We start from the raw sequence: 57,671 nt of genomic DNA on the forward strand, positions 1-57,671 counted from the left end.
AATATCCTCAAAGGCAGTATTGATGAAAGTGATTACCTAACGCTGGATGATGATTGGTCTATTGAAGAGCGCTGTCAGCAAGCACTTAACGCTTGGGGATTAGAAGATATTGCTTTAAGAGCTTCTATCGAGAAGCTGAGTGGCGGGCAGAAAACCAAAGTATTCCTCGCCGGTATCGCTATTCACGATCCACAGCTTGTGCTTCTTGACGAGCCATCCAACCACCTGGATGCATCAAGCCGGGAAAAATTGTACAGCTATATCGCACAGAGCAACAAAACAATGCTTATCGTGAGCCACGACCGACAGTTGCTCGACCTTTTGGACATCACCTTTGAAATGACACCGCATGGCATAAACCGCTATGGAGGCAACTATGAGTTTTTCCTTGAACAGAAGAATCTACAATTAAGTGCATTGGTTGACGACATTGGCGCCAAAGAAAAGGAAATACGCAAAGCAAAGCTTAAGGAACGAGAAACCGCCGAGCGTCAAAACCGGCAGGATTCAAGAGGTCAACGAAAGCAGGAGAAAGAAGGCGTGGCACGCATCATGATGAATACCCTCAAAAATAAAGCGGAAAATAGTACTTCGAAGCTTAAAGCGGTGCATCAATCAAAAATTACCGATCTGAACAAAGACCTCACGACATTGCGTTCTTCTGTCCCGGACTTGGATAAAATGAAATTTGACTTTCAAAATATGCGTGTCCATGAGGGCAAGACGCAGTTCGAAGCAAAAGACATACAGGTCATAAAGAATGACGGAACTCCACTGTGGCCCACTCCCATTAGTATACTTATACGAGGAGGTCAACGTATCGCCATACAGGGAGACAATGGCAGTGGTAAGACCACACTCTTGAAAATAATCTTGAAACAGACGACACCACAAGAGGGAAAATGCTTCTCCGCTTTTGAACATGCCGTTTATGTAGATCAAGAATATGCCCTGTTGGACAACAAATTAACACTATTCGAACAAGCACAGCTCTTTAATGATTCAGGCCTCCAACCTGCGGAGATCAACACCCGTCTAAAGCGGTTTCTATTCCAACCGGACGACTGGAATAAATCCGTTAGTGTGTTGAGCGGAGGTGAACGGCTACGCCTTACACTCTGTTGTCTCACGGTCTCTCCAAACGCGCCGGATCTGATTATTTTGGACGAACCTACGAATAACCTGGATCTTCAAAATGTGCGCATATTGACGCATGCAATCAATTCATATGAAGGCACTTTGATTGTCGTATCACATGATGCTACTTTTCTGGAAGAAATTGGTATTAAGGACTTTATAAAGCTCTAAAAAGCTAGAAATTCGGGGATGTGGAAATCTATAAAAATGTGCAAAACCTAGATTTAAATTCTGTCTTTAATTGTTTATTTTCGTACGAACTAATACTACAAGGTGAATGGAGCTAACTAAGCTTGAAATCAAAGGTTTTAAAAGTTTTGGTGATAAAATCACAATAAATTTTAACGAGGGAGTTACGGCTATCGTCGGTCCGAATGGTTGCGGAAAATCCAATGTGGTAGATGCTATCCGTTGGGTATTGGGTGAACAGAGTACAAAGACCTTGCGTTCGGAAAAGATGGAGAATATCATCTTCAACGGAACGAAGACGCGAAAGCCAGCCAATCTAGCTGAGGTATCATTGACTTTTAACAATAATAAGAGTGTGTTGCCGACCGAATTCACCACGGTGACGATCACGCGCAAACTGTACAGAACAGGAGAAAGTGAATACAGACTCAATGATGTAAAATGCCGGCTCAAGGATATTACAGATTTATTTCTGGATACAGGTATCGGTGCAGACACCTACTCTATTATTGAGTTGAAAATGATTGACGAAATTATCGCCAATAAAGATAACTCTAGGAGAAACCTATTCGAAGAGGCTTCTGGGATATCCAAGTACAAAGTCCGGAAGAAACAAACACTGAACAAGCTCAAGGAAACCGAGGCGGATCTATCCCGTGTCGATGACTTGCTATATGAAATCACGAAGAATCTAAAGACCTTAGAAACACAAGCGAAAAAGGCGGATAAATACTTTTTACTGAAAGAGGAATACAAAAAGGCAAGTGTCGGATTAGCGTACTATCGCTTGGATAGCTTTAGCTCAGACCTAAGCACACTAGGTGAAAAGGAAAAGGAGCTAACACAATCCCTACAGACTACCCTCGAGCAGATTGACAGTAAGGAGAAGGAACTTCGTACAGGTCGTGAAGAAATATTAGTAAAGGAGAAAAGTCTCTCTACCCAACAAAAAACGACTCACGAATTTCAAAACAAAATCCGGATATACGAATCGGAGAAAAAAATAAAGAACGAGCGTCTCCATCACTTACAAGAGCGGGACGCACGAATCCAAACGGAACAAAATCTGGACAAACAGCAACTCAGCCATGTCGATTCTACCTTAAAAAGACTACATGAGGAGATTTATGAAGAGCAGGCCAAGTTAGATGTTTATCAGGATGCGATACAGAAGAATAAAACGGAGGTTGAAGAACTAAGAGGTCAACAACAAACCGCAAAAAGTAAGCTAGACCGTTTTGCTGCTGAAAACAATGAACTGCAAAATAAGATCTATAAGGTCGAAAAAGATATTGCCGTCTTTAATATTCAAAAGGAATCGCTTGAACAAGAATCCTTGCGTAATATCACGGATGCGAGTAGCAAAGCAGAGGAGTTAAATCAATTTAACCTAGCTGTTGATGATCTACAATCAAAGGTAGACGCGCAACAGGGGTTGTACGAGCAGGCCTTAGAGCTTGAAAACGAACTCAACGGTAAAATCCAGGTTGCGGAAACGAAGCTTGCACAAGCAAAAGACGAGCTCAGCAAAGAGTCTCGTCTGGTAGATGCCAAGCAAAATGAGTATAACCTTACAAAGTCGCTGGTGGATAATCTCGAAGGTTTCCCGGAGTCGATCAAGTTCTTGCGTAAAAATGCGGGATGGAGTAAGTCTTACCCCCTATTTTCGGATATCCTTTTCTGTCAGGAAGAATACCGGGTTGCGATTGAAAACTACCTAGAATCGGTAATGAACCACTATGTAGTCGACACGCAACAAGATGCGATACAAGCGATTAATCTTTTGAGCGATGCCGCGCGCGGACGGGCCAACTTTTTTGTTCTGGATGCAGTGTTGCAACCTCTCGAGCAAGCGACCGCTACAGTGCCGAGTGGCATGGTGTCTGCAATGGAAGTTATTAAAGTAGATAAGAAGTATGAAAAGCTTTGTCTAGAATTACTGAAGAATGTCTATCTCCTCCATGCGGACGATCCTAAGTCTATAGAGACAGCATTACCAACTGCAGATGCCGTTATCTTACATCATGAAGGTAAATTTAATAAACATAAATTAGGCTTAAGCGGTGGTTCGGTTGGTCTTTTTGAAGGTAAGCGTATCGGTCGTGCAAAAAACCTCGAAAACCTAGCGAAAGAAATCAAAACACTCAATGCGCACATAGCCGAGTTACTAGAGGTCGAGGAAGAGCAAATCGAACTCATCGCGTCTTTAAAGCGACAGTCGCAGAAAGAAGTAATCGATGAGCTCCGTATTCAGTTGGCACGCCTACAAAATGAGTGGACCTCTGTAAAGACAAAGCAAGAACAATATCAAGCATTCTTAGCTAATTCGCAGAATAGAAAGGCTGACATAGAATCCCGTCTGGCACAAATCGCGGAGGATCTCAACAAAGCCGAGCCTGAATTGAAGATATTGAAAGTCGAAAGTGAAGAACGCCAAAAGCAAGGCTTAGACTTACAGGCTGCATTCAATGATTTAAATGATTTCCTAACCGAACGATCGGCGGAATACAACCAGGAAAACATTCGTCTGCACCAACAGCAGAATAAGTTGTCGGGCGTTCAAAAAGACCTGGAATATCGGGAAAGTCAAAAGGAAGCGTTGGAAGAACGTATCAATAAGAATACGGCCGAGCAAGAGCAAATAAAGGTAGACATGAAAGATGCGCTGACCTTTACAGACAGTAATGATGATGATTTGAAGGGGCTTTACGAACAAAAAGAATCCTTGGAAAAGGCTTTACATGAAATGGAAGAAGTCTTCTACTCTTTCCGTAAGCACCTTAATGACCTTGAAGAGGAAGTAAGTAACCTACGTAAAGCCAAGGATCAATATGATTTCTTAATTACGGAGATAAAGGACAAAAAGACGACCCTCCAGATTGACCTTAACAGCCTTAAGGAACGTCTTTCTGTAGAGTTTAATATTGATATCAAAGAGCTCCTTGAAGGGGAAATGCCAGAGATTGAACAATCACATGAGGAGCTCGGCTCCCTATGTACTCGTTTGAAAAAACAGCTGGACGAATACGGAAGTATAAACCCTATGGCTAAAGAGGCTTATGATGAGATTACAGAACGCTTTAATTTCATTACGAAAGAAAAGAATGACTTGGTAGCAGCTAAAGACTCTTTGCTATCTACTATTCAGGAAATAGATGATAGTGCCAATGATAAGTTTATGAATGCCTTTACTTCGGTACGCGAAAACTTTATCCGTGTATTCCGCTCATTATTCAACGAAGAAGATAGTTGTGACCTTATTCTTAGTGACCCTAAGAACCCGTTGGAATCAGACATTGATATTGTGGCCCGTCCAAAAGGAAAACGCCCACTATCAATCAATCAACTATCAGGTGGAGAGAAAACGCTAACTTCTACGGCCTTACTATTCTCCCTATACCTCTTGAAGCCTGCACCATTCTGTATCTTCGATGAGGTAGATGCCCCATTGGATGACACGAATATCGACAAGTTCAACAAAATCATACGCGAGTTCTCCAATCAATCCCAGTTTATCGTGGTTTCCCACAATAAACGTACAATAGCAAGTACCGACATTATCTACGGTGTCACGATGGTAGAACAAGGGATATCCCGCGTAGTACCTGTCGACCTAAGAGACGTAGCGTAGTTCTGCTCCAATCGGATAAAACATATGTCCCGGCGCCTTCCTAAGGCTGTCGGGATTTTTTTTGCAAACTTTTCAAAGTTCCATACGTTCTATTCCTATAACAATAGATACAAGCTATGGATAAATTAAAGAAATTCGAGTTGATGGAAAAAATAACACGGGAGCTGGAAGATTTACGCAATAGTCAACAAGCCGTGTTGGAGAAAATCGGAAAAATCGAAGTCGACAACATCGAACTTGGAGACAAAATGATCGAATCCAAAGTGCCGGACATCTATCAGCGGACAGCGCAAAACGCTGATGCTATCCGTGAAATCCTAGAGGATTTCCAGCAAAAAACAGAAGAGTTCGGAGATAAAAACAATGTGGACAAGCTTAAAGAGCAAGATGCCATAAACAAGCTTAAATAACGCAAAGAGGGCGATTTTCATAGTAGAAATCGCCCTCCTTATTACTTCCTTAGTTAGGAAAATAGAACTTACCAGATAACAATACGTTTGTCTTTAGGAACATACATTTTGTCTCCTGCTTTGGTACCCCAAGCGTCGTGAAAACCATCCAAGTTAATGATTGGTCCAAATGCACGATACTGCGCTGGAGAATGAGGATCGGTTTTTACTTGATTGACTACAAATTCATCCGTTGTCTTGGTACGCCAGATCGTAGCCCAAGATAAGAAAAAGCGTTGCTCTGGTGTGAAGCCGTCGATTTTACCCGGATTGCCTTTATCCTTAAGATACATTTTCATGGCATCAAAAGCTACAGATGAACCTCCCAAATCTCCAATATTCTCACCCAGTGTAAATCTACCATTGACAAATACTCCCGGTACAGGCTCATAAGACTCAAACTGAGCTACCAATGCATTTGCTGCAGCATCAAATTTGGCCTTATCGTCTGCAGTCCACCAGTTGTTTAAGTTACCATTACCGTCATATTGAGAACCTGAATCGTCAAAGCCATGAGATAATTCGTGGCCTATAACCGCACCTATACCACCAAAATTAACAGCAGCGTCAGCTTTATAATCGTAGAATGGCCGTTGAAGAATAGCTGCAGGGAATACGATTTCATTATACAATGGGCTATAATACGCATTCACTGTCTGTGGGCTCATACCCCATTCCGTTTTATCAACCGGTTTACCTTGCTTCGCTAAGTTCTGCTCAAAAGCCCAAATGTGAATATTCCGAATATTGTCAGGAAGTGAGCTTCCAACACTCAATTTAGAATAGTCTTTCCATTTGTCTGGATAACCGATCTTGACATTGAATTTGGCTAACTTTTCTAAAGCTTTTTCCTTTGTAACCGGAGACATCCAAGCTAGATTATTGATATGTACTTCAAACGATTTGATCAAGTAGCTAACAAGCTCTTCGCAGGCTGCCTTTGCATCCTCTGGGAAGTGTTCCTTTACGTAAAGCTTACCTAACAGTTCTCCAACAGTTTCGTTCACAAATTCTAAACCTCTTTTATCCAAAGTCCGTTGCTCTTTCTGCCCTTTCAATTTACGGCCGAAGAAATCGAATGCCAACTCATCAAGTTCTTGCGTCAAATAACCGGTAGCATCATTCATAACATGAAACTTCAGATACTCTTTAATGATGGGAACATTTTTCTGGTTAACTATTTTATCTAGATTTTGAAAGTAGTTCAATTCGCCAATGATAACCGTATCGGCTTTAAATCCCATCTTGGCCAAATAGTCTGCTACATCAACATTCTTTACCATCTTCCCTAAATCTTTGACCGCAACAGGGTTGTAACGCTTTTGAGCATCGCGAGACTCCTCGATGGTTTTCAAATAAGAAGCAATGGATTTCTCAAAAGCTACAATTTTTGGTCCCTTCAAATCGCGCGTAAGCTGTCCTGTCTTGGCATATAAAGCCGAAATATAGTTAGAATAATCCCCTAGCGTCTGTGTATTCTTTTCATCTACCTTTTGATAATAGGAACGGCCAAGACCTAACCCACCTCCTCCTAAATAAACGGCATTGGCACTAGAATTCTTCATATGAGCGCTTACATAGCCCCCATAAAAAGGATTTCCACCTTCTTTACCATACGTCGAGAAATAAGCTGTTAAGTCTTTTAGATCTTTGATCTCATCGATTCGCTTAAGTTGCTCTTGAATGGGTTGTAACCCTTGCTTATTACGCGTATCAAAGTCTATAAAAGACTTGTAAAGATCTGCGATTTTCTGTCCATCACTTCCTTTTTCAAAGTGTGAATTCAACGAGCCTTTTAAAATATTCAATACAGCTACATCTGTATTTTCGCGCAATTCGTCAAATGATCCCCAACGGGCTTTGTCAGATGGGATCTCGACCGATTTCATCCAATTCCCATTGACATAGTTGTAAAAATCATCCTGAGGTCTGACATTCTTGTCCATCAGAGATAGGTCTATAGCTTGATGCTGCTGCGCAAATGTCGTAGTAGCACTCGCTAAAACCGCTGTAAGTACAATTAGCTTGTTCATTATGTATTTAATTTATCTTATTAAGAGCGTACCCCAGTGAATCAGAATAACACTCCCTATTTAACTATCACAGATATACAGAAATTATACCGACCAACGAAAGTGTTTGCAAGTATCCGAATAATACCGGATTCTGTTCGTTACATTTGTATAAGGTATACCCGTGATGGGTTTATATCTATGCAAACATAATAAATCATCAGTAGATTATTAGGTAACTATTTTAAATATGTACATAGAAATTGAAGGTAAAACCTATTACATCAGTATAAGGGACTCCGAAAAAAAAGTTACCGTTATTGGTCAAAAAGATGGCACTGTACAACTCGCTGTAGCCGCACAGCTATCAGAGGGAGAATTGATTACCTATCTCAAAAGTACGTCATTCCAAAAATCAATAAAATCAGAGCAGCCTTCTAAATTGGAAGCGGCGGCAACGATAGCGATGTTCGACACTACATTTACGCTAATAATCCAAAAAGAATTATTAACGCCCTATATCGCTGGAAAATCCCTCTACACAAACCTTAATCCGAAGAGCAAAGCTGCACAGAATAGTCTCCTTGAACAGATTTTAATGCAGGAATTAAAACAGCAAATAGGTTTCTGGGAAGAAAAATTAGGGGTATTAATCGACAATATTAATATCCGTAAATTAAAAACAAATTTCCATACGGTTTGTAGTAACAGTAGTCGTTTGACCTTTGATAAAAATCTTATTTACAGATCAAGAGAGTTTCTAGCCTACCTATGTGCTGTTGCAGTTTTTGACTATATACAAATGGAAGAATCAATACGGGAACAACTGGCTAATCAATACATAAAAGATTGGAAGCATCATCAAAAGGTATTCCTTTATGAACTAACACAGCACGTAAATAGATAATATGAATATCCCTTATCGTTTTAAGCTCAACACATCATCATTTGCCTATTATTGGACGGAGGGCTTAGGTAAGGAGTTATTGAATAAGCAGGGGCGCACACCGGATATAGATCAAGCTAATCAATTTATTCCCTTGCTCTATCAATGGGATAATAAGGCGGATGAGATTATACAGGACCTGTATGCTAAAATAGGTATTCTAGCAGCAAACAAATCCTTGTTCAACTATATTGACGAGCAGCCTTTGGCTTCGGATGAATCGACGGTCTGGAATAATTTTTTTAAGGATATCGATTTAAATCCAGATTGGTTGGACTGGAATAAAATACAAAAAGGAAGCGAGCTGTGCCGAAGACCAGGACTGACCTCACTCATCGTCCTTCGCGATTACTGCCTCATGGGGGGCTATGAATCCGCAGCAATCAATAAACCTCTAATATATACAGGTGCGCTAAAAAAAGGGGCTGTAAAGCGCTTGGTGGATACCGTAGAGTTCTGGGTACAGATCACAAAAGAAAACGGCTTAGAAAAAGGAAGCGAGGGGCTTAAGCAGGTATTTCTCACCCGGATGATACATGCCTACTCCCGGGTACACATCCTGCAGAAATCCGATTGGGATACCGAAAAATGGGGAGTACCTATCAATAGCTGGGATATGCTCGCAACAAATCTAGGCTTCTCCCTGGTATTTATGGTCGGTCTTCACCGCATGGGCATACAGGTCTCTCCCGAAGAGAAAGAAGGTGTTTTCCATTTTTGGAAATACATTGGATACCTACTCGGTATCCCCTTAGAATTATTGCCGGATAATGAAGAAGAGGCCATCGAAGCGCTGTACTATTGGACCATGACCCAACGAGAGGGAGATGCAGACACGCAATTACTGGCCTCTGCACTAAAGGAAGAACCTGTAATGGCCCACTATCCAACAAACCCACTAATGCGGAAGATGATGCGGGAGATACACTTGTTCTATAACCACTACCTCCTAGGGGAGTATTCGTGCCGGCTATTAGGCCTACCATCAACGACTATTGGTCGGTTTGGTATTATCAATGTATGGCGGACCAAAAAGCAAGAAATGAAAATAGGAAATGAAGCGAACAGGCAAAAAGCGATACTGGATGGCGGAAATGAACAGGAAAATGTCCGTCAGATCTATCAAAAATATAATCGATAAACCTCTTATGATCCACTAACTGGCGGATCACCAACAGAGGTTACTATTCTGGATAAACTCTAAAACATACCTCTAAAAAAAGAGGTGCAAACCTATATTTGCACCTCTTTACTTTATGCTATTAATGCTTATTTAGATTGGGCTTCAGGCAATAAAATAAACTTGAATAGGCGATCTGATTTTAAGTATTTGTTCGCGACTTCTTTGACAGACTGAATAGACACTTTATTCAACTCATCCATATACCGAAGTACATAGGTTGGGTCTTCATTAAGCTGGTAGGCTCCAGAAATCTGTCCTAACCAAAATCCATTCTCACGCAATTGTAATTCCAACTGGCGTTTTTGCTCAATTACAAATTTATCGAGATCAATCTGACTCGGGCCATCCGCTTTTATCTTATTGACTTCGTCAATTGCTGAAGCAATCAGCGATTCATATTTATCAACGCTTGTGCCGAATCCAATGCTAAAGCTGTAACGTCCTCTTGGATATTTACTTGAAGAAGCACTCGCTCCTGTACCGTAAACACCGCTTTCATCTTCACGTAAACGTTCCAATAACTTGATGGATAATACACTCTCTAATGCATCAAAATCTAAATTCTCTTTCTCAGAGTAATTGTAGTCTCCGTAATAAGTCATCTGCACCTGAGCCTTAGCTTCTTTACCTTTTCGGACGATCTTCTCTACTCCTTTGGCTGGCTCGACGATACCTAAATCCTTAGCCTGTTCTTTTCTTCCAAGATTTGGCAATGCTGCAAGGTAATTTTCTAAGTAAGGCTTAATCTCTTCCTCCGTAAAAGAACCAACTATAGTAAAAGTAAAATCAGAAGCATCCGCAAAACGTTCTTTAAAGATTTCTAGCGCACGTTTTTGATTTATCCCTTTAATTTGATCTGCTGTAGGAATGGTTCTACGCACATTGTCCTTATACAATGTTTTGGTTTTAACATCGGAAAAAACAAAACCTGGATCATCCTCTCTATTCTCCATTGATGATAAAGTGCGTGCTATTCCGCTTTGGAAAATATCATCATCCAATCTTGGTGCTGTAAAATAACCATAGATCATTTCGAAAGCAGTCTTTAACCCTTCCTTGTCTGAGGAACCTGAAAATCCTTCTGAACGCTCAGATAGATAAGGAGAGATGTTTGCATTCTTTCCAGTCAGATATTTCCGCAACTCTATAGAGTTCAACTGTCCTACCCCGGAACCATTAACAAATGCTGCAGCATTTGAGGCTGTAAGATATTCTGCATCACTATATAAAGAGGTACCTCCTGGACTAAATGCAGAAATCAAAATCTGATCATTTTTAAAAGTAGTAGGCTTCAACAATACCTTCACCCCATTACTAAGGATAAGCTCCTTGGTCTGGATTGCTGCGATATCTTTTGTTGACTTAATAGTTCCTTTCACAGGCTGTTTGGCCAAAAGTGGCAATTCGGAGACTTTATCTTCGTAAGCCGTTAACTGCTCTTGATCCACTTCGTTCAACCAAGCGTTAACCTGTGATTCCTGAGGAAGAGTAGCTTTGTCTTTCTCAGGCCCCATAATAACGATATCTCTATTGTTGTCCACGTAAAAGCGTCTTCCGATAGCTTCGACTTCTTTTAAAGTCAAAGTCGGCAACAATTGCTTAGTGATCTGATAACGATCTTCATTGCTCAATGCGGGCTCATCATTAAGGAAGTGCTGTAAATAGGTGCTTACATAAGCATCTGATTTCTTTTTATCACGTTCTTTATAAGATGTCTCATTACTCTTTACGAATGCGGTCATCGTCCGTTGAAACTCAGACTCTGTAAAGCCAAATTTTTGAAAACGATCAAGCTCCCGCATCGTGGCCTTTAGTCCTTCTTCAAACATCCCTGGCTTAGCAGCAAAAGATATCGATAGGTTGTCTAGTCCTCCGAATAGCGAGCTGATACTTATACCTGCTTGTAGGAACGGCGGATTAGGCTGTTGACTGATTTCTCTAAGACGGGAACTAATCATACTATTGAATAGACTCTTCATCAAAGAAGTCCTGTAGTCGCCTACTGTACTAACTTTTTCCTCTGGATGTTTGATGATAATCTGACCTACAGTAGAAGGCATTTCTGGGTCAGTTACAATTAGAAACTGATTCTTGTTTAGCAATGGTACGGAATGCGCTGTACGTTTGACTGGATTCTTCGGTGTTTTCATATCCGAAAAAAGTCGGATTACCTCTTGCTCCATCGCCTTAGCGTCGATATCCCCTACAATAATAATAGATTGTAGATCGGGTCTATACCATCTCGCATGAAAGTCGCGTATCAGCTTAGGATCGAAATTCATTACGACATTTTCGGTACCGATAGGTAGGCGTTGAGAATACAAAGAACCATTCAGCAATACAGGCAAAAATTGGTCCTGCATACGTTGCGAAGCACCTCTACCACCACGCATCTCCTCCATGATGATACCACGTTCCTTATTGATCTCATCCGTACCCAACAAAGCGTCCTGCGCCCAGTCGCGCATTACCTGCAACCCGTTCTTTAATAATTCCGGATCATCGGAAGGAATTGGCAATTGATAAACCGTTTCCTCAAAACTTGTATAGGCATTTAAATCAGATCCAAAGCGTACACCTGCTTTCTGTAAATAATTAACTAAATCATTCTTTGGGAAGTGCTTCAATCCATTGAAGTTCATGTGCTCTAAAAAGTGAGCCAAACCACGTTCTTCCTCTGTTTCTAAGATTGATCCAACTTTGACGCCAAGATACATTGTAACCCGCTTCTCAGGCTCTGCGTTCTTGAGGATATAATACTTAAATCCGTTTTTCAGCTGACCTACAGTAACGTTATTATCAAAAGGCAATTTATCTTGCCATTTTAAAGTATCTTGTGCTAAAATTGTTTTTGCCTCGTGCGCTAACGTCGAAGCGTGTACTGGGGACGCATCAACAGATGCGAAAGTAGCAGGTAATAAAAATGCTACTGCTAAAGGTTTTAAAAATCTCATTAATTTAGCACGTTTAATTTTTTTTGCAAAATACCATTAAAAAATTACTAAACATATTAAGCAATAATAAAATTACAATATTTAATTTTGTATATGGACTGGAATACTACATCTAAAGATTTTAAAAGGTACTTAGAATTTGAGCGGAATCTTTCTCAAAATTCAATTTCGGCCTATCTCAATGACGTACAAAAACTCAAAATATATTGTGAGGATCTGAATCTGGAAATTAAGGATTTGTCCCCACGACATATACAGGATTTCTTAGTATGGATGAGTACTTTTTCCATATCAACTTTTACCCAGGCCAGATTGATATCAGGACTTAAAGCATACTTTAACTATCTCCAGTTAGAGCATGAACTAGACCCCAACCCTATTGAGCTTATAGAGACACCACGTCTGGAAAGAAAAATCCCAGATGTCTTACATATTGAGGAAATCGACGCTCTAATAAGTGCGATCGATCTATCCAATCCTGAAGGTGCCCGGAATAAAGCTATATTGGAGGTCTTATATGGCTGTGGCCTTCGTGTCTCTGAGCTGATCAACTTAAAGATATCGAATCTTTTTCTTGACATCGATTTTATTAAAATAGAAGGTAAAGGCAACAAAGAACGCCTAGTTCCTATCGGCAGCCAGGCTATTAAGTACCTAAAAATATACCTCCAGGAAATACGTAACCAACAAAAAATAAAGGCAGGCCATGAGGACTTTGTATTTCTCAATCGTCGCGGTGCCGCCCTCTCTAGGGTCATGATTTTTATCATAATCAAAGAGCTCGCCACTAAAATCGGATTGAATAAACAAATCAGCCCCCATACATTCAGACATAGCTTCGCTTCTCATCTCGTAGAAGGAGGAGCTGACCTACGGGCGGTCCAGGACATGCTTGGCCATGAAAGTATCACTACAACAGAGATTTACACCCATATAGACAAAGAATATCTTCAATCTGTAATTACACAGTTCCACCCGAGATCATAGGTTAACGCAACAAAGTGTATTTAAATTTGCAACATTGCTGCAATAGAGATATCTTTGCATGCAATGCATATCTTCATTAAAACAGTCGCCCTCCTATTCGCCATAACCCATTTGTGGGTTTCGGGAAGCTTGCTGCGACACAAACATGATGATTGCCATGGACAAGACAATGACTCTTGCCACCATACAGATGAATCTACAGGGCATGATGACTGTGCAATCTGTTATTACATCTACCTGCCAAATTCATTGGCTGCTACCGATGCCTTACAAATAGAGTACATACCCACTATTAGTTTTTCGACTTACAATGTATCACTCGATACCACTATAGTAACACTTAAGCCTCGTCTATATACGAACAAAGATCCTCCTGTGTATATCTAAATTAATATAGCTACAGCTATGTTGTAGAGTTCGATTCCCTGTTCAGTGGACAATGCAATTTTGCTCTGCCATTGAAAAGGTACATGCTTAATTAAAGATTTACTAACGACACTATTCATGAAGACGATTATCGTTCTAATCGCTCAGTGGGCATTATATACATCTATATTTGCCTACGGTCAAAACTGCAATTTAACGCTGAAGGTTCAGCTAATTGACGCTGAAAACCATCAGCCAATTGGCAGCGCGCAGCTGTATTTGAACAATAATACACGTCCGAAGGAAGCGAGTCCAGGTAAATATGTATTTCAACAGCTATGTAAAGGGGCATCTTCACTCTATATAGACCATAGTGGCTATGAAAAAAAGGAAGCCAATATAAGAATGAGTCAGGATACGGCGATAACAATTGTGCTGAAAAAGGATGTGCAACAGCTGGAAACAGTTACTGTGACAGCAAATACACAGATCTCCGCCCCCCGTACGTCGATTACACTTAGTAAAGAGCAAAGACAGGAAAGCCAAGGTAAAAATCTCGCGGGTGTACTTAGTGAAATTGCCGGAGTCAATACGCTAAAAACGGGCGCAAATAATGGCAAGCCTGTTATAAATGGATTATATGGCAACAGACTATTACTTATAAACCACGGGGTAAGACATGAAAGCCAGCAATGGGGAACGGATCATGCCCCAGAAGTAGACCCGTTTTCGGCAGAAGAGATTACGGTGATAAAAAGCTCGGACGCGGTGCGTTTTGGCCCGGATGCGCTCGGAGGGGTAATCAAAATAAGTCCATCTGCTATCGTTACCGACCGGAAAGCCCAAAGTAGCCATGCTATTCTATTCAATAGCAATGGACGAGGACTACTCCTCAACGACAAACTGGAAGGAACTGTAGGACAGTTTTCCTACCGCGCAGGAATAACAACCGGTAAACAAGGGAATCTGAAATCGGCTGACTATTATCTTGGGAACACAGGCAATGAGGAACTTCATGGTAATCTTTTCGCGTCCTATAAAACCGGTAAAAACACATTCAAAATGTATTTAAGCCATTTCGGAAATACTTTAGGTGTATTCCAAGGGGCTCATATTGGTTCAAAAGAGGACATACTGGCTAGAATAGAACATGGAAGACCTTTTGAAGAATACAGTTTTTCTTATAAAATCGGAGCACCAAAGCAGCGTGTCACCCATCAATTGGCGAAACTAGAATACCTGTACCAGCTTGACGAAAACAGTCAGATCGAAGCTCAATACAGTATACAGCGTAATCATAGAAAAGAGTTTGATCTGCGCCGTGTTGCTGAAAATGATGTTCCTATGGCTGACATCCTCCTGAGTACCCAACAATTGGAGCTGGTATACAGCCGTCCGTTTTTTATGGCTGGAATCTCAGGAAGCCTACAGGTAAACAACAACGTACCTGGAACGGGCTCAACTCCTATCATTCCAAACTTTGACAATCATGGTCTTGGTGCCTTCGTCAGTGTTAAAGTACCGTTTAAAAGCTATCTGTTAGAGACAGGAGTACGCTACGACTACAAGTTCTTTGATGCGGCAGGTTACCAATATGACTATTCTAAAATAACCGAGGATGGCTTAATTCCACAGTACCTAATGACGGACAGGAAGCATTTTCACAACATTTCGGGGGTAGCTGGAATCAGCCAACGTGTCAACGCTGTATTCACCTGGAAAAGCAATCTAGGTTTGGCCTGGCGTGCGCCTTCTGCCAATGAGCTATACAGTGATGGAATACATCATGGTACAGGTACCTATGAGGTTGGGAATAAAAATCTGAAGAGTGAGAAAGGTCTGAAATGGATAAATTCCCTCTCCATGGACAAGGGTTTTATCAAAGCAAACGTCGACCTATTTGCGCAGGTGATAGAAAACTATATCTATAGCCAGCCTGTCCCTGACTCTACACGCCAGACTATCCGTGGCACCTTTCCGCTATTTCAATACCGTCAGGATCGAGCATTTTTCTATGGCGCAGACTTATCGACCCTAACAGACATCAACCAAAACTGGCAATACGGACTAAACATATCCCTTGTTCAGGCCAAAAATATCACGAAAGATGAGTTCCTTCCTAATATACCGGCCTGGAAACTGCAGCAACATCTCTCCTATCGCTTTGCCCCAAACCAGGTACTAAGCTATATCAAGATTAAGCATCATTTCCAAGCCAAGCAAACACGGTATGAACCGAATTCGGACTTTGCTGCACCACCTGCCGCATACCACCTCTTTGACGCGGTATTGGCGTCTTCTATTAAACTCAAATCCCAACGAACGGCAGAATTCCAACTTGCTGTCAACAATGTCTTTAACGAGGCTTACAAAGACTATATGGATCGATTTAGATACTATGCACATGCACTGGGACGCAACGTGTCTCTTAAAGTCAATTTTACATTTTAACAATTTATTCTAATGAAAAAATACATAACAATACTATTCATTTCCATTTTTGCCCTTACTACTGCTTGTAAAAAAGATGAACCTACACCAGAAACCGATCAAGAAGAGGTAGGGTCGGCATCGATCACCTTTACAGAGGTCGCAGGTGAAGCGCATGGTGACCACTACCACTACACCGAAATAGAAAATCCAGAAGTGGAGAAAATAGAGTTTACTGGTAGCCAAATGTTACCTCCGGTAGGTGCACATACCCATTTGGAAGTAGGAAAATCGTACCGTTTCAATGTAACGATCAAGGATTTTGCTGGGCGAGAGACCCAACAGTCTTTCGTAGAAAAAGATGATCACCACTTTGCCTTTATTCTAAATATCCCAGAAAACCATGCCTTTGTAACATACAGCGACAAGAGAAATGATGGGACAAAGGTTAAAGTAGGTGTACAAGGATATATAACCGTATTGAAAGCATCTTCGACGTTTACAACACGCTATATCATGCGTCACCTAAACCCTAAAGTTAAAGAAACCATCGATCCGAAAAAAGATTGGAATAATACGAACTTCACCTCCTTCACCGGAGCAAATGACCTAGATCTTAAATTCGACCTTCACTTTACAGAAGACGGGCACGGGCACTAGTCCAGCAGTATATAGTATAACAAAAAAGAGCATTTGATTGTATCAAATGCTCTTTTTTGTTGGTGTCCCCGGCGGGAGTCGAACCCACATCTTCAGAACCGGAATCTGAAATTCTATCCATTAAACTACGGAGACCGTTCCGCAAAAATATAACTTTTATGTGAAACTAAAACTTTTTTTACCAATCATTCTGAAAAGACTTTATAATAGCTTCACAAACAATATTTTACTTTGCGATTTTCAAAACTTCAAAACATTTTTTATTACGGATAAAGAGCGGGAATACAATTTTAAATGGTTTTTGGGGGACTTGAAAAAGAAAAAGCCTGAGAGAATCAGGCGATTTCTCAGGCTTTAAAATTTAACCTCTAGACGAGGCAATCAACCTAAACCTAAGCGAAGGTAACATATATTTTTGATTCAATCCAAACGTTTTTGGATCAAAATAGCACAGCAAAAGCTAAAAGACTGATAGTCAGGGAAATAATTTACTAATAAGAAAAACAAACGAGAGCTATATATGCAACCGCACCGCTCCGTTATAGGAATTAGTTAAAGTTAGTGTATTATTTACACAAATAAAAATAAATTGCTTTTTATCTTATTTCCCTCCTCCCCAAAAGAGCTAAGAATACCTTGACCAAAACAGTTGTTTATACGTATACATTTGCCTAATTTTGCTTAAACATCTTTTAACACTTATGTTCACTGGTATTATCGAAACATTAGGAACCGTTACAAAAATCGAACGGGAACAAACAAATCTTCATATTTATATTCATTCGGACTTATCTTCTCAATTGAAAATCGACCAGAGTGTATCTCACAATGGTGTATGCCTCACTGTAGTAGGTATAGAAGGTGATATTCATAAAGTTACTGCTATCGACGAGACCCTTCAAAAAACCAGTTTAAGTAGTCTTCAGGAGGGACAGCTCATCAATATCGAACGTTGCACACAGGCAAACGGAAGGTTTGATGGTCATATTGTACAGGGACACGTAGATCAGACAGCGGTATGTATCTCAAAAGAGAATCACGATGGCAGTTGGCTGTTCACATTTCAGTACGATCCTTCATTTAGTAATATCACGGTCGAAAAGGGCTCGATAGCGGTAAATGGAATCAGTCTGACTGTGGTGAACTCCCTACAGGACCGTTTTTCTGTAGCCATTATCCCCTACACGATAGAACACACTAATCTAAAACATGTACATGTGGGTACGGTAGTCAACCTGGAGTTTGACATCGTAGGGAAATATATTTCAAAAATAATGGCTCTTAGAAACTAAGAGCCATTATTCATTATTCGAGGTATGTCCCCTGCCTCATCAATAGCGCTCTATATTTATTAAATACAGCCGCTTTAGAAATGAATCCAAGATACCTATCTTGACTATCCACTACAGGCAATATCCATACATCATCTTTGTTCATTTTCTGCATCACGCGCTCCATATCTTCATTTTCCTGGATGATATCAATCGGCTTTTGGGCCAACGAGGCAAATGTACGCCCAGCCCCTTCTTCCTCGCCTAATAGAATAGAAAAAAGCCGTTCGCTGTATATTATCCCTAAAAGCTTGCGTTCGTCGTCGACTATAGGGAAGATATTTCGCTTCGAATGGATGATATCAACTTTTCTATCGAGCGGAGTTTCTTCGGGCCTTAACAAGACAAAATTCTGCTCTATGACATAACGCAATTTCATCATACTCAATACGGTCCGGTCTTTGTCTTCGTAAGAAATCAAATCGCCCGATTCGGCAAGGACTTTTGTATAGATGGAGTGCTTCATAACAGCCCTATTAATCAAATAAGAGATGGATGCCACAATCATCAAAGGAACCATCAGCGCATAGCCCCCCGTAATCTCGGCAATCAGAAATATTCCGGTCAATGGGGCGTGCATGATGCCGCTTAATGCTCCTGCCATGCCCGCCATCACAAAGTTGGGGACATTCAGCTCGATGACACCAGTTAAATTAACACCATAGGCAAAAGCAAACCCTAAAAGCCCACCCATCACCAAACTGGGGCCAAAAACACCTCCATTGCCACCGCCACTGATTGTAAACAGGGAAGCCAGAGATTTTGCAAACAGAGTCAGCACGGTATAACACACCACTACCCAGCCCAGTCCTTTGAAATCAGAGAACAGACTATTCTTAACAATGGAGTCAAATTGTCCATCCAAGATCTGCTGTATCGTGAGATAACCTTCTCCATATAAAGCAGGGAAGACCAAAATCAATAAACCTAATGCTAATCCACTGCTCCATACCTTATTGTAAGGGTTCTGTATCTTTGAAAACCAACTTTTCACTTGCTGGCTGAGTTTAGAAAAATAAACCGTAAACAGACCTATCAAAATAGCCAAAAGAAAGTAAAAGAACAACGCTCCTACTTCCCAATCTGTGAGGGCTGTGTGAAAAAGAGGTTCACTGTACAGAAGTCGAGAGACAACTGCTGCCAGAGCAGACGAAATCAACAAGGGAATAAAAGCAGGAATGGAAAACTCAGGAAGCAATATTTCAATAGCGAAAATCATTCCCGCTATTGGGCTATTAAAGGCTCCCGATATACCGGCGGCAGCACCACAGGCCAACAACATGGTAACCTCTCTATAACTCAGTCCAAAGAAACGACCAATATTAGATCCTATGGCAGATCCGCTATACGCAATCGGCGCTTCCAGTCCACAGGAACCTCCAAAGCCTACGGTAATCGCACTCGTCACGATCTGTGAGTAGACATTGTGTACTTCTATACGGCTGGACCGCCTCGAGATCGAATAGATAATAGGTGTAATCCCGTGTTCAAATGTCTTGCCTTTCAAAAACTTGCGTACATATAGTACGCTTAACAAAATACCTATCAGGGGAAAAATGAGATAAACGGAATACTTGATATGCCACTCGACATCATCCTGTAAGGCAGATGCGATAAAATGTGTCAGTCCTTTAAGTAGCGCTGCAGCTAATCCACCAATCAGCCCAACCAAAAAAGCAAGTATTACTAAAAAGTTTCGGTTCGAAAGTCTTTCCATCCGCCACTTATTAATCCGATCCAATCTCTTCAGAAATCTACTCCTCATATAACTTTTTGTTTAGATATTAAAACCAATAATATCTTTCTTTTTATTTGATTTAAAGCGTTCGGGAACGACTGTTAATATTTCATCTTTTAAGACCTTTACAGCCATTTTCTTCACGTAGTTATGTGTAGTGACTATACTAATTTCACGTACGGGCTCTGGAGCTTTAAAATAGCGCACATGCCCCAATTGGTCTTCATTATACCCTAAGATACTCAATTCGGGCAAAATCGTCAATCCATCATTAATCTCTACCATACGCTTGAGCGTCTCTACGCTACCTGTATTGTACTCGAAAGTGCCATTCGCACCTTGATTATGCTTATAGTTACAAATATTGAGCACCTGCCCCCGCATACAATGTCCTTCATTAAGTAACCATAGTTTTTCTTGGGACAAGTCATCATAGCCTAGCATCTTCTTATCAAAAAGCGTGCTCTTTTCGGATACATAGGCCACAAATGTTTCATAAAACAAAGGCATTTCCAAGATGGTATTATCCAGCAAGGGGGTTGATAATATACCGCAATCGAGCGTTCCAGCCTTGAGTTCCTGTATAATCCGCTCTGTGGTATATTCCCAGACTTGCAATTGGACTTTAGGATATTTTTTTAAAAATGATGTAATTACTCCTGGCAAAAGGTAGGGAGCAACTGTAGGTATCACTCCTATCCTGAACTCCCCTTCTAGTTCGCCCTTAGCTTCCTGTAGAATCTCTGTAATCTTCTTGCTCTCTGTAAGAACAGCACGGGCTTGCTTAATAATCCGCTTGCCTACTTCCGTAGGGATTACAGGCTGTCGACTGCGGTCAAAAATTTTGACTCCCAACGACTCCTCCAACTTCTGAATCTGCATACTCAAAGTCGGCTGTGTAACAAAACACTTTTCGGCTGCGGCTACGAAACTCCGATAGGTATCTACCGCAATAACATATTCCAATTGAACTAGGGTCATCTTATAAGTTTTAACTATACAAAGATAAGAAATGAGGTATATAAAGTTAGGAATTTAGTACTTTTGGAAAAAGCGCTCATGTGAATCTATAAAGCAACAGGCACAACTGTCTATTGGCAAGGCTTTTTAATATAAGATAGAATACAATACCATCAAAAAGTGATTAATATGAAGTACAATTTTAAGCCCTCTATTTTATTAGCGGCCCTATTGGGACTAGGGGCATTCAATTTTTCGGCGTCTATACCAGACGAAGGAATGTTTCCCTTGAGTGAATTAAACAGAGCTGGACTAAAAAAAGCAGGGTTAAAAATCAGTGAAAAAGACATTTATAACCCAGGACAGGTAGGACTGGTGGATGCCTTGGTCCAGGTATCTGGTTGCTCAGGTTCTTTCATATCACCCAATGGACTGATTATTACGAACCATCACTGTGCGTTCAGTGCGGTTCAACTAGCGTCAACACCACTACACAATTATTTGGAAAATGGATTTGTGGCGAATTCCCAAGAGCAGGAAATAGAAGCCCGGGGACTTACCATCCGTATCACAGAATCTTATGACGATGTCTCAGCACAAATATTGAATGCGGTAGCGCAGGTCAATGATCCTATCGAGCGCATCAATATAATCAACAGAAAACGGGAAGAGATAGCACGCCAGGCAGAGAAAGAAGATCCGTCAATCAAAGCAGAAGTTTCGGAAATGTTCATAGGAAAGAGTTATGTGCTTTTCCGCTACCGTACGATAGAAGATGTAAGATTGGTTTATATCCCCCGTCAGGATATCGGAGAGTTTGGAGGGGAGACAGACAACTGGGTATGGCCTAGGCATACCGGAGATTTCTCCTTCTTAAGGGCATATGTCGCTCCGGACGGGAGTGCTGCTAAATATTCGAAAAAGAATGTTCCTTACAAACCTAAAAAACACCTGAAAGTCAATCCAAAAGGGGTTGAAGAGAATGATTTTGTCTTCATATTGGGGTATCCAGGAAGAACATTCAGACACCGTCCTGCGCAGTACATAGCATATCAACAGCAGTTTTTACTACCCTATACGTCGGAACTCTACGATTTCCAAAATCAACAAATGTTGCTAGCTGGGAAAAATGATAAAGCTACTGAACTAGCGCTGGCAACAAGAATAAAACGCAATGCCAATGTATTGAAAAACTACAGGGGGAAACTAAAAGGCTTGCGTAATATCGACCTTATCCAAAGTAAGCAGCAAGAAGACCTGGCACTAGGCCAATTCATCGCCTCTAAACCGGAGTTAAGCAAGAAATATGCAACGCTGATGGCTGACATTGACCAGCATTATAAGTTGGTATTCAGTGATGCAGAAAGAGAACTATGGTTCAACAACCTATATACAGGCATCCGTTCGCTCCAAATTGCGTCTTTGGTCAATGAATTCAAAAGCATCCTAGACAAACAGGGAGGTACATCAAGTAAACAACAGTTTTTTGATCAAAATATAGCACGTTTTAAGCAACAACTAGACGGCATATACGAAAGCTATAATAAACAAGCTGACGAACGCATAGCAGGACACCTATTTGCCCAAGCCTATCTTTTTAAAGGTAAAAACCAGGTGCAAACTGTAGTGAACAAAAATTTCGGAAGCGAAGACAGCGCTACAAAATATATACAAGAAGCAATTGCCCAATCGAAAGTGAATGACAAAGCACTTCTATACAATGATGTTCTTAAAAGTGTAGCTAGCCTCGCGGCCTACAACGATGAATTACTAACTTTCCAGCAAAAAGTTGAAAAGGAAATAGAGCCATTCCGCCAGGAACAAAAGCGTCGTGAAGGAGTATTGAATAGATTAATGGGCGATTATGTAGCCGTTAAAGAACTGTATCAGTCTAAAAACTTTATTCCGGATGCGAACTCTACTTTACGGTTGACTTATGGAAATATAAAAGGCTATAGCCCTGCTGATGCCACTTATATGAAGCCATTCACAACCGTAAAAGGATTAATCGAAAAAGGCAACTCTGGCGATACGGAATTCCAATATCCTGAAGCTATTAAGCAAGCTTGGCTGAGCAAAAATTTTGGTGCTTATAGTAAAGGAGATTTAAATGACGTACCGGTCAATATCCTCTATAATATGGACACTACGGGAGGAAACTCAGGTTCTCCTATTATGAATGCTTATGGCGAACTTATTGGTGTAAACTTTGACCGTTCGTATGATGCTACGATTAATGACTTTGCTTGGAATGAAAGCTACAGCAGATCGATAGGTGTAGACATTCGTTATGTTCTTTGGGTCGCTGACAAAATAGATAATGCCCAGTTTATCCTAAAAGAAATGGGAATTTAATTAGCATAATGGGGAATCTATTACAATAGATTCCCCATTATTCATCTAAAAAAATAAAAATGATAAGACTACTGAGCTCTCTCCTACTGCTAATAGCATCCGCTTGTACAGCCATTGGGCAGACCAAAATAACAGCATCGGAAGCCGCTAAAATATTTGAAAAGAATAAAAAAGTACAATTGCTCGATGTACGCACACAAAAGGAGTATACAGATAAGCATATTGCTAATTCCATAAACCTAGATTGGAATCAAAAAGCGGAATTTGAAGAAAGCTCCTCCTCTAAACTCAACAAAAAAAAACCTGTATATGTGTACTGTCTATCAGGAGGCCGTAGCGCGCAAGCTGCCAAAACACTGGCAGAACAGGGATTTACAGTATATGAAATTGAGGGAGGTATCCTAAAGTGGGAAGCAGCAAACCTTCCTTTAGAAAGAAACCTCTCACAGACGCCTAAAGGACTTACCATAAAACAATTTAAAGCACTTACAAAAGATGAGCAGATGGTACTCGTCGACTTTCATGCGAGCTGGTGCGGTCCCTGCAAAGAGATGGAGCCATTTATAAAACAAGTCGCTAAAAAATACACAGGCAAGGTTAAGGTTGTAAAAATCGATGTCGATGAAAATGGCACCTTGACCAAGCAACTGGGGATAACGAGCATTCCTGTACTCTATTTGTACAAAGGAGGAAAGAGAACCTGGAAACACACTGGATTCGCAGATTTGGAAACTATAGAAAAACAACTTAATTAATATGCAGACAGTAACTCTCGTCCTTGGTGCAGGTTTTGGAATTCTAGCCATTACACTGGGGGCTTTTGGGGCACATGCCTTCAAGAAAATAATCAGTGCAGATAAATTAGCTTCTTTTGAAGTAGGTGTCCGTTATCAGATGTATAGTGCGCTGGTATTATTACTTATCGGATTTAGCTGTGATTTTACATTGTACAGTCAGCGTCTAGCAGTTTATGGAATCGCAATTGGGACTATCTTATTCTCATTCAGCATCTATTTGCTGTCGTTTTCAGAATATTGGAAAGCCAATCTTCGTTTCTTGGGTCCCATCACTCCTTTGGGTGGTCTGCTAATGATTGTTGGATGGGCCTCCTTACTGGTTTCATTTCTATAACACTATAAGTAAGCGTGTACAATAACAAATTCACTTCGCCGATAGGTCTTCCCTGGTATAATTGGCTAAAAATATGCATTAGTATTGCCCTTTTTTCGGGCATTACTTCTGTTATATTCTTAAACGCCTTAAACTACGTCGGAAACTTACGTGAACAACAACAGTTTTTGCTATTTGGACTGCCCCTAGCTGGCCTACTAATTGTATTTTTATATCAACGCTATGGCGGAGCGGCAAGTAAGGGTAATAACCTCCTGTTTGAAGAGTATTATAATCCTAAAGGAAATATCCCTCTATTAATGGCTCCTTTGGTAATTGTGGCTACCCTACTGACGCACCTCTTCGGTGGATCCGCTGGCCGTGAGGGAACGGCTGTCCAATACGGCGGAACTTATGCTGATTTTATCGCGAAGAAAATGGGCCTGAACAAACCCCAAACGAGGATAACGTTGATATGCGGAATCGCGGCAGGGTTTGCTTCCCTCTTTGGTACTCCGCTCGCTGGTGTGGTATTTTCGGTAGAGCTATTTCGTCTGGGTAAACTACGCTACAGCGCGATAATACCAGCGCTTCTTACCGCTTACTTGGCGCATGCTGTTTGCCTATTGCTTCAGGCACCACACACCCACTACCCTTTTTTAGACTTCCGATTATTCCAAATCCAGGATATTCATTGGGTAATACTCTTTGCTATACTCGCTGGTGTAACAGCGCGCTTATTTACGTATACAGGAGATATCCTCAGTCATCTATTCAAGAAAATCAGCAACCCCTACTGGCGCGTGGTAATAGGTTCTTTGATCATACTTGCTATTATTGCTTATATAGGCAATACTAAATATATCGGGCTTGGAATACCTACCATCTTAGAGTCGTTCGAACAACCTCAAGCGGGCATAGACTTCTTAGCTAAGATAGTACTAACCTGCCTTACACTGAGTGTAGGCTTCAAAGGTGGAGAAGTGACCCCCTTATTCTTTATCGGAGCAACGCTCGCCAGCTTCCTTTCTATCTACATCCCTCTCCCTCTTTTGGTGATTACAGCTCTCGGTTTTGTTTCCGTCTTCTCTGGCAGCACTAAGACTCCATTTGCTTGCGCCATTATGGCCGCAGAGCTATTTGGAATCTATATTTTACCCTTTGCTCTGTTGTCAACACTTATAGCTGCATTTGTATCTGGGCAAAAGGGGATATACAGTAGTCAAAAAAATAGAAAATTGACCAAAAGAAGCTAATCTACAGGAGCAATACTTTCCAGGCCATCAGCACATCATCGCTATCAAGATATTCTTTTGCTTTCAACTGCAAATGCGTATCACGGGAACTCTCGTCTCCAATAAACGCATTGGTCAATTCCAACACCTCCGGTAAACACCGAATAGCATCTACCTCATCCTCCGAAGGCAAAGTACCTATCTGAGCTAATTTATCTTTATCGGCCGTCGTCAGCACAACCGAATTCCTTACAAAAGAAGGTAATCTACTAAAACTCATTACACTTTATTTTCAAGCACTTACCCTAGCCTAAGTTTTTTAATAATTTCATCAGCAAATTCACTCGTCTTTAGCAAGGTCGCTCCATCCATAAGGTTGAAAAAATCTACTGTGACTTTTTTGTCCTTTATAGTTTTACCCAAAGCATTTTTAATAGCATCGGCAGCCTCATTCCAGCCCATATACTCCAACATCATTACACCGCTCAGAATAACTGATGAAGGATTCATCGTATCTGTATTCGCAAATCTTGGAGCTGTACCATGTGTAGCTTCAAAAATAGCATGCCCTGTTTTATAGTTAATATTAGCTCCGGGAGCAATACCGATCCCGCCCACCATAGCAGCCAGGGCATCAGAAATATAATCTCCATTCAGATTCAATGTAGCGACAACCGAAAAATCTCTCGGTGCGAGTAATATCTGCTGTAAAAAATTATCAGCTATAATGTCTTTGATAATTATCTTACCAGCCTGTTGCGCTTCTTTTTGCTCCTCGTTGGCGGCATCCTGTCCCTTTTCTGCTTTAGTACGTTCCCACTGCCCCCAAGTATAGGTCTGTGCGGCAAACTCTGTCTCGGCGACCTCAAATCCCCACTGTTTGAATGCCCCTTCTGTATATTTCATGATGTTGCCCTTGTGCACTAGCGCTACCGATGGTAAACTGTGGGTCAGGGCATACTCGATTGCGGCACGGACCAGCCTTTTGGAACCTTCTTCAGAGACCAGTTTTATACCAACACCGGTCGTATCAGAAAATCCATATGTTACACCTAATTCTTGCGATAAAAACGTCTGTAGTCGATGAGCGTCATCACTACCAGCGGCAAATTCAATCCCCGCATAAATATCCTCGGTATTCTCCCTAAAAACAACCATGTCAACATATTCAGGGTGTTTCACTGGCGAAGGCACTCCTTCGTACCATACTGTGGGGCGTAAACACACATACAAATCCAACGCTTTACGTAAGGCTACATTCAATGAGCGAATACCACCACCGATAGGAGTCGTCAGCGGTCCCTTTATCCCGACCAAATACTCCTTAAATACAGATAACGTTTCCTCTGGCAACCAAGTGCCGGTCTCATTATACGCCTTCTCTCCTGCCAAAACTTCTTTCCACAGAATGCTTCGCTTACCGCTATAACAAGCCTTGACTGCTTCGTCAAATACGCGGACCGACGCCTTCCAAATATCGGGTCCAATTCCATCTCCAATAATAAAAGGAATAGTAGGCGCATCAGGCACCTGTAGCGCTCCTTTCGAATCCACGGTTATTTTTCCACTCATATCTATCAGTTTTGTTTTTCTTTATTGAACATATTGCCAATCTCGCGACTTATCTTTCTGAAAATAGGCGCTGTCTGAATGTGCTCATATTCATCTATATGAGAATCAGCCTGACGACTAGGGAATAACAATATCAGGTTCTGGTTTTTATAATAACGTCCCACTCGTCGTGCCAAACCATCTAACGAATCCCGATACGACACTTCTCCATTTCGAGAAGATACAAATACAAGTAATGAATCTACATTACTAAATGTCGCCAACCCGTAAATATTATCCCAATCTTCGTAATTAGAAAAGTGTAGCGGCACACTGGATTTAAGAAGCTTCTGAACCTCTTCTGTTGCACTTACGGTTCTAGAATTACAAATAAAATTGACGGGTAAGGATAATTCTTGCGCTAACTTCAATATCTTTTCCATCCAATAGGTAAATCCAAATTCAGACTCTGCCAAAGGAGGTGCAAATACGGTAATTGATTTATGTGAAATCAACGGTTTTTCCAATCTACACATAAATAAAGTCGTGTCTGTGCTATTTAAAATACTCTCTGTCTTTTCGCCAACAATCTTTTCGACAAAGGAAACAGCACTAGGCCACCCCATAATGATACAATCCGCAAAAACGTGTCTCGACATTCTAGAAATACCGGCTGCAATATTATAATCAATGGTCGTCACCAATTCAACTTCTGTCTCTGCCCCTGAAGCATATTTGGCCATATTATCCAAATTTCTTCGAGCTTCTATCAAATTACGTTCGGCCCGCTCGTTGTCAGGGACAACACTCAAAATACTTAACGGATAATGGGACTTCTTGGATTTGATTAAGGTTGCAAAATCCAAAATGGGCTCCATGGTACTGAGATTAGCAATTGGGATCATTATTTGCTCCTCTCCCTCTTCTACATGCTCCACATGTGCATCATCCTGATGGCCCTCCATAACGACTTTCTTTGAAGCGCTCTCCGTGACCATGGTTGCTACAATACACGTTACTAAAATCAACAAGATGGTTCCGTTCAAGACATTTTCATCGATAATATCATTACTATATCCCACCATAATAACGGCAAGAGTCGCAGCAGCGTGTGCATTACTCAATCCAAAAATTAGGTTTCTTTGATTCTTTGAATATTTAAAAATCAATTGGGTAACTGTAGCCGCCAAATATTTACCAGATATAGCGACAACAGTCAACGTACCCGCCACAATAAGCGCCATCGGTCCCTTTGTCAATACACTCACATCCACAATCATCCCAACAGAAATCAAAAAGAAAGGAATAAAAATAGCATTACCAATAAACTCAATACGGTTCATTAACGCTGAAGAATGTGGAATTAATTTATTCAATGCTAGTCCAGCAACGAAAGCACCTATGATAGGCTCTAACCCTGCCATTTCGGCTAAGAAAGCAGCAAAAAACACCACCGTAAGTACAAAAATATAATGACCTGTCTTTTCCGATTCTATTCGTTCAAAAAACCACTTCGCGATTTTAGGAATGATACCGAACATAATAAAAAGGAAAATGGCGAAAGAAACACCTAAAGTAACCCAGAACTCTTGGTTGATATTTCCCTGGGAAGCCCCGGTGATCACCGCCAGAATAATCAGGACTGCAGTATCTGTCAATATCGTACCACCAATCGTAATAGCGACAGCTTCATGTTTTGAAATACCGTATCTATTGACAATGGGATAAGAAACCAATGTATGGGTAGCAAACATACTCGCAATCAATATGCTGGGCAATACATCATATCCCAACAGATAATGGCAGACCGGAAAACCGATAGCTATTGGAATCGCAAAGGTAAAAAAGCCAAACAGCACACTCTTGTGCTTGGTCTTCTTAAATTCATTCATATCCAGCTCAAGGCCGGCAATAAACATAATATACAAAAGTCCGATAGTAGAGAAAAGATTTACTGCCGAACTCTTTTCTAACCAATTAAGTCCATGTGGCCCAATGATTACCCCAGATAGAATCAGACCAATAATACCAGGTACTCGTATCGGCCTCAATAAGATGGGCGACAAGAGTATAATAAAAAGCACTAAAGAAAAGACAAGTACTGGGTTAGTTAAAGGAGCTTCAAATGCGTCAGCTAAATGTTCAAAAATCTTACTACTCATAAATCGACTAAAGTTCGTTTAATTACAACACGCTGCAACTCTTACATTGCAAATCGTAGGTAAAGTACGAAAAAAAGTAGATTTCTGGAAAAATAAGGGTCTTTTAAAGACTACTTAAACTGTATTGTTTTAATAGGAGAAATACGCGAAATCAACATAGAGGGAATAAAAAGTGTCAATAGTGCAATAAAAACAATACTCACATTAAGAACCACAACCGTTACAAAGTCTATTGACATCGGTACATATTCGATGTAATAGATCATCGGATCCAATTTAAAGAACTTCGTCTTATTTTGAAGTATGTAAATAAACAAAGCAACCACATTCCCAATCAACAGTCCATACCCAATCAAATACAGTGAATTTAATAAAAAGATCTTGCGTATCTCTCGATTGATCATTCCCAAAGCCTTCAACATCCCGATTAAAAAAGTTCGCTCCAGAATGGTAATCAACAGTGATGATATCATATTTATTACGGCAACAATGACCATAAGCACAAAAATAATATCATCGTTCATATCCAGCATTTTCAACCAGTTGAAGATATCGGCCAAATGTTCTACGATATTCATAGATTTCATCTCCAAAGGCAAGACATCATCGACTTGTTCGGTGGTAGCCTCCAGCTGTTCAAAATCTTTAATTCGAATCTCATAGGCCCCCGCATCCCGCTCTCCTAAATTGTTAAGACGTCGAATTAAATCCAAAGAGCCAATGACATAATTTTTATCCAGCTCTTCCGAATTGGTACGGAAAATACCCCGGACGACAAACTTGCGTTTGCGGGTTCTATTATCCTGGACAAAAGACATAATAAATCCATCGTTCAGCTGTATCTTTAGCCGTTCGGCCAGATAGGCTGATATCAACAATTGACTATCACCATCTTCGGCTCTGAGATTTAAGGTATCTCCTTTTACTAAAGTTTTTGCTAGAAATGACTGATCATAAGTAGACTCTACGCCTTTCAACAACACTCCTTCCACTTCTCCGTTGACATTCATGATCCCAACCTTGGTAGCAAAAGGCGAGATAGAAACAACATTAGGAAGATTTCGAATCTCCTCCAGCTTTGTGGTAGAAAGAGAGATTGGCACATTCTCCGCTTGACTCAAGTCCTGTTTGGTAATAATTATATCGCTGAAAAAACCACGCTGCTTTGCCGTTATCTCATCCTTAAACCCTCTTAAAATAGCTACGGAGAGTAGAATTGCAATAATCGCCAAGGCCAAAGCCCCAATAGTGACGCGCACAATGAGCTTAGAAAAGGTACGCTGCCCCTTAAATATGATTCGCCTCGCAATAAATAATGGAAAATTCAAGCTGAAATATAATTTTGTAACTTCGCAAAGTTAACAATTTTTGCAACTTGACAAACGAGACGTTTCGGCGTTTCAAAAATAAAAAACTATATATGCGTATAATCTTTATGGGCACGCCCGACTTTGCAGTAGCTTCTCTAAAAGCACTACTCGATGCAGGACAAAATGTAGTCGCCGTCGTGACTGGCCCCGACAAACCTGCTGGGCGTGGACAAAAGCTGCATCAATCGGCAGTCAAACTTTTTGCTTTGGAACACAACCTCCCTGTATTACAGCCCGAAAAACTACGAGCTCCCGATTTTCTAGCGGCACTCCAATCCTACCAAGCTGACCTACAGGTGGTAGTTGCTTTTCGCATGCTCCCTGAAGTCGTATGGAACATGCCTCCGATGGGCACTATAAATGTCCATGCCTCTTTATTACCTCAATATCGAGGTGCAGCCCCCATCAATCATGCGATTATCAATGGTGAAAAAGAAAGTGGCGTGACGACCTTTTTGTTGCAACAAGAAATAGATACAGGCAACATATTACTAAACGAAAAAGTAAAAATAGAAGACAATGATACTGCAGGAATATTACATGACAAATTGATGCATGCAGGAGCAAGAACATTGATCAGAACAATAGAAGGTTTAAAAAATGGCAGCATAACGCCTACCCCACAGGACGAGAAAGATGGTCAACCCCTAAAACATGCTCCAAAGATATTTAAAGAAGATTGTGTGATTGATTGGAACAATTCCACAGAGCAGGTCTACAATAAAATTAGAGGATTGAGCCCCTATCCTGCTGCCTACACATTATTGGATGGCAAAGTTTTAAAAATTTACGAGGTCGATAAAGAACAAGCCGCTCCTAAAAGTACTCCTGGCTCTTTCGAAACAGATGGTAAAAGTTTCCTAAAATTCAACACAACAGACGGACACATCAACTTAGTATCCCTACAGATAGAGGGTAAAAAGCGGATGTCCGTTGAAGAATTCTTAAGAGGGTATCGTTTTGATTAAGAACACCTACTTAACTTCTTCTTGATAGACAATAATATCCCCAGGTTGGCAGTCAAGTGCTCGACAAATGGCTGCCAACGTGCTTAAACGAATCGCCTTAGCTTTTTGATTCTTTAATATGGAAAGATTGGAAAGCGTTATACCAACGCGCTCACTGAGTTCATTTAAAGAAACCTTTCTCTTTGCCATAACTTCATCCAAACGTATTACTATACCCATAATCCTATGATGTTTAAATTTTCTTTCTTATAAAACATTTTTCCAAAAGAAAGGTTTTAAACATAGAATATTATTTTAAACATGACAATGTGTAACAGAACATAAACTTGGAACGATTTTTGATGTTAATTATCAGTTTTACTATCTTGCATAACTACCTCAAAATGAGTAAATAAATTACAATTTTGTTACACTCAATAATCATATTTTTTTGTATTTTTGCAACATTCCAGAAGAAAGGTATAAATTTTAATGAGACAGCTCAAAATTACACAATCGATCACGAATCGTGAATCTCAATCTCTTGACAAGTATTTACATGAAATTGGTAAAGTTGACTTGATTACTGCTGAAGAAGAAGTAATCTTGGCCCAACGGATTCGCGAGGGAGATCAGGTGGCATTGGAAAAATTAACAAAAACCAACTTACGATTCGTCGTATCCGTAGCAAAACAGTATCAAAATCAAGGTCTTACTTTAGGAGACTTGATCAACGAAGGAAATCTAGGACTTATAAAAGCTGCAAAACGATTTGACGAAACTAAAGGTTTTAAATTCATTTCTTATGCAGTGTGGTGGATTCGTCAATCTATTTTGCAAGCTATCGCTGAACAATCACGTATCGTACGCCTTCCCCTTAACCAAGTGGGATCATTAAGCAAAATCAGCAAAGCTTTCTCAAAACTAGAACAAGAGTACGAAAGAGAGCCTTCTCCAGAAGAATTAGCAGACATCTTAGAAACAACTGTAGACAAGGTATCCGATACATTGAGTAACTCAGGTAGGCACGTGTCTATGGACGCTCCTTTTGTACAAGGAGAAGAAAACACACTACTCGATGTATTAGAAAACTCTGACCCAGATACAGATAGTTCATTAATAGATGAGTCATTATCCGAAGAGATCAAAAGATCTTTATCTACTTTGACAGAACGCGAGCGCGAGATTATCGTGCTGTTCTTCGGTTTAGGATCCAATCACCCACTTTCACTTGAAGAAATCGGTGAAAAATTCAGTTTAACGAGAGAACGTGTACGTCAGATAAAAGACAAGGCACTACAGCGTTTACGCCACACCTCTCGTAGCAAAATTCTAAAATCTTACTTAGGTTAGAACAAACAACCAATAAAAGGAAAAGCGCAAGAGAATATCTTGCGCTTTATTTTTTTAACCGAAATATATTACTGCCCATAGCTGGTCTTTACCGTAATATTAGCAGTCTTCAGCCGAGAACTCGTATTAAAAACACCGCCATAAGAAAACTCTTCATTATCATTCTGTCCGGTAATCTGGAATATACCTAAATCAGCTCTCAACAAAGTACCCAAACTAGAACCTGACTCTTTTGCTATATTCTCAGCCCGTGCTTTGGCATTCTGTGAAGCTTCAGCAATCAACGAAAGTTTTAAGTCTTCTAATTTAGAGTAATAATAACTAGGTGAATTCGAGCTAAGTTCTACTCCTTGAGAAATCAACGTAGAAATTTCGCGTGATGCATTGTCTACCTTATCCAAATCTTTAGACTCCACGCTCAAGACTTGAGTCAGGCTGTATCCAGAAAAAGTGTTATAGCTATTTCCGCGCTCATCAGTATGGTAAGAGAAATCTTTTGAAATATTAACAGCCTCAAACAAGATTTCATTTTCCTTTATTCCACGCTGGATCAAAAAACTTTTGACCATATCCCTATCCCGTTTCAACTGCTCTGAAGCCTCACTTAGATCCATAGACTTACGACTATAGGATGCGCTCCATTTAACAATATCAGACTCAAAGTCTTTCTTCGCATTTCCTGTTACATTTATCGTGTTGCTCACCTTAAACTTATACTTATAGGCGCCAGCCAATACAAAAGCAGATACGACTAAAGCTATAGCCGCCACAACACTGATTACAATTCCCGTTGATTTCATATATATATAATTTGATTTCCACTTGATTTACTCTATATATAATAATTTACGTGCCAAAAATGACACATACACTTTAGTATGTAATTTTTCTATTCGCTATTCGTGAATACGCCTCATTTTATCTAAGTTTGGTGTAACTGAACAATCTTTTATTACATGAAGAAAACCGTATCATTGTTTATTCTTTGTAGCATAACACTACCAAGTCTTATTGCTCAAAAAAAACCGATAGACCATTCCAGTTATGATTTATGGAAAAACATCTCAAGCGTGGATGTGTCTAAATCCGGAAATTATATTTTCTATACTGTGAGTCCACAAGAGGGAGATGGATACATCGAGTTAAAAGACAAAAAAAACAAACTATTACAACGTTTTGAACGAGGCACTTCGCCTAAAATAACGAATAGAGAGGATTTTTTAATCACTTTGATAAAACCACCGTTCAAAGACACCCGTGAGGCTAAAATCAAAAAAAAGAAAAGTGATGACTTTCCAAAGGACTCTCTAGTTATATTCAATATTAATAGTCAAGACCAAATGTCCCTTGGAGCTATCAAAAGCTACAAATTAGCATATTATCCGACAAATTTTATAGCTTATACACAAGACCTAAGCATCTCTCTGCCTACGGACAGTACTAAAACCAAAACAGACTCGACAACATCCAAGTCTACGAAGAAGAGCGCTATAGCTAAAAAGGAAAATGTACTTGTACTCCAACAGCTTCAAACAAAAGACACTGTACAGTTCTGGAAAACAGACAGCTATTTTTTCAGTAACGATGAAAAATATCTCGTTTTCAGTAAAAAGACAGAAACTAAGGACAGTTCAAACGCTGATGGCCTCTATATATACGACCTTGCTAAAAAAATGTTGAAGAAAATTAGCAACGGAAGAGGTGTATATAAGAGCATAACTTTTAATGACCAAAGTAATAGCCTATCTTTTTTAGCGGACAAGAGTCCGGAGAAAGCCTTACAAAAAGATTTCAGACTTTATCTATATCATATAGGCCAAGATACAGCACGGGTGATTGCAGACAAAAACACGAAGGGAGTTCCGCCGGAATGGCACGTATCTGGTGATGGTCAGCTCAGCTTTGACGAAAGTTCTAAAAGACTGTTCTTTGGCCTAGCCCCCATCCCTCCGGTCAAAGATACAACACTCGTGGATTTCGAAAATGCAAAGGTAGACATATGGCACTGGAAAGACGACTACCTCATGACACAGCAGCTTGTCAATTTGAAAAGGGATTTGAGCAAGAGCTATGACGCAGTTTACAACCTTCAGACCAATCAATTAATCGCACTCACTGATGACACTTTCGACCGTACCGCCTATACAGACGCCGCTACACAGGAGTGGATTCTAGCGACCTCTTCTACCGGAAATAGAATAGCGTATCAATGGCAGGCATTTCAATTGCAACAGGTATACGTCATATCAACACAAACAGGAGAGCGGAAATCCATAAAATCAGCATGGCAAGGACAAGCCTTCTTGTCCCCTGATGCCAACTACGTTCTTCTATTTGACGAAACGGAAGGCAATTGGTACAGCCACCATATTGCGAGCGGGACCGAACAGTGCCTCAACAAAGGCCTGAATGTAAGATTTGCCGATGAGGAAAACGATATGCCTACAGCAGCATCAGCTTACGGTATCGCTGCTTGGGCCGAAGACAACCTAGGTGTCTATATCAACGACAGATATGACGTTTGGTATTTCTCCCTTGATGGAAAGAAGCAAAAATCTATTACAAATCAGTTTGGAAGGGCTAATAGTATTGTCTTTAGACCGTTGCTTATAAAAGATGGCACGCCCAGAAACCGAACGGCTAAAATAAAAGAAAACACTGCACTGCTATTGACTAGCTTTAACGAGAAGAGCAAAGAAAACGGAATTTTCACTGTGTTGCCTTCAAAAAAACAAAATCCGACAGAAATCCTTCAGGACAAGTTTACGTTCAAAAACTTCAAGACAGACGAAAAGAACAACATCTATATCTACACTAAAGAGAATTATAACTCGAGCCCAGACCTTTATAGCACTTCTGACTTTAAAGTAGAGCAGCGCCTGACAGATATCAACCCTCAACAACAGGAATACAACTGGGGAACAGCTGAATTGGTGAAATGGACAACACCAAACGGATATCCAGCTGAAGGAATACTATACAAGCCTGAAAATTTTGACCCCAATAAGAAATATCCGATAATCGCCTATTTCTACGAAACACTATCACAAGGACTATATAGTTATCAGGCTCCAGCCCCAACCCCGTCAAGGCTTAATATCCCCTATTTCGTCAGCAACGAGTACCTTGTATTTGCGCCTGACATCCGCTACCAAACGGGGCATCCAGGAAAATCCGCAGAAGAATATATCAACTCAGGCATGCGTCACCTCGCAAAAAACAGTTGGGTCGACTCTACTAAAATGGCTATTCAAGGTCAAAGCTGGGGAGGCTACCAGGTCGCTCACCTTATCACGAGAACCAATATGTATGCTGCAGCCTGGACAGGGGCACCTGTAGTCAATATGACTTCCGCCTATGGAGGTATCCGATGGGGCACAGGTATGTCGAGACAGTTTCAATATGAAAGGACCCAAAGCCGTCTGGGCGCCACCTTATGGGAAGATAGGGATCTATACATCGAAAACTCACCGCTCTTTTTCATGGACAAAGTAAATACCCCCGTAGCGATAATGCACAATGACAACGATGGTGCCGTACCTTGGTATCAAGGAATTGAAATGTTTACTGCTCTTCGAAGATTAGGTAAACCGTCATGGCTACTCAATTACAATGGAGATGACCACAATTTAATACAACGTCAGAACAGAAAAGACATACAAATTAGACAAAGTCAGTTCTTCGATCACTTCTTAAAAGGAAAACCAGCAGCAGAATGGATAAAATCAGGAGTTCCGGCAACAAAAAAAGGAATAAACTGGGGTTTTGACACAGAATAACAAAAAACAAACCCACAAAACCAAAACAAAAGCTCTAGAAAACAAAAATTCTAGAGCTTTTTTATATTTATTTTAAAAAAAATGAAAAAAAATAAATTTATCATCGTATTTTTGAACAACAAAAGACAATAATCGCACAAAAACACAACCAACTCCACAACAAAATGTCAAACATCAGATTCGAATCCGTAAATGCAGCATCATCTAGGCATGCATTACCCGAAGAAAAGGTCGTAACCAAAAGAGCAACTACTATTTTTGGTAAAAATGTTTTCACAAGTGCAAAAATGAAAGATTTCTTACCCAAGAATACTTTCAGGGAACTAACAAAAGCAATTGAAGAAAGTGGACCGATATCCCGAGAGATCGCCGAATTCATTGCACAAGCAATGAAGACCTGGGCGCTCCAAAATGGCGTATCTCACTATACCCACTGGTTCCAGCCGCTAACAGGCAGTACAGCTGAAAAACATGATGCTTTTTTTGAACCGGATGAAAATGGTGACGCTATTGAAAAATTCACAGCCGATGCTCTTGTACAACAAGAACCAGATGCCTCTTCTTTTCCAAATGGTGGTATCCGTAACACATTCGAAGCTCGTGGATACACCGCTTGGGACCCTTCCTCCCCTGCCTTTATCTACGAATCGGCAGCGGGAAAGACATTATGTATCCCAACAGTTTTTGTTTCTTACACCGGCGAGTCTTTAGATTACAAAGCTCCTTTACTAAAAGCTGTAAATGCAATTGATAAAGCAGCTATTGATGTAGCACAATATTTTGACAAAGCAGTAACGAAAGTAAATACGTCACTTGGTATCGAACAAGAATACTTCTTGGTTGACTTGTCGTTATACAATGCCCGTCCAGACTTACAACTGACAGGCCGGACACTTTTTGGCCATATGTCGGCCAAAGGACAGCAATTGGAAGACCACTATTTTGGAGCTATTCCTGAGCGTGTACTAGCATTTATGGTTGACTTGGAAAACGAAGCGCTTAAGCTTGGAATTCCATTGAAAACCCGTCACAATGAGGTCGCTCCTTCACAGTTCGAATGTGCTCCAATGTTTGAGGAAATCAATCTCGCCATAGATCACAATCAATTATTGATGAATGTGATGGAGCAAGTTGCAATACGTCACAACTTCAAAGTGTTATTACATGAGAAACCTTACTCTGGCGTCAACGGATCAGGAAAACACAATAACTGGTCACTGATTACAAATACAGGAGTCAATCTACTATCCCCTGGAAAAACGCCGAAAAACAACCTGATGTTCTTGACGTTCTTTGTAAACACAATCAAAGCAGTACATGAGTACGCAGATTTATTACGTGCTTCTATTGCGAGCCACAGTAATGATCACCGTCTAGGAGCAAATGAAGCCCCTCCTGCTATTATATCTATTTTCTTAGGTTCGCAACTTGATGAACTGTTGGATGAGATCGAATCAGCTCGGGTAGCAAAGAAAGTGAAGTCCGAAGCAAACCTTTGGCACGGTATTCCAAAAATACCAGAACTAAAATTGGACAATACGGACCGCAACAGAACCTCGCCTTTTGCATTCACAGGTAATAAATTTGAATTTCGTGCGGTAGGTTCTTCAGCCAATTCTGCATTACCAATGACAGTATTAAATGCAATAGTCGCAGCGCAGTTGATAGAATTCAAAGCCGAAGTAGATAAACAAATCAAAAAAGGAACGAAAAAAGACTTAGCGATTTTAAATGTATTGCGTAAATATATTAAAGACTCTAGAGCTATTCGTTTCGAAGGTAATGGATACAGCGACGAGTGGGCTCAAGAAGCTGAATCAAGAGGTTTGTCCAATATCAAATCGACGCCAAAATCGCTGGATATCTATGTCAAAGAAGAGACCGTCGCTCTTTTTGAGAGACTGGGCATTTACTCTAAACGGGAGTCTGAAGCAAGACACGAAATTCTATTAGAAAACTTCTATAAAAAACTACAAATAGAAGCCCGCGTCATCGGAGAGGTAGTAAACAGTCAGATCGCACCAGCCTGCTTCACTTATCAAAACGAATTAATACAAAATGTCAGAGGTTTGAAAGATCTTGGTTTGGCCAAAGAAGCTTATTCCTCGCAACTAAATCTAGTCGAACGTATCTCTAAGCATGCAAATACGATCTTAGAAAAATCAGAAGAAATGCGTCAAGCACGTAAAAAAGCAAATACCATTGAAGATATGCGTGAAAAAGCAATTGCTTATGACGAAATTGTCAAACCATATTTTGATGAGATACGGTACCACGTCAACAAATTAGAGAAGATAGTTGACGACTCAAAATGGCCATTACCGAAGCTCCGTGAACTTCTGTTTATCCACTAGTCACTAACCCTACATCATATTGAATTCTAAGGCGCCTCAAAAACAGGCGCCTTTTTCATGGTTTATTTGAGATTTATTGTTATTTTTCCTCAATATATAGTACATACAAATGAAAACGATAGGTATAATTCCCGCACGATACGATTCTTCAAGATTTCCAGGCAAACCTTTGGTAGATATTGGAGGACTTAGTATGATACAACGTGTATACAATCAAGCCAAACACGCGTCGTCCCTAAGTGAGGTTATTGTCGCTACAGATGACCAACGAATATATGAGCATATCAAGAGTTTTGGTGGAAATGTTGCGATGACGAAACCAGAGCATCAATCTGGAACCGACCGCTGCGCCGAAGTCATTGAAAATATTCAAGGATTTGATGTCGTTATAAATATACAAGGAGACGAACCTTTTATTGATCCACAACAAATAGACCTATTAACAACCTGTTTTGAACGCCCCCAAACCCAGATCGCCACATTGGTACGCAAAGTCGAAACTTCTGAAGAATTATTCAATGAAAACAAACCGAAGGTAGTCTTGAATAAAAATGGAGAGGCCATTTATTTCTCTAGACAGACAGTTCCCTTTTTAAGAGGAGCAAAAAAAGAAGACTGGTTAAAACTTAGGCCTTATTACAATCACATTGGTATCTATGGTTATCGTGTAGATGTATTGAAGGAAATAGCTAATCTACCCTATTCAGATCTGGAAGCGATGGAAGCATTAGAACAGTTACGTTGGCTAGATAATGGATTCAGGATTAATACAGCAATATCCAATCACACGAATGACGCAATAGATACTCCTGAGGATTTACAGCAAATTATTCAAAAATATTTCAAGAGTTGAGGCTAAAAAATATTAGCCTCAAAACTATCGATGTTGTTCATACCGTATTTGAGTTCCCAAGTCATCCAATACAGCATCTCGCAACTGCTCGATTTCTTGGTAAGCTTGAATCAGGTGGGTGAACTGTGCAATAGTACGCACTCCAATTAATGCGCTACAAACAGCTGCATCCCTTAAAACATAAGCTAGTGCAACTGTACTGGATGATACCCCATACGCATGGGCTACAGATTCAATTTTTATCTGGGTTGCTTCCACATCCTTGACGTCTAGCTCAATATACTCCGCTGCGGGTTTGTTGATTAAAAGCCCTTGCCCCAGCACTCCGCGTGCAATCACCCCTACCTCCTGTGCTTTAAGAAAATTTAAATATTCCTCAGGACGCGTATCCAACAGACTATATTGCATCATATTGGACGATATACTGGCCGCTTTGGCATAGTATGTAAACACATTAGGCCTAATTGAGGAAAGTCCATAAGCTCGAATCTTACCAGACTCTTTCAAGCGCTCAAAGGTGTCGATTACCTCATCGAAACTATCAGCAATCGTACCTCCGTGCAATTGATATAGGTCCAAATAATCTGTTTGCAACCTCTTCAATGAAGCATCTACAGCTTTATTGATATAATTCTTTGAGACATCCCATCCCCATCCCTCACCTGTTTCATTCCAAACATTTCCTACCTTTGTAGCCAATATGATTTCTTTTCGAAACGCCTTTATTCCCTTTCCCAATAGCACTTCGTTCTCACCCTTTGTATACAAATCCGCCGTATCAAAGTAACGAACTCCTTCGCCATAGGCTGTCCTTATCAATTTCAGATCGGCTTCTTGATCCTTACCGGAGAGCGACATTGCCCCAAAACCAAGGGCAGAAACCTTAAATCCCGATCTACCGAGGTTATTCAGCAGCATCCTTAGCTTTTATCTCTAGAAGTTCGACTTCAAATATTAGCGGACTGAAAGGAGGAATACCTCCCGTACCACGCTCTCCGTAAGCCAAATTATAAGGGATAAAAAAGCGGTATTTACTACCAACTTTCATCAACGGGATACCAATCTGCCAGCCCTTGATCACGCCCGTCAGCCGAAGACTCAATGCTTCATTTCGATCATAGGAACTATCAAATTTTTCGCCATTAGGCAGCGTGCCCAAATAATGGACTAAAACCTCATCAGAGATAGTTGGCTGCGCACCAGTCCCTTCCGCCAGTACCTCATACTGAACCCCCTCTTCGGTCACCTTAATATTAGGCTTAAGCTTGTTTTTTGCCAGAAATTCCTCTCCTGGCTTACGAAGTTCTGCATTCTTCTGTTCCATCATTTTACGTACAGAAGCCTGGATTATCTCCGTACTTTTATCCTCTGTAAGCAGAACATCTGTGCCTTTATAGTAAGCAGAAATACCTGCCGCAAGTGTTTTTAAATCTAAATCAAAACCATTTCCTTTCAAGGACCTAGCGATATCCGTACCCAATGCATAAGACAACGAATCCTTCTCTGTTTTTAAAACCAACGCATTTGTTGCAGGAGCACTTTTTGAGACAGTCTTTCCTGTAGACCTAGCGTTGCTTTGTGTTCTTACAGGTTGTTTTTTTGATTTTGTCTGCGCGTTCGCAATACACAAAGAAGCTCCGCTCACCATAGCTAGAGCACACATTACTTTAAATTTCATTTATGGTTATTTACAATTGTTTCTATAATAGACATCGTATGGTTAGGATAATCGACTACTATTGGATTATTATCATTCAACCACAGCTCAATATCATATTCATACTTCTTCTTCAAACTTTTAATAACAGGAATACCCATTTTTTCTAGAGCCGCAGCATTCAAATGCTGTTCATATTGATTCTTCATCGGGATCACAAGAAGCTTCTTTCCCAAGTATAGGGCCTCTGCAGGTGTTTCGAATCCAGCTCCACATAAAACTCCTTCTGATGAAGCCATACTTTTCACGAACGCATCACTATTTATTGGATTGATACTTAAATTTTTATAACGTAGAGATTTAGAATTATGCTTCGAGAAAACTTCCCACTTTGCCCCTTCAAATTTGGTCAGATGCTTTAAAAGATGTGCATCGTCATATGAAGGTAAGTAAACCGTATAATGTCCATTATTTGTAGGTTCTAAACTACGGATGGGCTCACGGATTACTGGTGTATAAATGGATTTGTGATAAGATTTAAAATGAAATCCATAGGCATCTGACACAGGTGCATAGTTTTTCATTATAAATTTTCCCATCATATCCCCCTCATCTGGTTTTGGGCTATCGGGATGCAAAGCCCCTATCTGATGGCTCAAACCTATACAACGTATATCTTTAGTATGACAGGCCCAGGCTGTAATAGGTTCGAAATCATTGATGACAAGATCATACTTCTCTACAGGAACTGAATTTATTTCCTGAATAAATTTCCGTATTGTAGAGCTCATAAAAGTTTTCCATAGATCCACGCCTCCACTCTTACCAAAAATAAAACTAAGACCATGTAACCGGTACTTGATTTCAAAAGGTAATGGGATATCAGCCTGAATACCACTGATCAATACGTCTACTTCACCAAATTGCTGTAAGCAAGGGATAACATCCATTGCGCGACAAAGATGACCATTTCCGGTTCCTTGTATGGCGTATAATATTTTCATCGTTTATCTATAGTAAATCGAAAATACTGTTTTTTTTTCATTTGATCTGCTTTCCTTTATTAAATTATAGTTAACTCATTTGTTTTATTATCTTTAAACTCATAACCAGCATATTATGAAAAAGACAGCTCTTTTAATTTCATCATTAGCATTGTCTACCCTCCTTTCATCATGGGGTTTCTATGCACATAAAAAAATCAACGAAACAGCTGTTTTTCTACTACCGACAGAAATCTCCACATTCTTCAAGAAAAACATAAAACTCATTACTGAAAAAGCCGTTGATGCAGATAAACGCTGTTATATAGATACGGTTGAAGGTCCTCGGCACTACATTGATATCGACCGCTACGAAAACATTGATTCAGTTCCGATACACTGGAGTAAAGCAGTCGAAAAATTTACAGAACGCAAACTATTGGCACAAGGGATCGTACCTTGGCAAGTTTCAAAAACCTATCAGAATCTCATAAAAGCGTTTCAGACAAAAAATGAAAAGAAAATAATTCAGTATAGCGCGGACTTAGGGCATTATATCGCCGACGCACACGTTCCGCTGCACACAAGCAGTAACTATAACGGACAGTATAGCAACCAAATCGGAATACACGCTTTTTGGGAAACAAGGCTACCGGAAATGTTTTCAAATGATTACAATTATTTTATCAAAAGAGCTGAGTATATTGAAGATCCACTTACCACCTCCTGGAATATTGTCCGAGAAAGCAACGCTCTTGTAGACTCTGTACTCCAAATTGAGAAAATGCTTTCACAGCTGTTTAAAGAATCTGAGAGAAAGGCCTATGTCGAAAGAAACAACCAGCTGATATACACGTATTCAGATGCCTATGCAACACGGTACCATCAGGCACTAAACGGAATGGTAGAAAGACGCCTAAGAGCATCAATACTACAGGTCGCGTCCTTCTGGTATTCGGCCTGGGTGGATGCTGGACAACCAACGTTGCCCAATGTAAAAGTAAAAGACACAGACTCTCCCTCGCTAATAGAGCCTAAAGGCCAAAAGACACTTGGACGTGAAGAATGGCATTGATAAGGTAATATTAGTTCATAAAACTAGTGCCTGACGTTAGAATCATAAGTGCCCCTTTGTTAACAACCGGCTTTTGACCATATTTACTCCCTTTAAAGAGGTAAAAATACACCCCATTGGTTACGTTAGCCGGAACTATCCAGTCATTTTTATAATTACTAGAATTAAACAAAATCCGTCCTGAACGATCCAAGACACTCACCTCGACCTGATCAAAGGTAGACAATCCTATAATGTGAAACGTATCATTCTTAGAATCTCCATTTGGCGTGATCGTATTAGGGATTAATAAACCTTTAATATTAAGCGTCACTGTAGCTACATTTGACCAATTACCATTACCATCCATGATTTGATACGTAAATTTATCAACCCCAATAAACTGATCGTTCGCTTGGTAGATCCATTTACCGTCATTGTCTTTATACAACTGTCCATTAGCCGGATAATCCACAATACGAATGCTTTCTTTATTCAAATAAGTATGCTCAACGAAATCATTGTTAACGACGTCTAGAATATGAACAGAATTATATACAACATCAAAAAAATCATCTTTCGCAATAGGAGTTGTTTTCAACACTTGTAGATACACCGTATTCTCTATACTCGCTGTCTGCGCCTCATTAGAGACACGATAGACAAACTCATCAGTACCAACAAAAGATTCATCCAATACACTGTAAAAAGCGGTTGTGCCAGTCACAACTGCAGTTCCGTGAATTGGTGACGCCACAATCTCTATACTTCCTATACGCTCTGAAGCAGCGTCGAGTTCGGCCTTCGTAAACAAATCAAACGTAACGTTTTTTCCTTGATAGAGTGTAACATGTTTTTCCTTAGCAGATGGCAGGGGACTACCTTCTTTAATAGGCGTTTCACTTCCAACACTAATGTTTTCGGTTGTCTCAGCCTGCAGTTGCGCCGTATAAGTCCATGTATCCATTGCACGCTCGTTCCCATAACTATATGCACCATACCCTCCATTGGATGATCCCGGTATCAGCTTAGTCGCAGTATATGTCCCCCAGCGATGTCCATCCATACGGCTAGGGCTACCAACATTATTCATACGAGGATTGGACCTTTCACTAGGCAACCCTCCCGTAATATCTGAATCATCCCAGAACATAATCGCATCGCTATGTATACTTCCATCTATATTGACACGATCGACCGCAATTCCATTAGGATTGATTTCCATGTCGAAATAAGGAAAGTGAATCTCTCCTTTAACTAAGGACACTGAAATACCTATTGGATAATTCGTACCTTCAGGCAAAAAATACCCATCACCATCCAAACCGTCCCAAAAAAAGCGATTCACTCCTTCTTCTGCTTCGACGCCAATTTCGCGTGGGGCGAAGGGATGATTGGGTGATTTTGATCTTATGATTGCTTTATAACGTCCTTTATAATTTGTCTGGAAACTCATAAAGACACCTTTACTATCAATGCGATTTGTAGACTTATCCTCTCGTATTATACCGATATTCTTCACATCAATAATATGCTGAGGATTAAAAAGCCAACTCCTACCTCCCGGAAATGCTCCTCTACTTTCTGCAGGCATCTTGCTATCTGGGAGACTATAGAACATCTTGTGAGTAACATGCAGGTCTTCATCTTCGTCATTGGGGCTATGAAACTTAGCTCCTTTCTGTTGGTCTGCACTCTTATAAGAAGGTTTACCCTTCTCGTTTAGAATACCTGAACTATTTACAAAATAGGCAAAATCAATACCATGACTCCCGTTACCATCGACATGATAAATATATCCATCATTTGTCAATACATAGTTCCGTCCATAAAAAGCTCCATCTTTATCGGCAAGACTCTCCCGCGATATATGCAATTGTAATACAGAGACAAAGACTCTACCAACTAACCAATCTGTATTATTAATATTTCGAACGGACACATCCCACGCAGAAATCAAACTCCCCTCTGTCTCCTGTGTCCATTCCTCATCAGCCCTAATATTAGGAGGGGTAACAAGTGCAGCATTAATCTCGCTATCATCGGGTGCACCAAATTCAACGCACCAGATACCAGATTGTCCAGAAGATACAGAAATTTCAAAAGGAATATACCCTACACGAGGACCGGCTAGTTCAGCTTTACGGGTAGATCCCTCGAACTGCAAAATACGCCCGACATCGTTTGCGGCTGTTTCGTATTTCATACCGTCTGGAGCAGTGAGTTTAACACGTCCCATCCCGATATTCTGAGCGCTGGAAGCGACTGCAATAGTCTCTCCCTCCACAGCGTAAACGTAGTGTGCGGCTTGATTGGCGAAAACATTCCTTCCAGTAGGCAACGAAACTAAAAAAGCCCGGTTACCTTCAACTTTAGCGGGGTATAAATCTTTAGATCCCTCCCCTAGAACGCTATTCATCCAAAAAAACAAGCCCGTAAATAGGAGCATGTTCCATTTCATATTCATAGCATAGATAGATGTGTCCAAGTGGACTGTATCAAATATAATATATTTGCAATAAAACCACAACAATAGAATTTAAAGTTTTTAGATGGTCTATCCTTAGTTTATTTATCTTAACTTTGCAACCTGTAAAATTCAAGATAATGTCACATCAAGTTCCCGAAAACGGCACAAAGCTTCCATTAATGGAAGAGTTTTATACGATTCAAGGAGAAGGATTCCATACTGGTAAAGCTGCTTATTTCATCCGCCTTGGTGGCTGTGATGTAGGCTGTCACTGGTGTGATGTGAAAGAAAGCTGGGACGCTGAGCTACATCCTCTTACTGATGCTGAGACAATTGTCGAAAATGCGAAAAAGCATCCTGCAAAAACTGTTGTAATAACTGGAGGGGAGCCTTTAATATACAACCTTGATTACCTCACTAAACGACTAAAAGAAGAAGGAATTAGGACTTTCATCGAGACCTCCGGAGCTTACCCGCTCAGTGGTACTTGGGACTGGATCTGTTTATCCCCTAAAAAATTCAAAGGGCCAAAAACAGAGGTATTAGAGGCTGCCGGTGAATTAAAAGTTATTGTTTTCAATAAGAGCGACTTCAAATGGGCCGAAGAACATGCTAGTCAGGTGGGGCCGAACTGCAAATTGTACCTTCAACCAGAATGGTCTAAAGCGAATGAGATAACGCCCTTGATCATTGAATATGTCAAGGATAACCCACATTGGGATATCTCCCTACAGACCCATAAATTCTTGAATATTCCTTAATTCGTTATTTCGAAGAAAGTTCTCTACTTTTAATATCCGATAAAGATAAAAGCTATATCGGATATTATAGCAATAACGGTAATGAATTCATTCTTTAAAATATCTTGTTTTTTTGTATTGACATGCTGGTCTTTACTGACGCTTGGCCAGACCTCCTCTCCAAATAAGAAGGCCCAAGCGGCTTATGAAAATGCTTCAAAACAGCTTTCATTACAAAACAAATCCCAAGCTAAAGAAGAACTCAAAAAGGCTATCCTTCTTGACCCTACATTTGCCACGGCCTATCAACAACTCGCCGACATCTATCGCCTAGAAAAAAGATACAAGGAAGCAATCCCTCTCTATAAGAAAGTACTGCAAATAGCACCGGATCTAACCAATCTGACTTTATTCGGGTTAGGCGAATCCCAACTCGGTGTAGGCCTGTATCAAGAGGCCTTGGTCAACCTTACTAATTATGCTACAGGAAACCTATCACAAAAAGGTAGAGAAAAGGTACAGAAATATATACAGGACTGCGAGTTTGCAATCCACTATAACAGCAAGGAGGATATACAGATTATGAGGCTCCCTCCCGCTATCAACACTTCTGATGACGAATACTTCCCTAAACTAACAGCAGACGGAAAAAGAATAATCTTTACGCGCAAGAGCAACAATCAGGAGAATTTTTTTGAAAGCAACTTTAACGAGGGAAACTGGTCCTCCTCCGAAAAAATTTCCGGCTCAATAAATTCGGACTTTTTCAATGAAGGCGCGCACACGATATCTCCTGACGGAAAATATCTATTTTTCACAGGCTGCAACCGTCCTAATGGTATGGGGAGCTGTGACATCTATGTTTCCAAATTTGAAAAAGGCACCTGGAGTGCTCCACATAATCTGGGAGCCCCCATCAATACAAAAGGATGGGAAGCCCAACCCGCAATATCTTCGGACGGACGCACCTTATACTTTGTAAGCAATAGAGCTGGAGGAATGGGAGGCAGTGACATTTGGAAGAGCGAATTATCAGCCGATGGAAAATGGCAAACACCGCAAAATCTTGGTGACAAAGTGAACACCCCATTCGACGAAAGAGCTCCTTATATACATGCAGACAATAGAACACTCTATTTTGCTTCCGAAGGATGGCCTGGTTTTGGACAGTTCGATTTGTTCAAAACCCAACTTGATAGTCTTGGCCAATGGAGCTATCCGACCAACCTAGGACGTCCCATCAATAACAACTACGACCAAACGGGAATACATGTAACGATGAATGGCACAATAGGCTACATAGCCTCTGCTGACTCAACTGGCCAGCTAGACATATACAGTCTAAATATTCCCAAACCATTGCAACCTATCGCCGTAGCCTATATACAAGGAACGATATATGATGCCGAAAGCAAAGAACCACTATCCGCTATCATTTCAGTAACAAACACATCAAATGGAGAGATTGTATACCTCAGTGACTCTGACGATGAGGATGGCCAGTTTATCGCTACACTACCCGTAGGTGCCAACTATGCCGTACACGTCCAGAAAGAGGGGTACATGTTTGATTCAAAGCAATATGATATCTCGAATACAGAATTAAAAGATGAGGTCTTTGAGGGTAGCGTATTTTTGCAACCTATTCGGAGTGGAAGTATCGCACAATTGAACAATATCTATTTTGACACCGACAGTGCTATTCCGCTAAAGAAATCAGAAACCGAACTTCAACTCCTTTTAAAATTTCTTCAGGTGAATCCTAAAGTAACGATCGAAATAGCAGGACATACCGACAACACAGGTAATAAAATACATAATCAGCGTCTTTCCGAAAATAGAGCGAGTTCAATAGCAAAATTCCTCCTTTCAAAAGGAATCCCCGCAACCCGGGTAATAAGTACGGGGTACGGGGATACTAAACCAATTGGTGATAATGATACAATCGACGGAAGACAACGTAACCGTCGCACCGAAGTCATACTACGCTAGAGCTTGACGACGTCTCCTGTGCGAACCGATTCATCACATGCTAATGCGATCTGCAAACTATTGACAGCGTCTGCCATCGACTTTGTCAGATCTAAATCATCAAATATGGCATCCCGAAAGAAGGTCTGCTCACGGTCACACAGTTCTTGGTGATCAGGCTCATCCGTCAGATTAATCCATTCATCAGCTTTAGTAAGCTTATTATCTTGGTCCAAATCAGCGTAATGTACCCGTATTGATTCCGTCTTAGTATGGGACTCGACAGAGTCCGAATTGCCATCTTTTGAAGCATCATTTGCTACGATAGAAACAGCTCCTTTAGGTCCAATGACATCCTTTACAAAAAAAGCAGTCTGACTCATCATCGGCCCCCATCCTGCTTCATACCAACCGACACTACCATCATCAAATCTAATCTGAAGCTGACCATAGTTATAATTATCCTTGGGTATATCATCCGTAAGCCTAGCCCCTATTGCAGAAACAGCAATAGGCTTCGAGTCAGTCATCTGGCACATCACATCAATATAATGAACGCCGCAATCGACGATAGGGCTTAAGCTCTGCATCAGGTTACGATGTACATCCCACATATAACCTTGACTTTGCTGATTCAGGTTCATGCGAAAAACAAGCGGACTTCCCATTTTCCGTCCTTCCTCAATAAAGCGAATCCAGGAAGGATGATGCCTCAAAATATAACCGACTACCAGCTTCTTATTTGCTTGGATTGCAGCATCGACAACGCGCTTTGCACCAAGAACAGTATCTGCTAAAGGTTTTTCAATAAAAACATGCGCAGCATGTTCAAACGCGAGGACTGCATAAGCTTCATGCGTATCAGGATAAGTAGAAATACACACCGCATCCGGTCGCGTTGTACTAAGTGCAACCTGATAATCATCAAAGCAAGTATACTTCCCTCCTAGCTCCTGATTAAGCCTCTCTTTGCTATCACCTCGCGACACCAGGCCGACTATTTCAAAATCAGGATTGCCATGATAAGACTTAGCATGAGAAGCCCCCATGTTACCACAACCGACTACTAATATTTTTATAGGCCCTACCATACTTAAACAAATGGCTTAAATCCGGGTTGAGCAATAGGAGTTACATCTGGCGACATAGACCAATTATAACCTTCAGAATGGGGACCTAATTCCTCTGTAGAAGCCATAATCTGTTCATAAGAGAGTCTTTTGCCAGTGTATGCAGCTAATTTACCCCAAATAGCCAATAGGGTCGAGTTGACCATAAAATCACCGTCATTCACCAGCTTTCCACCTGAAATTGCAGCCATCAACTCATCATGTTGCGTTTGATACATGTTATTAATCTTTCCTCCATACTCAAAAGCCTTATCTCCATGTATATTATAGTTCTTCATAATATTAACGTCAACAAATCCCTTTGTACCATTTACCTCCACAGAGTTCCGTGATTCAGTACCATTCTGCTGTCTAGAAAAATGCATTCCCTTTACACCATCACCGTAGTCATACTCTACCGCAAAATGATCGTATGTATTTCCCAATAATTCCCATGAACGGCTCTGTCTTCCTCCCGTAGCACTCACTGACTTAGGTAATTTATTCCCCATAATCCAGTTCATATAGTCAACACTATGTATAGACTGCTCTACGATCAAATCCGAAGCATATCGCTGGAAATAATACCAATTACGTAATTGGTATTCAAAATCCGTCCACGTATTCTTTCGCTCCTTCAGCGTCAGTTCTCCACCATAACGGAATGTGGTTACTGATTTAACTTCACCTATATCACCGTTTTGGACGCGCTGCATTATCTCCCTATTCGGAGTAGAGTACCGGAAACAAAAGCCCGAAACTAAGTTTAGCTTTTTTTCCTTGGCTATGCGAACACTTTCCATCACTCGCTTCAGCCCAGGAATATCTACTGCTACTGGTTTTTCACAGAAAATGTGTTTACCAGCTTCTACAGCATAGGCCAAATGATCTGGTCTGAAATTAGGTGGACTACACAACAGCACAACGTCTACCCCCGAATCAATTAATGCTCGGTACCCATCAAAACCGACAAACTGCCGTTCTTTCGGAACATCTGTGCGCTGAGCATCTTTCTTATTCAAAATAAGAAGCGTTTGATCTATCTGATCCTGGAAAGCATCTGCTAGTGCCGTGACCACGACATTGGAGTCCGCAGCCAACGCCTGAACAACGGCACCGGTACCTCTTCCACCGCACCCCACAAGTCCAACCTTAATTGTTTTCGATACACCAAACTGATCAGCTAACGAAATAAATGGGAGACTTCCCAATGCTATGCCGCTACTTTTTATAAAATGACGTCTAGAGAAATTCATAGTTTTTATTTGAATACAAAACTAAAGTTATAATAATATACACGTATTACCAATGCAAATACAAAATAGTAAAGAATTCGTTACCACTTTTATCAAAATTAATCTATAAATTCACAAAAAATAATAAAATCACCGTCATCACTAACCGTTGCATTAGCGATTCTAGAAGACGCTTTTTAGTACACATATTCAAAACACAACAATAGTCTCTTCAAGGAAAAAAAAGAGCACTATTAGACCAAAAACAATTACAAAAGAAATGGATAACCAAACAGTCCTTGCCGAACCTTTAATTACTGACACAGCCGTTATTGTAGGAATCCTAATGGCTATACTTGGCCTTGTATTCTATACCTCATCCTTATCAAACAAATACATCAAAGGATTTTACAACGTTATCCCTCCTTTATTGCTATGCTACTTTCTTCCTGGGATCCTCAACTCACTCCACGTATTTGATGGAGCAAACTCTCCATTGACAGCAGTGGGCAGTCGCTACCTATTACCTGCCTGTCTTATTTTATTCGTTATCAGTCTTGATTTAAAACAAATGTGGGCACTCAGAAAACGTGCAGGCTTAATGTTCATAACAGGTACAATAGGTATATTGCTCGGCGGACCGCTAGCAGTTTGGCTTGTATCACTCTTTGCGCCGCAAGTTGTAGGTGGTGTCGGCCCAGATGAAGTATGGCGAGGACTAGGTTCTCTTGCAGGATCCTGGATCGGTGGAAGCGCCAATCAAGTAGCCCTCAAAGAAATCCTTCAACCATCGCCAAAGCTATTCTCTTCTATTATTGCAGTAGATGCTGTCGTGGCGTATCTATGGATGGCCTTTTTGCTTTACGGAGCGAGTAAGGTAAAACAATTCGACAAGTTCTTCAAAGCAGACTCTAGAGATGTTGACGAATTGATGAAGAAAATGGAAGAAAAAACGCAGGCGAATTCCCGTACACCACAGACAAAAGACTTTATTATTATGTTGGCTCTAGCTTTTGGAGGTACAGGTCTTGCTACATTTCTAGCTAACCCTGTAGCGGATTTCCTAGCCACAAACTATCCGCAGCTTGAACAGTTCTCACTGACAAGCGGCTTCTTTTGGATTATCCTATTTGCCACGATTATAGGTATAACACTGTCTTTTACTCCTGCTAAAGAACTTGAAAATGCTGGAGCCTCTAAAATAGGCTCAGTCCTCTTATATATGCTTATTGTCACCATAGGCATGCAGATGGACGTTTCGGCTATTGCAGACAATATGGGATTATTTGCGGTTGGCATTATCTGGATGTCTTTCCATGCATTACTCCTTCTCATCGTTGGTAAAATCTTCAAAGTACCATTCTTCTATTTTGCCGTAGGAAGTATGGCTAATGTAGGTGGGGTCGCCTCCGCGTCTGTTACTTCTGCCGCCTTTCATCCGTCCCTGATTTCAGTTGGTGTAATCTTGGCTGTCTTCGGTTATGCAATAGGAACGTACGCAGGCTGGCTGACCGCAATTCTAATGCAAATGGTATCACCTATTTAGTTTTGTATATCTTAAGTTTAAATTGAAAAAAATCAATAAATAACTATGGGGAATAATATTTTTTACGAAGGACAAGTTCTATGGTCTCAGATAGATGCCAATCGCCACCTCAGACACTCTGCCTACGCGGATTTTTGCGCACAGGCCCGAAGCAATATGTTAAATACCTTAGGACTTTCCTTAGATCAATTTGCCAAACAAAAAATTGGTCCAATTCTCTTTAGGGAAGAACTCATTTACAAAAGAGAAGTTCAACTTGATGAATATATTAAAGTAGAGATTCTACTGACAAAGTTAAATTTAAAAAATGCACGTTTTTCTTTTCAACATATTATATACAAAGAAAATGGGGACAAAGCTGCAGAAGTTAATGTAGATGGAGCTTGGCTTAATTTAGTCGAAAGAAAGCTTACAGACATTCCCGCGGAATGGTATGAAATATTAAAAAAAATCCCTAAAGCAGAAAGCTACATCGAAATAAATGCGTAGGCCAATACGATTTCTCATTTCGTCACTACTTGTTTTAGTGATTTTCATACCTAAACAAGGTACAGCACAATTAATGAGAGCGAAAGAGCTATTTAGCAAAGTGGACTCTTTACGTGGTCAATTAACACCACTACGCACATGTTACGATATACAGTACTATCATCTCGATGTGCGTGTCGATATCGAAAACAAATATATTTCTGGCTCCAACCTTTTCAAATTTCAGGCCGCAGCATCATTTAACAGATTGCAGTTCGACCTATTTGACAACCTTAACGTAGACAGAATTGAATACCGAGGCCAGTCCCTCCCATTCCAAAGAGCACACAATGCCGTGTTCTTGGATTTTCCGCAATACATTGAAAAAGGAAAAATAGACTCTTTTACCGTACATTATTCCGGTCACCCTCTTCAGGCAACACGGGCTCCATGGGACGGAGGTTTCGATTGGAAAAAAGACACAAACGGGCGTCCATTTGTTGCTACTGCCTGCCAGGGACTAGGCGCAAGCGTATGGTGGCCAAACAAAGATCACCAATCTGACGAAGTAGACAGTATGCTAATTTCAATTTCCGTGCCCAAAGGCCTTATCAACGTATCTAACGGTAGACTAATTGGCACTGAAGACCTTAACAACGGCTACCAAAAGTTTCACTGGAAAGTCGAAAACCCTATAAACAATTATAATGTTGCCTTAAATATTGGCGACTATATTCATTTCAAAGAAAACTATCAAGGAGAAGAAGGCAGCCTAGATCTAGATTATTACATCTTGCGGGAAAATAATCAAAAAAAGAAAAAAGACCACCTCAAGAAAAACGTACAGGAGACCCTAGAGGCATTTGAGCATTGGTTCGGCCCCTACCCATTTTACAAAGACGGCTACAAAATCGTCGAGACGGCTCATTTAGGAATGGAACACCAAAGCGCCATTGCTTATGGAAACCGTTATCAGAATGGTTATCTAGGTCACGACGCATCAAATACAGGATGGGGCAATAAGTGGGATTTTATTGTTATCCATGAGTCAGGACACGAATGGTTTGGTAATAGCATTACCGCCAAAGACATTGCAGATATGTGGATACACGAGAGCTTCACCAACTATTCCGAAGCCTTATTCATCGACTACTTTTACGGCAAAAAAGCAAGCCAAGACTATGTTCATGGCAACCGCAGTGGCATATTAAACGACAGCCCGCTTCAAGGCCCCTACCATGTTAACAAAGAAGGATCGGGAGACATGTACCTTAAAGGTGGTGTCTTACACAATATGCTAAGGACCATCCTAGAAGATGATGAAAAATGGCGCTCCATATTAAGAGGCCTAAATAAAAAATTTTATCATTCAGGTGTAGATTACTTCGAGATTGTAGAGTTCATCAGCGATGAATCTGGATTCAATCTACGTCCGCTCTTTGCACAATATGTACAAAGCACAGCAATACCCACATTAGAAATTCGAACCGCAGAAGATGGCTCCTTACAAGGGCGATGGATCAGTGACATACCCAACTTCCAAATGCCGGTACACCTAGGTACGAAGGGGCAAAAAAAGGTCCGAATTGAACTCAACGACAAGTTTGCTAAAATAGAGATACCTGACTTACAAAAAGATAATTTAGAAATTGATACCTATAATTATTATATCGGCACATTGATACAATAAGTGAGGTCTTTATAGCGTTTTTACAGGATAGATTCTAACCAAAAAATAACGTTATTTTATTTGACATTTTTGTAGAGTTAGGTTACTATAATACATTTTTTTTCATTAGGTTTGCATTAAATTAAAAACAGAATTAGGACTTACTAAATGGGGTTATTCAATTGGTTTACGCAAGAAGTTGCGATTGACTTGGGTACGGCAAATACCTTAATAATACACAATGATAAAGTAGTAGTGGACGAGCCTTCGATCGTAGCATTTGATCGGACGACCAACAAAGTTATAGCCATAGGCAGACAGGCTATGCAGATGGAAGGCAAGACCCATGACAACATAAAAACAGTTAGACCGCTTAGGGATGGTGTGATAGCAGATTTTACGGCTGCCGAGCACTTAATTCGAGGCATGGTCAAATTGGTTACCAATGGCAAATCCTGGTTCTTCCCGTCTTTGCGTATGGTGGTATGTATCCCTTCCGGTATTACCGAAGTAGAAAAACGCGCTGTTCGTGATTCAGCGGAAATAGCCGGAGCAAAAGAAGTTTATCTGATCCACGAACCAATGGCTGCCGCAGTAGGTATCGGAATTGATGTCGAAGAGCCTGTTGGAAACATGATTATCGATATCGGTGGTGGTACAACAGAGATTGCCGTTATTGCATTATCAGGAATTGTATGTGACCAATCTATTCGCGTAGGTGGTGACAATTTTGACTCTGACATCGTACAGTATATCCGTCGTCAGCATAATATTATGATTGGAGACCGTACAGCTGAGAAAATCAAAATTGAAGTAGGAGCTGCTCTTCCAGAGCTTACAGACCCACCAGAAGATTTCGCAGTACAAGGACGGGATTTGATGACTGGTATCCCTAAGCAAATCACAGTATCCTACACTGAGATTGCGCATTGTCTAGACAAATCTATTTCGAAAATTGAGGAAGCGATACTAAAAGCATTAGAAATCACACCTCCGGAATTATCTGCGGACATCTACCAGACCGGTATATACCTAACAGGTGGTGGTGCCCTACTGAGAGGCTTAGACAAAAGACTACAAGCGAAAACTAAATTACCTATACATGTGGCCGAAGACCCTTTACGTGCTGTTGTAAGAGGAACAGGTATAGCACTTAAAAACATCGGACGTTTCAAGTTTTTGATGCAGTAAGGTAAATTAAGATAAAATTACAATTACTTCTGCGCGATATAGAAAAGTTGGACTTCTTCTATATCGCGTATTTTTTAGATAACGAAACAAATCTCTACAGGAAAACATGAAAAACCTATGGCTCTTTTTGGTAAGATATAACGCCTTCTTTTGGTTTGTACTTTTTTTCGTGTTTTCTATTTTCCTTGTTGTTCAGAATAACAATTATCAACGGTCTGCATTCGTCAACTCCTCTAATGTTGTTGTTGGATCATTCTATGAAAACATAAATTCCTGGAAAGAGTATTTGTCTTTGCGTATCACCAACGAACAACTCGCGGAAGAGAATGCACTTTTGCGCAAGCAACTACAAAACTACACAAGTACCGACTCCCTTAGCGACACGATTGCTCATTTGACCGATAACGTGGACAAGTCTCGCTATGATTTCGTTGTTGCTTCCGTTGTCAATAACAGCATAAACCAAAAAAGTAATTTTATCACTATTGACAAAGGAGCTGCCGATGGTGTAGAACAGGATATGGGAGTGATCACCTCTAATGGTGTTGTCGGTACAGTCTTAAATGTATCCCAACATTTCAGTACAATCAAATCATTGCTTCATCCTGATACCAAGATTTCAGTAAGCCTAGATAGCACCAACACCGCATTCGGTTCGCTGGTCTGGGGCAATAATACAGACTCACGTTATGCCATGGTACGAGACATACCAAATCATGTCAAAGTTTATGTTGGCGCACCGGTTTTCACATCAGGATATTCGACAAAATTCCCAAAAGGAATAAAAATAGGACATATCGTACAGACCGACTTGGCATCAGGGGAAAGTTTCAAAGATATTCGGGTATTGTTAACGACAAACTTCATCAACCTCAACCATGTCTATATCGTAAAAGATAAAATGGCAACGGAAAAAATAGAGTTGGAACAACATAATAAAGATAATGGCTAGGATATTCATTTTCAATATCATTCGTTTTGTAATATTGATTGTACTGCAGGTTGCCGTATTCAAGAACATTGGGTACTACAATATCGCAGCATTATTCCCTTATATCCTGATTATTTTATTGCTACCTACGGGTACCCCTAATTTCTTGCTTTTCTTACTGGCATTCCTCACTGGTCTTACCGTAGATGCTTTTTATGACAGCATGGGCGTACACGCCTCAGCCTGTGTAGCATTAGCTTGGTTTCGTATATTCTTCCACAAGATCACCTTAGATATGGAAGAACTAAGCTCCTTTCAAACCCCGACATGGGGCAATATGGGATTTAAGTGGTTTAGTGCTTACTTATTACTAGGCACACTGGTTCATCATCTAGTTCTGTTTTTTACAGAAATTTTCTCTTTCCAGAATATTCTATACACACTTGCAAGTATATTTTTCAGTACGTTATTCACTGTAGCAGTCATTCTAATCATCAGCTTGATTACCTACAATCGTAAATCAAGATTAGCCAATTAGAATGATATGAACAATAATTTTTTCGAGCGCAGATACATTATTCAAGGTATATTTCTAGCGATTGCTT

Annotated in this window: 45 protein-coding genes and 1 tRNA gene (2 of these 46 running past the window's edge); 29 read left to right on the forward strand and 17 right to left on the reverse strand. The window is 40.5% G+C overall.

Features of this window, described 5'->3' with window-relative positions; translation table 11 throughout:
- From CLV99_RS06250 to CLV99_RS06260, 3 genes are all read left to right on the forward strand, one after another.
- Positions 1–1,308, forward strand: partial view of an ABC-F family ATP-binding cassette domain-containing protein gene (locus CLV99_RS06250; protein WP_133583615.1) — the 3' portion only. Its footprint begins 282 nt before the window's first position; only the last 1,308 of its 1,590 coding nucleotides appear in the window; the start codon falls outside the window, past its left edge; its stop codon occupies positions 1,306–1,308.
- A gap of 106 nt (positions 1,309–1,414) precedes the next feature.
- The gene (gene smc / locus CLV99_RS06255; protein ID WP_133583616.1) at positions 1,415–4,957 is read left to right on the forward strand and encodes a chromosome segregation protein SMC; all 3,543 of its coding nucleotides are present in this window, start codon (positions 1,415–1,417) and stop codon (positions 4,955–4,957) included.
- 116 nt (positions 4,958–5,073) lie between these two features.
- Positions 5,074–5,367 (forward strand): hypothetical protein, encoded by a 294-nt coding sequence (locus CLV99_RS06260; protein WP_133583617.1) that lies wholly within the window; start codon positions 5,074–5,076, stop codon positions 5,365–5,367.
- Between the two features lie 68 nt (positions 5,368–5,435).
- Here the strand turns inward: CLV99_RS06260 and CLV99_RS06265 are convergent, their stop codons facing one another.
- Positions 5,436–7,439 (reverse strand): M13 family metallopeptidase, encoded by a 2,004-nt coding sequence (locus tag CLV99_RS06265; protein ID WP_133583618.1) that lies wholly within the window; start codon positions 7,437–7,439, stop codon positions 5,436–5,438.
- Positions 7,440–7,668: 229 nt separating this feature from the next.
- Here CLV99_RS06265 and CLV99_RS06270 point away from each other — a divergent pair, with 229 nt between their 5' ends.
- Positions 7,669–8,325, forward strand: coding sequence for a YgjP-like metallopeptidase domain-containing protein (locus tag CLV99_RS06270; RefSeq protein ID WP_133583619.1), 657 nt, complete (start codon positions 7,669–7,671; stop codon positions 8,323–8,325).
- Position 8,326: 1 nt separating this feature from the next.
- Entirely contained in the window at positions 8,327–9,505 is a 1,179-nt protein-coding gene (locus tag CLV99_RS06275) for an oxygenase MpaB family protein (RefSeq protein ID WP_133583620.1), read from the forward strand.
- 128 nt (positions 9,506–9,633) lie between these two features.
- Here the strand turns inward: CLV99_RS06275 and CLV99_RS06280 are convergent, their stop codons facing one another.
- Positions 9,634–12,501 (reverse strand): M16 family metallopeptidase, encoded by a 2,868-nt coding sequence (locus tag CLV99_RS06280; RefSeq protein WP_133583621.1) that lies wholly within the window; start codon positions 12,499–12,501, stop codon positions 9,634–9,636.
- 93 nt (positions 12,502–12,594) lie between these two features.
- On the opposite strand from CLV99_RS06280, the gene xerD reads away from it, so the two are divergent.
- From xerD to CLV99_RS06300, 4 genes are all read left to right on the forward strand, one after another.
- Entirely contained in the window at positions 12,595–13,488 is an 894-nt protein-coding gene (gene xerD / locus CLV99_RS06285) for a site-specific tyrosine recombinase XerD (protein WP_133583622.1), read from the forward strand.
- 63 nt (positions 13,489–13,551) lie between these two features.
- Complete coding sequence (locus CLV99_RS06290) at positions 13,552–13,875, forward strand: hypothetical protein (RefSeq protein WP_133583623.1); 324 nt, start codon at positions 13,552–13,554, stop codon at positions 13,873–13,875.
- 117 nt (positions 13,876–13,992) lie between these two features.
- Positions 13,993–16,305, forward strand: coding sequence for a TonB-dependent receptor (locus CLV99_RS06295; protein ID WP_133583624.1), 2,313 nt, complete (start codon positions 13,993–13,995; stop codon positions 16,303–16,305).
- A gap of 12 nt (positions 16,306–16,317) precedes the next feature.
- Positions 16,318–16,944, forward strand: a complete 627-nt coding sequence (locus CLV99_RS06300; RefSeq protein ID WP_133583625.1) for a hypothetical protein — start codon at positions 16,318–16,320, stop codon at positions 16,942–16,944.
- A 60-nt stretch (positions 16,945–17,004) separates the two neighbouring features.
- On the opposite strand, the gene CLV99_RS06305 is transcribed toward CLV99_RS06300, so the two are convergent.
- Positions 17,005–17,079, reverse strand: a tRNA-Arg gene (locus CLV99_RS06305).
- A gap of 566 nt (positions 17,080–17,645) precedes the next feature.
- On the opposite strand from CLV99_RS06305, the gene CLV99_RS06310 reads away from it, so the two are divergent.
- On the forward strand, positions 17,646–18,236 hold the full coding sequence (locus CLV99_RS06310; RefSeq protein WP_133583626.1) for a riboflavin synthase: 591 nt from the start codon (positions 17,646–17,648) through the stop codon (positions 18,234–18,236).
- A gap of 13 nt (positions 18,237–18,249) precedes the next feature.
- On the opposite strand, the gene CLV99_RS06315 is transcribed toward CLV99_RS06310, so the two are convergent.
- Together CLV99_RS06315 and CLV99_RS06320 are read right to left on the reverse strand one after the other, a co-directional pair.
- Positions 18,250–20,040: a chloride channel protein gene (locus CLV99_RS06315; RefSeq protein ID WP_133583627.1), complete on the reverse strand. Its 1,791-nt coding sequence runs from the start codon at positions 20,038–20,040 to the stop codon at positions 18,250–18,252.
- Between the two features lie 12 nt (positions 20,041–20,052).
- On the reverse strand, positions 20,053–20,994 hold the full coding sequence (locus tag CLV99_RS06320; RefSeq protein WP_133583628.1) for a hydrogen peroxide-inducible genes activator: 942 nt from the start codon (positions 20,992–20,994) through the stop codon (positions 20,053–20,055).
- 168 nt (positions 20,995–21,162) lie between these two features.
- Here CLV99_RS06320 and CLV99_RS06325 point away from each other — a divergent pair, with 168 nt between their 5' ends.
- From CLV99_RS06325 to CLV99_RS06340, 4 genes are read left to right on the forward strand one after another with little or no spacing between them, the layout of a single operon-like run.
- Positions 21,163–23,328 carry a S46 family peptidase gene (locus CLV99_RS06325; protein ID WP_133583629.1) on the forward strand — a complete coding sequence of 722 codons (2,166 nt, stop codon included), beginning with the start codon at positions 21,163–21,165 and terminating at the stop codon, positions 23,326–23,328.
- A 59-nt stretch (positions 23,329–23,387) separates the two neighbouring features.
- The gene (locus tag CLV99_RS06330) at positions 23,388–24,083 is read left to right on the forward strand and encodes a thioredoxin domain-containing protein (RefSeq protein ID WP_133583630.1); all 696 of its coding nucleotides are present in this window, start codon (positions 23,388–23,390) and stop codon (positions 24,081–24,083) included.
- 1 nt (position 24,084) lies between these two features.
- Positions 24,085–24,459 (forward strand): DUF423 domain-containing protein, encoded by a 375-nt coding sequence (locus CLV99_RS06335; protein ID WP_133583631.1) that lies wholly within the window; start codon positions 24,085–24,087, stop codon positions 24,457–24,459.
- A gap of 14 nt (positions 24,460–24,473) precedes the next feature.
- On the forward strand, positions 24,474–25,694 hold the full coding sequence (locus CLV99_RS06340) for a chloride channel protein (RefSeq protein WP_133583632.1): 1,221 nt from the start codon (positions 24,474–24,476) through the stop codon (positions 25,692–25,694).
- Between the two features lies 1 nt (position 25,695).
- On the opposite strand, the gene CLV99_RS06345 is transcribed toward CLV99_RS06340, so the two are convergent.
- The 4 genes from CLV99_RS06345 to CLV99_RS06360 form a co-directional block, all read right to left on the reverse strand.
- Positions 25,696–25,953, reverse strand: a complete 258-nt coding sequence (locus tag CLV99_RS06345) for a hypothetical protein (protein ID WP_133583633.1) — start codon at positions 25,951–25,953, stop codon at positions 25,696–25,698.
- A 20-nt stretch (positions 25,954–25,973) separates the two neighbouring features.
- The gene (icd, locus tag CLV99_RS06350; protein WP_133583634.1) at positions 25,974–27,245 is read right to left on the reverse strand and encodes an NADP-dependent isocitrate dehydrogenase; all 1,272 of its coding nucleotides are present in this window, start codon (positions 27,243–27,245) and stop codon (positions 25,974–25,976) included.
- 5 nt (positions 27,246–27,250) lie between these two features.
- Positions 27,251–29,386: a cation:proton antiporter gene (locus CLV99_RS06355; protein ID WP_133583635.1), complete on the reverse strand. Its 2,136-nt coding sequence runs from the start codon at positions 29,384–29,386 to the stop codon at positions 27,251–27,253.
- Positions 29,387–29,496: 110 nt separating this feature from the next.
- Entirely contained in the window at positions 29,497–30,714 is a 1,218-nt protein-coding gene (locus CLV99_RS06360) for an ABC transporter permease (protein WP_133583636.1), read from the reverse strand.
- A 92-nt stretch (positions 30,715–30,806) separates the two neighbouring features.
- Between CLV99_RS06360 and fmt the strand changes: the two genes are divergently transcribed.
- A complete protein-coding gene (gene fmt / locus CLV99_RS06365) occupies positions 30,807–31,724 on the forward strand; it encodes a methionyl-tRNA formyltransferase (protein ID WP_133583637.1) in 918 nt (305 codons plus the stop codon).
- A 6-nt stretch (positions 31,725–31,730) separates the two neighbouring features.
- Here fmt and CLV99_RS06370 read toward each other — a convergent pair whose 3' ends face one another.
- Entirely contained in the window at positions 31,731–31,943 is a 213-nt protein-coding gene (locus CLV99_RS06370) for a helix-turn-helix domain-containing protein (RefSeq protein WP_133583638.1), read from the reverse strand.
- Between the two features lie 252 nt (positions 31,944–32,195).
- On the opposite strand from CLV99_RS06370, the gene CLV99_RS06375 reads away from it, so the two are divergent.
- The gene (locus CLV99_RS06375) at positions 32,196–33,056 is read left to right on the forward strand and encodes a sigma-70 family RNA polymerase sigma factor (RefSeq protein WP_021069785.1); all 861 of its coding nucleotides are present in this window, start codon (positions 32,196–32,198) and stop codon (positions 33,054–33,056) included.
- Between the two features lie 68 nt (positions 33,057–33,124).
- On the opposite strand, the gene CLV99_RS06380 is transcribed toward CLV99_RS06375, so the two are convergent.
- On the reverse strand, positions 33,125–33,856 hold the full coding sequence (locus CLV99_RS06380) for an SIMPL domain-containing protein (RefSeq protein ID WP_133583639.1): 732 nt from the start codon (positions 33,854–33,856) through the stop codon (positions 33,125–33,127).
- A 156-nt stretch (positions 33,857–34,012) separates the two neighbouring features.
- Here CLV99_RS06380 and CLV99_RS06385 point away from each other — a divergent pair, with 156 nt between their 5' ends.
- The 3 genes from CLV99_RS06385 to kdsB all read left to right on the forward strand — a co-directional run bounded on the left by CLV99_RS06385 (position 34,013) and on the right by kdsB (position 40,042).
- The gene (locus CLV99_RS06385) at positions 34,013–36,835 is read left to right on the forward strand and encodes an alpha/beta hydrolase family protein (protein ID WP_133583640.1); all 2,823 of its coding nucleotides are present in this window, start codon (positions 34,013–34,015) and stop codon (positions 36,833–36,835) included.
- 164 nt (positions 36,836–36,999) lie between these two features.
- Complete coding sequence (locus tag CLV99_RS06390; protein WP_133583641.1) at positions 37,000–39,189, forward strand: glutamine synthetase III family protein; 2,190 nt, start codon at positions 37,000–37,002, stop codon at positions 39,187–39,189.
- Positions 39,190–39,298: 109 nt separating this feature from the next.
- Entirely contained in the window at positions 39,299–40,042 is a 744-nt protein-coding gene (gene kdsB / locus CLV99_RS06395; RefSeq protein ID WP_133583642.1) for a 3-deoxy-manno-octulosonate cytidylyltransferase, read from the forward strand.
- A 24-nt stretch (positions 40,043–40,066) separates the two neighbouring features.
- Here the strand turns inward: kdsB and CLV99_RS06400 are convergent, their stop codons facing one another.
- Genes CLV99_RS06400 through CLV99_RS06410 form a run of 3 tightly spaced genes read right to left on the reverse strand, consistent with a single transcriptional unit; the run spans position 40,067 to position 42,703 of the window.
- Complete coding sequence (locus tag CLV99_RS06400; protein WP_133583643.1) at positions 40,067–40,960, reverse strand: aldo/keto reductase; 894 nt, start codon at positions 40,958–40,960, stop codon at positions 40,067–40,069.
- Positions 40,947–41,720 carry an FKBP-type peptidyl-prolyl cis-trans isomerase gene (locus tag CLV99_RS06405; RefSeq protein WP_246032704.1) on the reverse strand — a complete coding sequence of 258 codons (774 nt, stop codon included), beginning with the start codon at positions 41,718–41,720 and terminating at the stop codon, positions 40,947–40,949. The genes CLV99_RS06400 and CLV99_RS06405 overlap by 14 nt, the downstream gene beginning before the upstream one ends.
- Positions 41,717–42,703 carry a glycosyltransferase family protein gene (locus CLV99_RS06410; RefSeq protein WP_133583644.1) on the reverse strand — a complete coding sequence of 329 codons (987 nt, stop codon included), beginning with the start codon at positions 42,701–42,703 and terminating at the stop codon, positions 41,717–41,719. Before CLV99_RS06410 ends, CLV99_RS06405 begins: the two co-directional genes overlap by 4 nt.
- Before the next feature lie 115 nt (positions 42,704–42,818).
- Here CLV99_RS06410 and CLV99_RS06415 point away from each other — a divergent pair, with 115 nt between their 5' ends.
- Complete coding sequence (locus CLV99_RS06415) at positions 42,819–43,757, forward strand: zinc dependent phospholipase C family protein (protein WP_133583645.1); 939 nt, start codon at positions 42,819–42,821, stop codon at positions 43,755–43,757.
- A gap of 10 nt (positions 43,758–43,767) precedes the next feature.
- Here the strand turns inward: CLV99_RS06415 and CLV99_RS06420 are convergent, their stop codons facing one another.
- The gene (locus tag CLV99_RS06420) at positions 43,768–46,203 is read right to left on the reverse strand and encodes an Ig-like domain-containing protein (protein ID WP_133583646.1); all 2,436 of its coding nucleotides are present in this window, start codon (positions 46,201–46,203) and stop codon (positions 43,768–43,770) included.
- A 140-nt stretch (positions 46,204–46,343) separates the two neighbouring features.
- On the opposite strand from CLV99_RS06420, the gene CLV99_RS06425 reads away from it, so the two are divergent.
- Both CLV99_RS06425 and CLV99_RS06430 read left to right on the forward strand, forming a co-directional pair.
- Positions 46,344–46,967, forward strand: a complete 624-nt coding sequence (locus tag CLV99_RS06425) for a 7-carboxy-7-deazaguanine synthase QueE (RefSeq protein WP_133583647.1) — start codon at positions 46,344–46,346, stop codon at positions 46,965–46,967.
- A gap of 81 nt (positions 46,968–47,048) precedes the next feature.
- Entirely contained in the window at positions 47,049–48,938 is a 1,890-nt protein-coding gene (locus CLV99_RS06430; RefSeq protein ID WP_133583648.1) for an OmpA family protein, read from the forward strand.
- On the opposite strand, the gene CLV99_RS06435 is transcribed toward CLV99_RS06430, so the two are convergent.
- Both CLV99_RS06435 and CLV99_RS06440 read right to left on the reverse strand, forming a co-directional pair.
- Positions 48,935–50,008 carry a Gfo/Idh/MocA family protein gene (locus tag CLV99_RS06435; RefSeq protein WP_133583649.1) on the reverse strand — a complete coding sequence of 358 codons (1,074 nt, stop codon included), beginning with the start codon at positions 50,006–50,008 and terminating at the stop codon, positions 48,935–48,937. The two genes, CLV99_RS06430 and CLV99_RS06435, sit on opposite strands and share 4 nt — an antisense overlap.
- A gap of 2 nt (positions 50,009–50,010) precedes the next feature.
- Entirely contained in the window at positions 50,011–51,282 is a 1,272-nt protein-coding gene (locus tag CLV99_RS06440; protein ID WP_246032705.1) for a Gfo/Idh/MocA family protein, read from the reverse strand.
- Between the two features lie 259 nt (positions 51,283–51,541).
- Between CLV99_RS06440 and CLV99_RS06445 the strand changes: the two genes are divergently transcribed.
- From CLV99_RS06445 to mrdA, 7 genes are all read left to right on the forward strand, one after another.
- A complete protein-coding gene (locus CLV99_RS06445) occupies positions 51,542–52,807 on the forward strand; it encodes a DUF819 family protein (RefSeq protein ID WP_133583651.1) in 1,266 nt (421 codons plus the stop codon).
- 45 nt (positions 52,808–52,852) lie between these two features.
- Positions 52,853–53,296, forward strand: a complete 444-nt coding sequence (locus CLV99_RS06450) for an acyl-CoA thioesterase (protein WP_133583652.1) — start codon at positions 52,853–52,855, stop codon at positions 53,294–53,296.
- Between the two features lie 73 nt (positions 53,297–53,369).
- A complete protein-coding gene (locus CLV99_RS06455; protein ID WP_246032706.1) occupies positions 53,370–54,965 on the forward strand; it encodes a M1 family metallopeptidase in 1,596 nt (531 codons plus the stop codon).
- 147 nt (positions 54,966–55,112) lie between these two features.
- Positions 55,113–56,135 (forward strand): rod shape-determining protein, encoded by a 1,023-nt coding sequence (locus CLV99_RS06460; RefSeq protein ID WP_079642435.1) that lies wholly within the window; start codon positions 55,113–55,115, stop codon positions 56,133–56,135.
- 106 nt (positions 56,136–56,241) lie between these two features.
- Positions 56,242–57,087: a rod shape-determining protein MreC gene (gene mreC, locus CLV99_RS06465; protein WP_133583654.1), complete on the forward strand. Its 846-nt coding sequence runs from the start codon at positions 56,242–56,244 to the stop codon at positions 57,085–57,087.
- Entirely contained in the window at positions 57,080–57,604 is a 525-nt protein-coding gene (locus CLV99_RS06470; RefSeq protein ID WP_133583655.1) for a rod shape-determining protein MreD, read from the forward strand. Before mreC ends, CLV99_RS06470 begins: the two co-directional genes overlap by 8 nt.
- Before the next feature lie 6 nt (positions 57,605–57,610).
- On the forward strand, positions 57,611–57,671 hold the start of the coding sequence (mrdA, locus tag CLV99_RS06475) for a penicillin-binding protein 2 (RefSeq protein ID WP_133583656.1). It continues 1,910 nt past the right edge of the window; only the first 61 of its 1,971 coding nucleotides appear in the window; the start codon lies at positions 57,611–57,613; the stop codon falls past the right edge of the window.

The sequence above is a fragment of the Sphingobacterium yanglingense genome (assembly GCF_004363245.1).
Taxonomy (GTDB): domain Bacteria; phylum Bacteroidota; class Bacteroidia; order Sphingobacteriales; family Sphingobacteriaceae; genus Sphingobacterium; species Sphingobacterium yanglingense.

What these genes read in the sequence shown, in the direction of transcription:
- CLV99_RS06310 (WP_133583626.1), top strand. Translation starts at nt 17,646, where the DNA reads ATGTTCACTGGTATTATCGAAACATTAGGAACCGTTACAAAAATCGAA.
- CLV99_RS06325 (WP_133583629.1), top strand. Translation starts at nt 21,163, where the DNA reads ATGAAGTACAATTTTAAGCCCTCTATTTTATTAGCGGCCCTATTGGGA.
- smc (WP_133583616.1), top strand. Translation starts at nt 1,415, where the DNA reads ATGGAGCTAACTAAGCTTGAAATCAAAGGTTTTAAAAGTTTTGGTGAT.
- kdsB (WP_133583642.1), top strand. Translation starts at nt 39,299, where the DNA reads ATGAAAACGATAGGTATAATTCCCGCACGATACGATTCTTCAAGATTT.
- CLV99_RS06330 (WP_133583630.1), top strand. Translation starts at nt 23,388, where the DNA reads ATGATAAGACTACTGAGCTCTCTCCTACTGCTAATAGCATCCGCTTGT.
- CLV99_RS06270 (WP_133583619.1), top strand. Translation starts at nt 7,669, where the DNA reads ATGTACATAGAAATTGAAGGTAAAACCTATTACATCAGTATAAGGGAC.
- CLV99_RS06470 (WP_133583655.1), top strand. Translation starts at nt 57,080, where the DNA reads ATGGCTAGGATATTCATTTTCAATATCATTCGTTTTGTAATATTGATT.
- CLV99_RS06315 (WP_133583627.1), bottom strand. Translation starts at nt 20,040, where the DNA reads ATGAGGAGTAGATTTCTGAAGAGATTGGATCGGATTAATAAGTGGCGG.
- CLV99_RS06280 (WP_133583621.1), bottom strand. Translation starts at nt 12,501, where the DNA reads ATGAGATTTTTAAAACCTTTAGCAGTAGCATTTTTATTACCTGCTACT.
- CLV99_RS06405 (WP_246032704.1), bottom strand. Translation starts at nt 41,720, where the DNA reads ATGAAATTTAAAGTAATGTGTGCTCTAGCTATGGTGAGCGGAGCTTCT.
- CLV99_RS06425 (WP_133583647.1), top strand. Translation starts at nt 46,344, where the DNA reads ATGTCACATCAAGTTCCCGAAAACGGCACAAAGCTTCCATTAATGGAA.
- CLV99_RS06415 (WP_133583645.1), top strand. Translation starts at nt 42,819, where the DNA reads ATGAAAAAGACAGCTCTTTTAATTTCATCATTAGCATTGTCTACCCTC.
- CLV99_RS06300 (WP_133583625.1), top strand. Translation starts at nt 16,318, where the DNA reads ATGAAAAAATACATAACAATACTATTCATTTCCATTTTTGCCCTTACT.
- CLV99_RS06435 (WP_133583649.1), bottom strand. Translation starts at nt 50,008, where the DNA reads ATGGTAGGGCCTATAAAAATATTAGTAGTCGGTTGTGGTAACATGGGG.
- fmt (WP_133583637.1), top strand. Translation starts at nt 30,807, where the DNA reads ATGCGTATAATCTTTATGGGCACGCCCGACTTTGCAGTAGCTTCTCTA.
- CLV99_RS06375 (WP_021069785.1), top strand. Translation starts at nt 32,196, where the DNA reads ATGAGACAGCTCAAAATTACACAATCGATCACGAATCGTGAATCTCAA.
- icd (WP_133583634.1), bottom strand. Translation starts at nt 27,245, where the DNA reads ATGAGTGGAAAAATAACCGTGGATTCGAAAGGAGCGCTACAGGTGCCT.
- CLV99_RS06400 (WP_133583643.1), bottom strand. Translation starts at nt 40,960, where the DNA reads ATGCTGCTGAATAACCTCGGTAGATCGGGATTTAAGGTTTCTGCCCTT.
- CLV99_RS06450 (WP_133583652.1), top strand. Translation starts at nt 52,853, where the DNA reads ATGGGGAATAATATTTTTTACGAAGGACAAGTTCTATGGTCTCAGATA.
- CLV99_RS06380 (WP_133583639.1), bottom strand. Translation starts at nt 33,856, where the DNA reads ATGAAATCAACGGGAATTGTAATCAGTGTTGTGGCGGCTATAGCTTTA.
- CLV99_RS06385 (WP_133583640.1), top strand. Translation starts at nt 34,013, where the DNA reads ATGAAGAAAACCGTATCATTGTTTATTCTTTGTAGCATAACACTACCA.
- CLV99_RS06290 (WP_133583623.1), top strand. Translation starts at nt 13,552, where the DNA reads ATGCATATCTTCATTAAAACAGTCGCCCTCCTATTCGCCATAACCCAT.
- mreC (WP_133583654.1), top strand. Translation starts at nt 56,242, where the DNA reads ATGAAAAACCTATGGCTCTTTTTGGTAAGATATAACGCCTTCTTTTGG.
- CLV99_RS06430 (WP_133583648.1), top strand. Translation starts at nt 47,049, where the DNA reads ATGAATTCATTCTTTAAAATATCTTGTTTTTTTGTATTGACATGCTGG.
- CLV99_RS06320 (WP_133583628.1), bottom strand. Translation starts at nt 20,994, where the DNA reads ATGACCCTAGTTCAATTGGAATATGTTATTGCGGTAGATACCTATCGG.
- CLV99_RS06295 (WP_133583624.1), top strand. Translation starts at nt 13,993, where the DNA reads ATGAAGACGATTATCGTTCTAATCGCTCAGTGGGCATTATATACATCT.
- CLV99_RS06345 (WP_133583633.1), bottom strand. Translation starts at nt 25,953, where the DNA reads ATGAGTTTTAGTAGATTACCTTCTTTTGTAAGGAATTCGGTTGTGCTG.
- CLV99_RS06420 (WP_133583646.1), bottom strand. Translation starts at nt 46,203, where the DNA reads ATGAATATGAAATGGAACATGCTCCTATTTACGGGCTTGTTTTTTTGG.
- CLV99_RS06390 (WP_133583641.1), top strand. Translation starts at nt 37,000, where the DNA reads ATGTCAAACATCAGATTCGAATCCGTAAATGCAGCATCATCTAGGCAT.
- CLV99_RS06260 (WP_133583617.1), top strand. Translation starts at nt 5,074, where the DNA reads ATGGATAAATTAAAGAAATTCGAGTTGATGGAAAAAATAACACGGGAG.
- CLV99_RS06445 (WP_133583651.1), top strand. Translation starts at nt 51,542, where the DNA reads ATGGATAACCAAACAGTCCTTGCCGAACCTTTAATTACTGACACAGCC.
- CLV99_RS06440 (WP_246032705.1), bottom strand. Translation starts at nt 51,282, where the DNA reads ATGAATTTCTCTAGACGTCATTTTATAAAAAGTAGCGGCATAGCATTG.
- CLV99_RS06455 (WP_246032706.1), top strand. Translation starts at nt 53,370, where the DNA reads ATGAGAGCGAAAGAGCTATTTAGCAAAGTGGACTCTTTACGTGGTCAA.
- CLV99_RS06370 (WP_133583638.1), bottom strand. Translation starts at nt 31,943, where the DNA reads ATGGGTATAGTAATACGTTTGGATGAAGTTATGGCAAAGAGAAAGGTT.
- CLV99_RS06460 (WP_079642435.1), top strand. Translation starts at nt 55,113, where the DNA reads ATGGGGTTATTCAATTGGTTTACGCAAGAAGTTGCGATTGACTTGGGT.
- CLV99_RS06410 (WP_133583644.1), bottom strand. Translation starts at nt 42,703, where the DNA reads ATGAAAATATTATACGCCATACAAGGAACCGGAAATGGTCATCTTTGT.
- CLV99_RS06275 (WP_133583620.1), top strand. Translation starts at nt 8,327, where the DNA reads ATGAATATCCCTTATCGTTTTAAGCTCAACACATCATCATTTGCCTAT.
- CLV99_RS06335 (WP_133583631.1), top strand. Translation starts at nt 24,085, where the DNA reads ATGCAGACAGTAACTCTCGTCCTTGGTGCAGGTTTTGGAATTCTAGCC.
- CLV99_RS06355 (WP_133583635.1), bottom strand. Translation starts at nt 29,386, where the DNA reads ATGAGTAGTAAGATTTTTGAACATTTAGCTGACGCATTTGAAGCTCCT.
- CLV99_RS06265 (WP_133583618.1), bottom strand. Translation starts at nt 7,439, where the DNA reads ATGAACAAGCTAATTGTACTTACAGCGGTTTTAGCGAGTGCTACTACG.
- xerD (WP_133583622.1), top strand. Translation starts at nt 12,595, where the DNA reads ATGGACTGGAATACTACATCTAAAGATTTTAAAAGGTACTTAGAATTT.